Origin of the sequence: Elioraea sp., assembly GCF_022842375.1 — a bacterium.
Taxonomy (GTDB): domain Bacteria; phylum Pseudomonadota; class Alphaproteobacteria; order Acetobacterales; family Acetobacteraceae; genus Elioraea_A.
Genome location: NZ_JALHPR010000016.1, coordinates 1 through 55158 on the forward strand (window position 1 = coordinate 1; position 55158 = coordinate 55158).

At 70.1% G+C, this 55158-nt stretch carries 55 protein-coding genes, 1 other RNA gene and 1 pseudogene (1 of these 57 only partly in view); 41 read left to right on the top strand and 16 right to left on the bottom strand.

What is annotated here, in order from left to right:
- Positions 1-306, bottom strand: a pseudogene (locus Q0C38_RS14050) (hypothetical protein); the annotation flags it as partial.
- A 135-nt stretch (positions 307-441) separates the two neighbouring features.
- Between Q0C38_RS14050 and Q0C38_RS14055 the strand changes: the two are divergent.
- The 13 genes from Q0C38_RS14055 (at position 442) to Q0C38_RS14115 (ending at position 14721) form a co-directional block, all read left to right on the top strand.
- Positions 442-591, top strand: coding sequence for a hypothetical protein (locus Q0C38_RS14055; RefSeq protein ID WP_291297731.1), 150 nt, complete (start codon positions 442-444; stop codon positions 589-591).
- Positions 592-760: 169 nt separating this feature from the next.
- Complete coding sequence (locus tag Q0C38_RS14060) at positions 761-1969, top strand: aspartate aminotransferase family protein (protein ID WP_291297732.1); 1209 nt, start codon at positions 761-763, stop codon at positions 1967-1969.
- Positions 1966-2994, top strand: coding sequence for an ornithine carbamoyltransferase (gene argF / locus Q0C38_RS14065; RefSeq protein ID WP_291297733.1), 1029 nt, complete (start codon positions 1966-1968; stop codon positions 2992-2994). Before Q0C38_RS14060 ends, argF begins: the two co-directional genes overlap by 4 nt.
- Positions 2991-3941 carry an Hsp33 family molecular chaperone HslO gene (locus Q0C38_RS14070; protein WP_291297734.1) on the top strand — a complete coding sequence of 317 codons (951 nt, stop codon included), beginning with the start codon at positions 2991-2993 and terminating at the stop codon, positions 3939-3941. Before argF ends, Q0C38_RS14070 begins: the two co-directional genes overlap by 4 nt.
- Positions 3942-3999: 58 nt before the next feature.
- Complete coding sequence (locus Q0C38_RS14075; protein WP_291297735.1) at positions 4000-4854, top strand: hypothetical protein; 855 nt, start codon at positions 4000-4002, stop codon at positions 4852-4854.
- A 20-nt stretch (positions 4855-4874) separates the two neighbouring features.
- Entirely contained in the window at positions 4875-5267 is a 393-nt protein-coding gene (locus tag Q0C38_RS14080; protein ID WP_291297736.1) for a RidA family protein, read from the top strand.
- 110 nt (positions 5268-5377) lie between these two features.
- Positions 5378-6052 carry a ribulose-phosphate 3-epimerase gene (gene rpe / locus Q0C38_RS14085; RefSeq protein ID WP_291297737.1) on the top strand — a complete coding sequence of 225 codons (675 nt, stop codon included), beginning with the start codon at positions 5378-5380 and terminating at the stop codon, positions 6050-6052.
- 13 nt (positions 6053-6065) lie between these two features.
- The gene (locus tag Q0C38_RS14090; protein ID WP_291297738.1) at positions 6066-7697 is read left to right on the top strand and encodes a heparinase II/III family protein; all 1632 of its coding nucleotides are present in this window, start codon (positions 6066-6068) and stop codon (positions 7695-7697) included.
- Between the two features lie 16 nt (positions 7698-7713).
- Positions 7714-9606 carry an asparagine synthase (glutamine-hydrolyzing) gene (gene asnB / locus Q0C38_RS14095; protein ID WP_291297739.1) on the top strand — a complete coding sequence of 631 codons (1893 nt, stop codon included), beginning with the start codon at positions 7714-7716 and terminating at the stop codon, positions 9604-9606.
- A complete protein-coding gene (locus Q0C38_RS14100; protein ID WP_291297740.1) occupies positions 9603-10727 on the top strand; it encodes a glycosyltransferase family 4 protein in 1125 nt (374 codons plus the stop codon). The genes asnB and Q0C38_RS14100 overlap by 4 nt, the downstream gene beginning before the upstream one ends.
- Positions 10728-10772: 45 nt before the next feature.
- Entirely contained in the window at positions 10773-12350 is a 1578-nt protein-coding gene (purH, locus tag Q0C38_RS14105; RefSeq protein WP_291297741.1) for a bifunctional phosphoribosylaminoimidazolecarboxamide formyltransferase/IMP cyclohydrolase, read from the top strand.
- Positions 12351-12352: 2 nt separating this feature from the next.
- Positions 12353-13480, top strand: a complete 1128-nt coding sequence (locus Q0C38_RS14110) for a DNA recombination protein RmuC (protein ID WP_291297742.1) — start codon at positions 12353-12355, stop codon at positions 13478-13480.
- A complete protein-coding gene (locus Q0C38_RS14115) occupies positions 13477-14721 on the top strand; it encodes a NupC/NupG family nucleoside CNT transporter (RefSeq protein ID WP_291297743.1) in 1245 nt (414 codons plus the stop codon). Before Q0C38_RS14110 ends, Q0C38_RS14115 begins: the two co-directional genes overlap by 4 nt.
- Before the next feature lie 243 nt (positions 14722-14964).
- Here Q0C38_RS14115 and recR read toward each other — a convergent pair whose 3' ends face one another.
- From recR to ffs, 4 genes are all read right to left on the bottom strand, one after another.
- Positions 14965-15555 carry a recombination mediator RecR gene (recR, locus tag Q0C38_RS14120; protein ID WP_291297744.1) on the bottom strand — a complete coding sequence of 197 codons (591 nt, stop codon included), beginning with the start codon at positions 15553-15555 and terminating at the stop codon, positions 14965-14967.
- 22 nt (positions 15556-15577) lie between these two features.
- The gene (locus tag Q0C38_RS14125; protein ID WP_291297745.1) at positions 15578-15901 is read right to left on the bottom strand and encodes a YbaB/EbfC family nucleoid-associated protein; all 324 of its coding nucleotides are present in this window, start codon (positions 15899-15901) and stop codon (positions 15578-15580) included.
- On the bottom strand, positions 15898-17775 hold the full coding sequence (locus tag Q0C38_RS14130) for a DNA polymerase III subunit gamma/tau (RefSeq protein WP_291297746.1): 1878 nt from the start codon (positions 17773-17775) through the stop codon (positions 15898-15900). The genes Q0C38_RS14125 and Q0C38_RS14130 overlap by 4 nt, the downstream gene beginning before the upstream one ends.
- A 43-nt stretch (positions 17776-17818) precedes the next feature.
- Positions 17819-17909: signal recognition particle sRNA small type (gene ffs / locus Q0C38_RS14135), an RNA gene on the bottom strand.
- Between the two features lie 138 nt (positions 17910-18047).
- Between ffs and Q0C38_RS14140 the strand changes: the two genes are divergently transcribed.
- From Q0C38_RS14140 to Q0C38_RS14155, 4 genes are read left to right on the top strand one after another with little or no spacing between them, the layout of a single operon-like run.
- A complete protein-coding gene (locus Q0C38_RS14140) occupies positions 18048-18251 on the top strand; it encodes a hypothetical protein (protein ID WP_291297747.1) in 204 nt (67 codons plus the stop codon).
- A 60-nt stretch (positions 18252-18311) separates the two neighbouring features.
- Entirely contained in the window at positions 18312-19244 is a 933-nt protein-coding gene (gene nudC, locus Q0C38_RS14145) for an NAD(+) diphosphatase (protein ID WP_291297748.1), read from the top strand.
- Positions 19241-19618 (top strand): hypothetical protein, encoded by a 378-nt coding sequence (locus Q0C38_RS14150; protein ID WP_291297749.1) that lies wholly within the window; start codon positions 19241-19243, stop codon positions 19616-19618. The genes nudC and Q0C38_RS14150 overlap by 4 nt, the downstream gene beginning before the upstream one ends.
- 49 nt (positions 19619-19667) lie before the next feature.
- The gene (locus tag Q0C38_RS14155; RefSeq protein WP_291297750.1) at positions 19668-20417 is read left to right on the top strand and encodes a sulfite exporter TauE/SafE family protein; all 750 of its coding nucleotides are present in this window, start codon (positions 19668-19670) and stop codon (positions 20415-20417) included.
- Positions 20418-20481: 64 nt separating this feature from the next.
- Here Q0C38_RS14155 and Q0C38_RS14160 read toward each other — a convergent pair whose 3' ends face one another.
- Positions 20482-21333 (bottom strand): prephenate dehydratase, encoded by an 852-nt coding sequence (locus Q0C38_RS14160; RefSeq protein WP_291297751.1) that lies wholly within the window; start codon positions 21331-21333, stop codon positions 20482-20484.
- On the bottom strand, positions 21330-22070 hold the full coding sequence (locus Q0C38_RS14165; protein WP_291297752.1) for a 3-deoxy-manno-octulosonate cytidylyltransferase: 741 nt from the start codon (positions 22068-22070) through the stop codon (positions 21330-21332). The genes Q0C38_RS14160 and Q0C38_RS14165 overlap by 4 nt, the downstream gene beginning before the upstream one ends.
- A gap of 146 nt (positions 22071-22216) precedes the next feature.
- Here Q0C38_RS14165 and Q0C38_RS14170 point away from each other — a divergent pair, with 146 nt between their 5' ends.
- From Q0C38_RS14170 to Q0C38_RS14205, 8 genes are all read left to right on the top strand, one after another.
- Positions 22217-22756 (top strand): cytochrome c family protein, encoded by a 540-nt coding sequence (locus Q0C38_RS14170; RefSeq protein WP_291297753.1) that lies wholly within the window; start codon positions 22217-22219, stop codon positions 22754-22756.
- 12 nt (positions 22757-22768) lie between these two features.
- Entirely contained in the window at positions 22769-23578 is an 810-nt protein-coding gene (locus Q0C38_RS14175) for an inositol monophosphatase family protein (RefSeq protein ID WP_291297754.1), read from the top strand.
- Between the two features lie 126 nt (positions 23579-23704).
- Positions 23705-25555 (top strand): extracellular solute-binding protein, encoded by a 1851-nt coding sequence (locus tag Q0C38_RS14180; protein WP_291297755.1) that lies wholly within the window; start codon positions 23705-23707, stop codon positions 25553-25555.
- Between the two features lie 16 nt (positions 25556-25571).
- Entirely contained in the window at positions 25572-26678 is a 1107-nt protein-coding gene (locus tag Q0C38_RS14185) for a microcin C ABC transporter permease YejB (protein WP_291297756.1), read from the top strand.
- A 6-nt stretch (positions 26679-26684) separates the two neighbouring features.
- The gene (locus Q0C38_RS14190; protein ID WP_291297757.1) at positions 26685-27719 is read left to right on the top strand and encodes an ABC transporter permease; all 1035 of its coding nucleotides are present in this window, start codon (positions 26685-26687) and stop codon (positions 27717-27719) included.
- Entirely contained in the window at positions 27719-29362 is a 1644-nt protein-coding gene (locus Q0C38_RS14195) for an ABC transporter ATP-binding protein (protein ID WP_291297758.1), read from the top strand. The genes Q0C38_RS14190 and Q0C38_RS14195 overlap by 1 nt, the downstream gene beginning before the upstream one ends.
- 4 nt (positions 29363-29366) lie before the next feature.
- The gene (locus Q0C38_RS14200) at positions 29367-29819 is read left to right on the top strand and encodes a hypothetical protein (protein WP_291297759.1); all 453 of its coding nucleotides are present in this window, start codon (positions 29367-29369) and stop codon (positions 29817-29819) included.
- A gap of 10 nt (positions 29820-29829) precedes the next feature.
- On the top strand, positions 29830-30762 hold the full coding sequence (locus Q0C38_RS14205; protein WP_291297760.1) for a glyoxylate/hydroxypyruvate reductase A: 933 nt from the start codon (positions 29830-29832) through the stop codon (positions 30760-30762).
- 174 nt (positions 30763-30936) lie between these two features.
- Here Q0C38_RS14205 and Q0C38_RS14210 read toward each other — a convergent pair whose 3' ends face one another.
- Both Q0C38_RS14210 and Q0C38_RS14215 read right to left on the bottom strand, forming a co-directional pair.
- Positions 30937-31305, bottom strand: coding sequence for a MarR family transcriptional regulator (locus Q0C38_RS14210; protein ID WP_291297761.1), 369 nt, complete (start codon positions 31303-31305; stop codon positions 30937-30939).
- A gap of 170 nt (positions 31306-31475) precedes the next feature.
- The gene (locus Q0C38_RS14215; RefSeq protein ID WP_291297762.1) at positions 31476-32795 is read right to left on the bottom strand and encodes a M17 family metallopeptidase; all 1320 of its coding nucleotides are present in this window, start codon (positions 32793-32795) and stop codon (positions 31476-31478) included.
- Positions 32796-33032: 237 nt separating this feature from the next.
- On the opposite strand from Q0C38_RS14215, the gene Q0C38_RS14220 reads away from it, so the two are divergent.
- Positions 33033-33983: a DMT family transporter gene (locus Q0C38_RS14220; RefSeq protein WP_291297763.1), complete on the top strand. Its 951-nt coding sequence runs from the start codon at positions 33033-33035 to the stop codon at positions 33981-33983.
- Positions 33984-33994: 11 nt separating this feature from the next.
- Positions 33995-34891, top strand: a complete 897-nt coding sequence (locus tag Q0C38_RS14225) for a DMT family transporter (protein WP_291297764.1) — start codon at positions 33995-33997, stop codon at positions 34889-34891.
- On the opposite strand, the gene Q0C38_RS14230 is transcribed toward Q0C38_RS14225, so the two are convergent.
- On the bottom strand, positions 34888-35352 hold the full coding sequence (locus Q0C38_RS14230) for a glycine zipper 2TM domain-containing protein (RefSeq protein WP_291297765.1): 465 nt from the start codon (positions 35350-35352) through the stop codon (positions 34888-34890). The genes Q0C38_RS14225 and Q0C38_RS14230 overlap by 4 nt on opposite strands.
- Before the next feature lie 240 nt (positions 35353-35592).
- Here Q0C38_RS14230 and Q0C38_RS14235 point away from each other — a divergent pair, with 240 nt between their 5' ends.
- The 12 genes from Q0C38_RS14235 (at position 35593) to Q0C38_RS14290 (ending at position 47639) form a co-directional block, all read left to right on the top strand.
- Positions 35593-36720 carry a lytic transglycosylase domain-containing protein gene (locus Q0C38_RS14235; RefSeq protein WP_291297766.1) on the top strand — a complete coding sequence of 376 codons (1128 nt, stop codon included), beginning with the start codon at positions 35593-35595 and terminating at the stop codon, positions 36718-36720.
- A 116-nt stretch (positions 36721-36836) separates the two neighbouring features.
- Positions 36837-37226 (top strand): Zn-ribbon domain-containing OB-fold protein, encoded by a 390-nt coding sequence (locus tag Q0C38_RS14240; RefSeq protein WP_291297767.1) that lies wholly within the window; start codon positions 36837-36839, stop codon positions 37224-37226.
- 13 nt (positions 37227-37239) lie between these two features.
- Positions 37240-38391 (top strand): thiolase, encoded by a 1152-nt coding sequence (locus Q0C38_RS14245; RefSeq protein ID WP_291297768.1) that lies wholly within the window; start codon positions 37240-37242, stop codon positions 38389-38391.
- A gap of 2 nt (positions 38392-38393) precedes the next feature.
- On the top strand, positions 38394-40508 hold the full coding sequence (locus Q0C38_RS14250) for an acetate--CoA ligase family protein (RefSeq protein WP_291297769.1): 2115 nt from the start codon (positions 38394-38396) through the stop codon (positions 40506-40508).
- Complete coding sequence (locus tag Q0C38_RS14255) at positions 40492-41352, top strand: MaoC/PaaZ C-terminal domain-containing protein (protein WP_291297770.1); 861 nt, start codon at positions 40492-40494, stop codon at positions 41350-41352. The genes Q0C38_RS14250 and Q0C38_RS14255 overlap by 17 nt, the downstream gene beginning before the upstream one ends.
- Entirely contained in the window at positions 41349-42044 is a 696-nt protein-coding gene (locus Q0C38_RS14260) for a 3-oxoacid CoA-transferase subunit A (protein ID WP_291297771.1), read from the top strand. The genes Q0C38_RS14255 and Q0C38_RS14260 overlap by 4 nt, the downstream gene beginning before the upstream one ends.
- Before the next feature lie 22 nt (positions 42045-42066).
- A complete protein-coding gene (locus tag Q0C38_RS14265; RefSeq protein WP_408870034.1) occupies positions 42067-42717 on the top strand; it encodes a 3-oxoacid CoA-transferase subunit B in 651 nt (216 codons plus the stop codon).
- Positions 42714-43826, top strand: a complete 1113-nt coding sequence (locus Q0C38_RS14270) for an acyl-CoA dehydrogenase family protein (RefSeq protein ID WP_291297773.1) — start codon at positions 42714-42716, stop codon at positions 43824-43826. The genes Q0C38_RS14265 and Q0C38_RS14270 overlap by 4 nt, the downstream gene beginning before the upstream one ends.
- Complete coding sequence (locus tag Q0C38_RS14275) at positions 43823-44596, top strand: enoyl-CoA hydratase/isomerase family protein (protein WP_291297774.1); 774 nt, start codon at positions 43823-43825, stop codon at positions 44594-44596. Before Q0C38_RS14270 ends, Q0C38_RS14275 begins: the two co-directional genes overlap by 4 nt.
- Before the next feature lies 1 nt (position 44597).
- Complete coding sequence (locus Q0C38_RS14280) at positions 44598-45767, top strand: acyl-CoA dehydrogenase family protein (RefSeq protein WP_291297775.1); 1170 nt, start codon at positions 44598-44600, stop codon at positions 45765-45767.
- Between the two features lie 8 nt (positions 45768-45775).
- Entirely contained in the window at positions 45776-47173 is a 1398-nt protein-coding gene (locus Q0C38_RS14285; RefSeq protein ID WP_291297776.1) for an amidase, read from the top strand.
- A gap of 31 nt (positions 47174-47204) precedes the next feature.
- Positions 47205-47639, top strand: coding sequence for a RidA family protein (locus Q0C38_RS14290; protein WP_291297777.1), 435 nt, complete (start codon positions 47205-47207; stop codon positions 47637-47639).
- A 124-nt stretch (positions 47640-47763) separates the two neighbouring features.
- On the opposite strand, the gene msrA is transcribed toward Q0C38_RS14290, so the two are convergent.
- The 5 genes from msrA to Q0C38_RS14315 form a co-directional block, all read right to left on the bottom strand.
- Entirely contained in the window at positions 47764-48315 is a 552-nt protein-coding gene (msrA, locus tag Q0C38_RS14295) for a peptide-methionine (S)-S-oxide reductase MsrA (RefSeq protein ID WP_291297778.1), read from the bottom strand.
- Between the two features lie 93 nt (positions 48316-48408).
- Positions 48409-49368: a tripartite tricarboxylate transporter substrate binding protein gene (locus Q0C38_RS14300; RefSeq protein ID WP_291297779.1), complete on the bottom strand. Its 960-nt coding sequence runs from the start codon at positions 49366-49368 to the stop codon at positions 48409-48411.
- Entirely contained in the window at positions 49365-50069 is a 705-nt protein-coding gene (locus Q0C38_RS14305; protein WP_291297780.1) for a ribonuclease activity regulator RraA, read from the bottom strand. Before Q0C38_RS14305 ends, Q0C38_RS14300 begins: the two co-directional genes overlap by 4 nt.
- A 4-nt stretch (positions 50070-50073) precedes the next feature.
- Positions 50074-51039 carry a tripartite tricarboxylate transporter substrate binding protein gene (locus tag Q0C38_RS14310; protein WP_291297781.1) on the bottom strand — a complete coding sequence of 322 codons (966 nt, stop codon included), beginning with the start codon at positions 51037-51039 and terminating at the stop codon, positions 50074-50076.
- Between the two features lie 222 nt (positions 51040-51261).
- A complete protein-coding gene (locus Q0C38_RS14315) occupies positions 51262-51699 on the bottom strand; it encodes an OmpA family protein (protein WP_291297782.1) in 438 nt (145 codons plus the stop codon).
- 155 nt (positions 51700-51854) lie between these two features.
- Between Q0C38_RS14315 and Q0C38_RS14320 the strand changes: the two genes are divergently transcribed.
- Together Q0C38_RS14320 and Q0C38_RS14325 are read left to right on the top strand one after the other, a co-directional pair.
- On the top strand, positions 51855-53612 hold the full coding sequence (locus tag Q0C38_RS14320; RefSeq protein ID WP_291297783.1) for an acyl-CoA dehydrogenase family protein: 1758 nt from the start codon (positions 51855-51857) through the stop codon (positions 53610-53612).
- Positions 53613-53705: 93 nt separating this feature from the next.
- A complete protein-coding gene (locus Q0C38_RS14325; RefSeq protein WP_291297784.1) occupies positions 53706-54389 on the top strand; it encodes an SIMPL domain-containing protein in 684 nt (227 codons plus the stop codon).
- 3 nt (positions 54390-54392) lie between these two features.
- Here the strand turns inward: Q0C38_RS14325 and Q0C38_RS14330 are convergent, their stop codons facing one another.
- Positions 54393-55158: the 3' portion of a class I SAM-dependent methyltransferase gene (locus Q0C38_RS14330; RefSeq protein ID WP_291297785.1), read on the bottom strand. 26 nt of this gene lie beyond the right edge of the window; 766 of the gene's 792 nt are visible here — the last part of the coding sequence; the start codon falls outside the window, past its right edge; the stop codon is at positions 54393-54395.

Genomic DNA, 55158 nt, shown 5'->3' on the forward strand with positions numbered 1-55158 from the left:
GCCGCCGCGCGCGAGGCTGCGCGCCCGTGCCGTGGCGAAGGCCGCATCCGAGACCGCTCCTGCCTTGGCGAGCCGTGCGACCACGCGCGCGACGGCGGCGCGACCGGCGGCGACCGCCTCTGCCGCCTCGTCGTCCACCAGGTCAGCGGCACGGGCCCAGCGCGTCACGCGGTTGGTGAGCACCCGCGCGAGGCCCGCCTCGGTCGTGGCGTAGCGCGCGAGATGCGCGAGTGCTGCCTCGTGCAGCGTGGCTTCGGTGGGGCGTGCGGGGAGACGCCCATGTCTGTTCTGGCTGCGCGGGGGCATGGCGGCAGCATGCCAAGGCCGGAATCCCAAGGCCAGCGCCCATGCCCGGCATCGGCGTGGGGCCGCCATGCGTGCAGGAACCTTGGCGGAAGCGGCGGGTTTGGCCTGCAACGCCACACGCGGAGGACACGAGAGATGACTACCGTCGAGATGCTTGCCCTGCTGTTCGCCTTCACCATGGTGGGCGGGATCGCCTTTTTCCTGATTGGCGACACGGGGCTCTGGCGTGTCGTGCCGGGTGCTAGGAAGCCGGGCTCCACCGACTACGACGACAACACGCGCTGACGCCACCCTGCCCTTCCGTTCGGGAGGGCGGGGAACCGCCTGCATCGCTGCGCCGGGAGCGCTGCAGGGCCGTGCAAGCGGTTCATTTGACTTCGGCCGCACCGCTCTTCACTCTCTCCGCTTCCCCGGAATGGACCGTGGGACCTGAACAAGGACAGAGGACAGAGCCGTGATCGCCGCCCTGATGCCGACCTACAACCGCGCCGACCTAGCCTTCGAGCGGGGCGAGGGTGCGCGTCTGTGGACGGAGGATGGCCGACGATTCCTCGACTTCGGCTCCGGCATCGCGACCTCGAGCCTCGGCCACGCGCACCCGCACCTCGTCGCCGCCATCGCCGAGCAGGCGGGCAAGGTGATGCATGTCTCGAACCTCTACCGGGTTCCGCAGGCTGAACGGCTGGCGGCGCGCCATGTGGCGGCGTCCTTCGCTGACTCGGTCTTCTTCTGCAACTCGGGCGCCGAGGCGAACGAGGGCATGATCAAGGCGATGCGCAAGACCATGGCCGAGACGGGCCGTGGTGAGCGTTTCCGCTTCGTCACCTTCGAGGGCGCCTTCCATGGCCGCACGCTCGCCACCCTCGCAGCCACCGGCAACGCCAAGTACCTCGAAGGCTTCGGCCCGAAGGTCGACGGATTCGACCAGGTTCCCTTCGGCAACATGAACGCCGTGCGCGACGCGATCGGCCCAGCCACCGCCGGCGTGATCATCGAGCCGGTGCAGGGCGAGGGCGGGGTTCGCCCCGCCGAACTCCGCTTCCTCCGCGAACTGCGGGCGACGTGCGACGAGTACGGCCTCCTGCTCGGCCTCGACGAGGTGCAGATCGGCATGGGGCGTTCGGGCAAGCTCTGGGCGCACCAGTGGGCCGGCATCGAGCCTGACGTGATGTCGTCGGCCAAGGGCATCGCCGGTGGCTTCCCGCTTGGCGCCATCCTGGCGAAGGAGCATGTGGCGAAGCACCTCAAGCCCGGTACGCACGGCACGACCTATGGCGGCAACCCGCTCGCCTGCGCGGCCGGCAACGCGGTGCTCGACATCGTTCTCGCCCCCGGCTTCCTCGACGGCGTCGACCGTGTCGCGCGACATCTCTGGCGCGGCCTGCTCGCGCTGGCGGCGAAGCGGGGCGAGATGGTCGAGGACGTGCGCGGTGCCGGTCTGCTGCTCGGCATCAAGCTGCGCGAGGGTTTCCTCAACGCCGACCTCCAGGCTGCGGCGGTGGCCGAGGGGCTTCTCACGGTCGCTGCCGGTCAGAACGTTCTCCGCCTCGCTCCGCCGCTCATCATCACCGAGGCAGAGGCTGACGAGGCGATCGATTGCCTCGACCGGGCGCTGAACCGCCTTCGCGCCGCTGCCGCGGCACCGAAGGCTGCGGCGCAATGAACCTGCAGCGCGCGGTCCGGCTCAAGCCGGCCGCGTCAGGAAAGGGGGAGCCAAAGGGAGAGCCGGCCTCGGCTCCCCCGACCCTGCTGCCGCCGCGCCATTTCCTCGACCTGGCTGACCTGCCTGAAACCGAGCTCCGCCGCATGCTCACCCTCGCCACGGCCTTCAAGGCGCGGGAGGGGGTTCTCGCCGATCGGCCGTTGGCCGGCCGTACCCTCGCGCTGATCTTCGAGAAGCCGTCGACGCGCACGCGTGTGAGCTTCGAGGTGGCGATGCGCCGCCTCGGCGGGGATGTGGTGGTGCTGTCGGCGCGCGAGATGCAGCTCGGCCGCGGCGAGACGGTGGCCGATACCGCGCGCGTGCTGTCGCGCTACGTCGATGCGATCATGCTTCGAACCGATAGCGAATCGAAGCTGCAGGAGCTTGCCTCTGCCGCGACGGTGCCTGTGATCAACGGGCTGACCGACATGTCGCATCCCTGCCAGCTGATGGCGGATATCATGACGTTCGAGGAACATCGTGGCCCGATCCGCGGTCGCACCGTGGCCTGGTGTGGCGATGGCAACAACGTCGCGCGGAGCTGGATCCACGCCGCCGCGCGCTTCGGCTTCACCCTCCGCCTCGCCACGCCCGCTGGACTTCAGCCGCCGCAGGAGGTGCTCGACTGGGCCGCCGCGGAGGGCGCCGCGATCGTGCTGACCGAGAGCCCGGAGGAGGCCGTGGCCGGCGCCGATGCGGTCGTGACGGATACCTGGGTGTCGATGAACGATGCGCCTGGCACCAACCGCCACAACCTGCTTCGCCCATTCCAGGTGAACGAGGCGCTGATGGCCAAGGCAGCGCCCGGTGCCGTGTTCCTCCACTGCCTTCCCGCCCATCGCGGCGAGGAGGTGACCGACGGCGTGCTCGACGGCCCGCAGAGCGTGGTGTTCGACGAGGCCGAGAACCGCATGCATGCCCAGGCCGGCGTGCTGGCCTGGTGCCTTGGCGTCGAGGATGCGGCGCCAGCAACCGCGGCCCGATGAGCCCGCACGATATTCCCGATCACGCCGAGAAGCCTGTTCCCGACCTGACCGTTCCGAACGCGGTTCGTCCCTTCTACCTCGAGGGCGCTCCGGCCCGCGGCCAGCTCGTCCGCCTCGGCCCGCTTGCCGATGCCCTGCTCTCGCGCCACCCGATGCCCGATGCCGTCACCGCCCTGCTCGGCGAGGCGCTGGCGCTGACCGCGGGGCTGGCCGCTGCGCTGAAGTTCGAGGGCAGCTTCTCGCTCCAGGCACGCGGCGACGGGCCCGTCTCGATGCTGCTGGCCGATTGCACGGCGGCCGGCGCGCTCCGCGGCTACGCCAAGCTCGATGCCGCCGCTGTTGCCGCGCTCGATGCCAACCCCTCCGCCGCGCGGCTGCTCGGGGCGGGCCATCTTGCCTTCACGGTCGACCAGGGACCTGACATGGAGCGCTACCAGGGCATCGTGCCGCTTGAGGGCGCGAGCCTGTCGGATCTCACCCACACCTGGTTCCGCACCAGCCAGCAGGTGGAAGCCGCGGTGAAGCTTGCCGCCGCGCCGACGCCGCAGGGCTGGCGCGCGACGGCGCTCCTGCTCGAGCGCATCGCCTTCGAGGGCGGGGAACAGCGCTTCGTCGGCTCGCCGGAGGAGGAGGAGGAGGCCTGGCGCACGGCCGTGACGCTCGCCGGCTCCGCCACGGCGGCCGAGATGCTCGACGATGCGCTGGCCCCGGAGCGGCTGCTGTGGCGGCTGTTCCATGAGCTCGGGCCGAAGGCGCAGGGGGCGAAGCCCGTGTCGTTCGGCTGCCGCTGCACGCGTGAGCGCATCGGCCTGATCCTCGCCGGCTTCGGCACCGATGACCTCGATCACATGGAGCAGGATGGCGCCATCACCGTCACCTGCGAGTTCTGCAACGTTGACTTCCGCTTCACCCGCGGCGATGTCGAAGAGGCTGGCGACGCAGCCTGAGCCCTGTTGCCGCGTTGCCGGTCGACGTGCCGTGCCGAGAACCGTTCCGGGGGGGACCATGCAGCGACCTGTCACCGCAGCACGCCTCGTTGCAGCCTTCGCGGCTGTCGCGCTGCTCGCCGCCTGCGCCGACGAGGCGCCGCCGCAAAGCTTCACGCCGCGACCGTTCGACTATTCGCACCTCACCCCGCTGAAGCTCGATGTCGCCCGCGTCGAGGTGGTCGAGGCGTACCGCGCGCCGCGCATGCCACCGAACATGGACCACCGCGCCCCGATCGAGCCGCGTGTGGCGCTGCTGCAGATGGCACGTGATCGCGTCCAGGCCTGGGGCACCGATGGGGTGGCCACCGTCACGATCACCGATGCCGCCCTGGTCGAGGAGAGGCTGGAACGGTCCAGCGGCATCGCGAGCCTGTTCGCCGCCCAGCCGTCGGAGCGCTACACGCTCCGCCTCGCCATCACGCTCGACGTGCAGAATGGCGGGGCGCTGCGCGGCGGCGGCATCAACGGCCGTGCCGAGGCGCGCATCAGCCGCACCCGCACGCTGAATGACGATGCGACGCTGGCCGACCGCGAGCGTGCGTGGGACGAGATGGTGCGCCAGGCGATGGACGATCCGCGCGGCATGAATGTCGAGTTCGAGTTCCAGGTGCGCCAGGCGTTGCGCAGCCTGCTGGTGCCCGAGGGCACCATCCGCCCCAACCCCGCTGCCGTCGAGGTGCAGGATCTTGGCGCGCCGGGGTCGCGGCCGGCGCCTGCCGGGGCGCAGCCCTCGTCAGGCCCGCGCGAGCTCACGCCGTCCGCCCCGTCGCCTGCCCCCGCAAACCCTGCTGCGCCGCCGGCCGGACTTCAGCCGGGCCCTGGCGGAACGCCGGGCATGGGCACGCTCGGCACCATGCCCGTCCAGCGCTGATCCAGAAGGAGAACGTCGCCATGCCGCTTCCCGTGTTCCGCAACCCGCCATCGGTCCATTCCACAGGGGGCCGCTACAGCCACATCGCCGAGGTGAGCGGGGCTGCGCGCTGGGTCCACCTCGCCGGTCAGGTCGGCAAGCGGCCTGACGAGACAATCCCCACCACGACGGGCGAGCAGGTGGAGGCTGCCTTCGCCAACATCCTGGCGCTGTTGGCCGAGCTGGGCATGGGGAAGGCCAACATCGTGAAGATGGTGACCTATCTCGTTGATGCGGCTGACATACCTGCCTATCGCGAGGCGCGGCTGAAGATGATGGGGTCTGACAACGCCCCCGCGACGACGCTGCTGGTCATCGCCGGCCTCGCCACGCCCGAGTACAAGGTCGAGATCGAGGTGATCGCCTGCGAGTAGGCTGGGGCAGCGTGGCGGCGATCGTGAACCGCCGGTTTCTTGCAGCCGCCCCGTTCCTTGAAACCGCCCCGTTCCTTGATGCATGGGGCCCCTGCCGCTAGAACCTCGCGATGGAAGAGCCTCCGGTCCGAATCGCACCCTCCCTCCTCGCCGCCGATTTCGCGCGGCTGGCCGAGGAGGTGCGCGCGGTCGAGGCCGCCGGCGCCGACTGGCTGCACCTCGACGTGATGGACGGGCACTTCGTCCCCAACATCACCTTCGGGCCGGCTCTCGTGAAGGCGATCAAGCGGGTGGCGACGAAGCCGCTCGACGTCCACCTCATGATCGCCCCCGCCGATCCGTTCCTTGCCGCCTTCGCAGAAGCCGGAGCGGATGTCATCACCGTCCACCCCGAAGCCTCGCCGCACCTGCACCGCACCCTGCAGGCAATCCGGGCGCTCGGCTGCAAGGCGGGGGTGGCGCTGAACCCTGCGACGCCGATCTCGACCGTGAAATGGGTTCTCGACAGCGCCGACCTGATCCTGGCGATGACGGTGAACCCAGGCTTCGGCGGCCAGGCCTTCATCGACAACCAGCTTGGCAAGATCGCTGCCCTCCGCCGGCTGATCGACAGCACCGGACGCGCCATCCACCTCCAGGTCGATGGTGGGGTGACGGCCACGACGGCGCCGCGCGTGCGCGAGGCTGGGGCCGACGTGCTGGTCGCCGGCACGGCCGTGTTCGCAGCACCTGACTACGCCGCCGCGATCGCCGCGCTCAAGGCGCCATTGACCGTGGTCGCCTGATGGGGGGCGCGTGATGACGGGCCCCGACAGCCTCGACCCGCGCAACTGGCTCCGGGCCGCCTCGCGCCTGTTCGGCCGGCTGCCGCAGATGCCGGTCCGCATGGGCAAGCTGCCCGACGCGCCTGCCATTCCGGTGCGTGACCCCTGGGTCGGCGACCCGCAGGCCGGCGCGCGCATCCTGAAGGGCGAATACGCCGTCGAAGGCACCGCCCGGCCGCTCGATGCCGCGCAGTGGGGCGGCGAGGGCGCTGCCGTCTGGGCAGCGTCGGCGCATGGGTTCCTCTGGCTGCGTGAGCTTCGCGCCGTCGGCTCCGATGCCGCACGGATGAAGGCCCGCGCGCTCGCCTCGGCCTGGATCGCGGGGGCTGGGCGGAATGCGCCGGGGGCTGTGGCCGTCACAGGACGTGCCGATGTCCTGGGCAATCGCGTTTCGCAGCTCCTGTCGCACTGGGACTTCCTCGCCGAGAGCGCCGACGACGCGTTCCGTGCGGCGGTGATGGCGCAGGTGGTGGAGGATGCGCGCGCACTCGCCGCCGCCCTGCCGGCCGAGCAGATGGACGCGCGCGCCTTCGCCGCCCTGCGCGGCCTCGCTGTGGCCGGTGTCGCGCTGCCTGGGGCGGAGGCCTATCTCGCCCGCGCGATGCGTTTCCTCGACCAGGAGATCGCCCGCCAGGTGCTGCCCGATGGCGGGCATGTCGAGCGGAGCCCCGCCGCGCTGCTCGCCGTGCTGCAGGACCTGCTGGAGATTCGCGGCCTCCTCGGCGCGGTGCGACAGGAAGCGCCGGAGACGCTCGCTGCCGCGATCGATCGCATCGCACCCGCGCTCGCGGCGCTCAGGCATGGCGATGGCGGGCCTGCGCTGTTCAACGGCGCGCGCGATGAGCTGATGGCCCCGCTGACCGCTGCCTTTGCGCAGGCCGCCTCGCGTGCCCGCGCGGCACAGCGCCTGCCGGAGATGGGCTTCCAGCGCCTTGCCGCTGGCCGCACCGTGCTGGTGATCGACACCGGCGCTCCGGCCGGGAAGGGGCTCGACCGGCTGGCGCATGCCGGCACGCTGGCCTTCGAGATGTCGATCGGGCGCGACAGGCTGATCGTCAATTGCGGCGCGGCACCGGCGGCGACGGCGACCTGGCGCGATGCGCTGCGCGCGACGGCCGCGCACTCGACGCTCGTGATCGCCGACGTCAACTCGTCCGAGCTGAAGGGAGACGGGCTTGGCCGACGGCCCGAGCAGGTGTCGGTGCAGCGCCACGAGGCGAACGGCGCGCACTGGCTGGACGCCAGCCACGATGGCTGGAAGAAGCCCTTCGGCGCGATCCACCGCCGACGCCTCTATCTCGGCGAAAGCGGCGAGGATGTGCGCGGCGAGGACAGCATCGAGGCAGCGACGCCGCAGCCCTACGCCATCCGTTTCCACCTCCACCCCACGGTCGATGCGAGCCTGCAGCAGGATGGCTCGGGCGTGCTGCTGCGCACGCCATCGGGCATCGGCTTTGTCCTGCGTGCGGAAGGAGCCAAGCTCGCGCTCGAGGAGAGCATCTATGCCGGTGGGGCAGAGCCGCGGCGGAGCGAGCAGGTGGTTCTCTCCGGCACGCCCGATGACGGGCCCTGCCTCGTGAAATGGGCCATCAGCAAGCTCGGGTGAGCACGGAGAGCGGCCGATGTGCGGCATCGCGGGGCTGTTCCTGCGCCGGGCGGAGGACCATGCCGCGCTGATTGCCCGCGCCCTCGCGATGGGTGACGCGATCGCCCATCGCGGGCCCGATGGCGATGGCCAGTGGGCCGAGGCCGAGGCGGGGCTGGCGCTCGCGCACAGGCGGCTGGCGATCATCGATCTCTCGCCAGGTGGGGCGCAGCCGATGCACTCGGCCTGCGGCCGCTACGTCATCAGCTACAACGGCGAGCTCTACAACTACATCGCACTCCGCAACGAGCTCGTGGCCGAGGGCGTGGTGGTGGAAAGTGCCTCCGACACGGCGGTGCTGCTTGCCGCCATCGCGACATGGGGTCTTGCGCGAACGCTGCCGAAGCTGGACGCGATGTTCGCCTTCGCGCTGTGGGACAGGCGCGAGCGGGCGCTCACGCTCGTGCGCGACCATGCCGGCATCAAGCCGCTGGCCTGGGCCGCGACGCCCGAGGGCGTGTTTTTCGGCTCTGAGCTCCGCGCGCTCGCGGCTGGCGGGGTTCGCGCCGGTATCGATGGTGGCGCGGTCGCCGCCTATCTCCGCCTTGGCTGCGTGCCTGCGCCGATGACGGTGTTCGAGGGTGTGCGCAAGCTGCCGCCGGGTGGATACGTGACGTTCGGCATGGACGGAACGGTCACGGAACGGCGCTGGTTCGACATTGGTGCCCTTGCCCGCGATGCCGGGCCGCTCGCGATCGATGGTACCGAAGCGGCATCGCGCGTCGATGCGCTGCTGGAACAGAGCGTGCGTGCGCAGCTCGTCGCCGATGTCGGCGTCGGCGCGTTCCTCTCGGGTGGAGTGGACAGTTCCTCCGTCGTCGCCGCGATGGCGCGCGCCGCACCGGGCAAGGCGCATGCCTTCACCATCGGCTTCGACGATGCGGCGTACGACGAAAGTGCGGAGGCCGCCGCGATCGCGGCCCGGCTGGGCGTTCGCCACACCATCCTGCGCGCGACCGGCGCCGAGGCCGTGGCCCTCGCGCCTGAGCTGCCCGCCCTCTACGACGAGCCTTTCGCCGACAGCTCCGCCCTGCCGACGCTGCTGCTGTCGCGCCTGACGCGCGGGCACGTGACGGTCGCGCTGTCGGGCGATGGCGGGGATGAACTGTTCGGCGGCTATCGGCGCCACCGCCTTGCCGCCGGCCTCTGGCAGCGCGCCGCGCGCATCCCCTTCCGCCGCACGCTTGCCGGTGCCATCGGTGCGGTGCCGCCGCGTGCGTGGGACGCAGCCCTTGGCTGGCTTCCCGGTGCGCCGCGCCGGCCGGGCGAGACGTTGCACAAGACCGCAGCCGTGCTGGCTTCGCGCGACCTCGATGCGGCCTATGCACGGCTCGTCTCGTCGTGGGACGAGGGCGAGACGATCGCCACGCATGCGGCCCCGCCCGACCTTCCGCTTGCCCTGCCCTCCGAGCCGCTCGCACGGATGCGCGCGCGCGATGCCGCCACCTACATGCATGACGACGTGTTGACCAAGGTCGATCGCGCCTCGATGTCTGTGGCGCTCGAGGTGCGGGTGCCGATGCTGTCGCCGGCGATGATCGCGCTCGCCTTCTCGCTGCCCGCACCACTGCTGGTACGCGCCGATGGCGGCAAGGCGGTGCTGCGTGACGCGCTTGCCCGCCACATCCCGCGCCCGCTGTTCGAGCGCGAGAAGACCGGCTTCAGCTTCCCCGTCGGCGCCTGGCTGCGCGGCCCGCTGCGCGGCTGGGCCGGTGACCTGATCGGCTCGCGCGCGCTCGCGCAATCGGGGCTGGTCGATACCGCAACGATCCGCGCGGCGTGGGATGAGCACCAGGCAGCGCGGCGTGATCGTGCGCCCGCGCTCTGGACCATCGCGATGCTCGCCGGCTGGCTCGAGGAGCGCAGATGAAGATCGCGCAGCTGACAAACGTCGACTTCTCGTTGACGCATTTCCTGCTGCCGCTGATGCGCGAGTTGCGCGCGCGCGGGCACGAGGTGGTCGGCCTCTGCGCCGATGGGCCGAAGCTCGCACCCGCGCGGGAGGAGGGCTTCCGGATCGAGCCGATCCCCTTCGCCCGCAGCGCCAACCCCGCCGCCAACCTGCCCGCCTTCCTCGCCCTGCTGCGCCTGTTCCGGCGCGAGAGGTTCGACCTGCTGCACGTGCACACGCCACTCGCAGGCCTCGTCGGCCGCATCGCCGGGCGCATGGCCGGCATCCCGCGCATCGCCTACACGGCGCACGGGTTCTACTTCCACGAACGCATGCGCCCTTCCGCCTATCGCGCACACGTGCTGCTTGAACGGTTCGGCCGCGGCTTCACCGATGTGCTGATGACGCAGAGTGCCGAGGATGCCGAGACGGCCGTCGCCGAGCGCATCGCACCTGGCGGGGCCGTGACGGTGATCGGCAATGGCGTCGACCCCGCCCTGTTCCGCCCCGGCACGGCGGCGGAGCGTGAGGCCGCGCGCGTCGCGCTCGGCGTGTCCCCCGGCGAGGTCGTCGCCATCATGGTCGGGCGGATGGTGGCGGAGAAGGGCTATCCGGAGCTGTTCGCCGCACTTTCCCGCACGCCTCGGCTCGTGCTCGCCTGCATCGGCACCCGGCTCGAGAGCGATCATGAGGGAGCGGTCGATGCCGCGCTGGCCGCCGCGCAGAGTGACCCTGCGACGGCCTCTCGGCTGCGCCTGCTCGGCTACCGCACCGATGTCGCCGCTCTGCTGCGCGGGGCGGATCTGTTCGTCCTGCCCTCACACCGCGAAGGCATGCCGCGCGCGATCATCGAGGCGATGATGACGGGGCTTCCCGTGGTCGCGACGCGCATCCGTGGGGCGCGTGAGATCGTGGCCGACGGCGCGACGGGCCTGCTCGTGCCGGTGCGCGACGAAGCGGCCCTTGCTGCTTCGCTCGCGCGGCTGGTGGACGATGCGCCGCTGCGCCTGGCGATGGGCGAGGCCTCGCTCGCCCGCGCCCGGGCGGAGTATGACGAGGCGCAGGTGATCGCGCGCCAGATTGCCCTTCTCGGCCTATGATGCGCTGACCCTGCCTCCGCAACGACCCGCCATGCCGGAAACACGATGACAGACACGCCCCTTCCCATCCGCCGCGCGCTCCTCTCCGTCTCCGACAAGACGGGCATCGTTCCCTTCGCGGCCTTCCTCGCCGGCCTTGGCGTCGAGCTCGTCTCGACCGGGGGAACCGCCCGGGCGCTGCGCGAGGCAGGCCTGCCGGTCCGCGACGTGGCGGAGCTCTCCGGCTTCCCCGAGATCCTCGATGGCCGGGTGAAAACGCTGGTCCCGCAGGTCCATGGCGGCCTGCTCGCGCGTCGCGATGATCCGCACCACATGGCGGCCCTGGCCGAACACGCGATCGGGCCGATCGACCTGCTCGCCGTGAACCTCTACCCGTTCGAGGCGACGGTGGCGCACGGCGCCGGCTTCGACGAGTGCGTGGAGAACATCGACATCGGCGGCCCGGCGCTGATCCGCGCGGCGGCCAAGAACCACGCCTTCGTCACGGTGCTGACCGATCCCTCGCACCTCGCCCTGGTGCGGGAGGAGATCGCCGGGCGCGGCGGCACGATGCTGGCGACGCGCCGGCGGCTGGCGGCGGAGGCCTATGCGCGAACGGCGGCCTATGACGCGGCGATCGGGCAGTGGTTCGCCACCGCCAACGGCGTCACCTTCCCGCCGCGGTGGAGCGTTGCCGGCGCGCTGGGGCAGACGCTGCGCTATGGCGAGAACCCGCACCAGGTCGCTGCCTTCTACCGCACCGATTCGCGACCCGGCGTTGGAACGGCGACGCAGGTGCAGGGCAAGGAGCTCAGCTACAACAACATCGCCGATACCGATGCGGCCTATGAATGCGTCGCCGAGTTCGCCGAACCTGCGATCGTCATCGTCAAGCACGCCAATCCATGCGGCGTGGCGACCGCACGCACCCTCGCGGCGGCGTGGGATGCAGCACTTCGATGCGATCCCGTGTCGGCCTTCGGCGGCATCGTCGCCGCAAACCGCATGCTTGACGAAGCCGCCGCCGAGCGGATCGCGGCGATCTTCACAGAGGTGGTGATCGCACCCGACGCGACCGCTGCGGCCAAGGCCGTTTTCGCGCGGAAGAAGAACCTCCGCCTGCTGCTCGCCGGCGGGCTGCCCGATCCCGCCTCGCCTGGCATGGCGTTCCGCACCGTCTCCGGCGGCTTCCTCGTGCAGTCGCGCGACGGCGGCCATGTCGATGTCGGATCGTTGCGGGTGGTGACGAAACGTGCACCGACGCCGGGCGAGATGGGGGACCTCGTCTTCGCTTTCCGCGTCGCCAAGCACGTGAAGTCAAATGCCATCGTCTACGCTAAGGCGGGAGCTACGGTGGGCATCGGCGCCGGGCAGATGAGCCGGGTGGACAGTGCGCGCATCGCTGCGTGGAAGAGCGCCGAGGCAGCGAAGGCGGCGGGTACTGCCGAGCCGCTGGCCAAGGGCTCCGTCGTCGCATCCGATGCGTTCTTCCCCTTCGCGGATGGGCTGATCAGCGCGGCGGAAGCGGGTGCGACAGCGGTGATCCAGCCTGGCGGATCGGTGCGTGATGCCGAGGTGATCGCGGCGGCTGACGAGCGGGGCCTGGCGATGGTGTTCACCGGCATGCGGCATTTCCGCCATTGAGCGTGGATGAGCTTCTCGCGCGCTGGCCAGAATGGGCGCCGCTCGCGCTTGGCCTCCTGCTTGCCGTTCTCGTGCTCGCGCTGCTGCGCCGGCCTACGGTTCCACCAGAGCTGCTCGCAGCCCTTGCCGCGCTGCGCGACCAGCAGGCCATGCAGGGCGGCAGGCTCGACCAGATCGGGCGTGACCAGCAGGTGCAGGCGATGGCGATCAGCGCGCAGGAGACCGCGCTCGCCGATCGCCTGGCCGCGCAGCAGCTGGCCCTTGGTGCCGCCGTCGATACGCTGAACGAACGGCTGAATGCGAAGCTCTCGTCATCGGCCGAGGCGACTCTCGAGAGCCTCGGCAAGGTCGGCGAACGGCTGGCGGTGATCGACCGCGCGCAGGAGACGATCACGGCACTTGCCGACCAGGTGACGGGGCTCACGAACCTGCTCGGCAACAAGCAGGCGCGCGGGGCCTTCGGCGAGGCGCAGCTCGAGGCGCTGGTGCGCGACATGCTGGCCCCCTCCGACTATGCGTTCCAGGTCACGCTCGGCAACGGCAACCGCGTCGATTGCCTGCTCAGGCTCGCCGATCCGCCGGGGCCGATCGGGGTCGACAGCAAGTTTCCGCTGGAAGGCTTCCGCAGGCTGCGCGCGGCGGAGGATGATGCCCAGCGCCTCGTCGCCGCGCGGCAGTTCCGGGCGGATGTGCTGAAGCACGTGCGGGATGTCGGCGTGAAGTACATCGTGCCGAACGAGACGGCCGACAGCGCGCTGCTGTTCGTGCCGTCGGAGGCGATCTACGCGTTGCTGCACGCCGAGTTCGAGGATGTGGTGGAGGAGGCGTTCCGCCTGCGCGTGTGGATCGTCTCGCCGACGACGATGATGGCCATCCTCAACACCATGCTGGCCGTGATGCGCGACGTGCGGATGCGCAAGGAGGCCCGCACGATCCAGGCGCATGTGGGGAAGCTGGCCGGCGACGTGTCGCGCCTCTCCGAGCGCGTGTCCAATCTCAAGCGGCATTTCGAGCAGGCGGAGAAGGACATCGAGCAGATCGACATCTCCGCCACCTCCGCATCGCGCCGGGCCGCGCAGATCGTTGCCGTCGAATTCGACGATCCTCCAACGCTTCCGAAGGCGGAATGAGCGCGCAGGCCGTCTCGGCCTTCGGGCTGGTTGCACTCGCTGCACTTGCCTGGGCCTGGGGGCGGGTGCGGGGGCCTGCCGCGATTCCCTGGCGGCTTGTCATCATCGGGCTGGCCGCGCAGGTGGTGCTGGCGGCGGCGATGCTGCACCTGCCGCCGCTGCGTGCCGCCCTCGGCGCGGTCGGCGGGGCGGTCGATGTGCTGGCGCGGGCGACGACGGAGGGAACGTCGCTCGTCTTCGGCTATCTCGGCGGCGGGCCGTTGCCGTTCGTGGAAACCGCACCGGGCGCCTCCTTCATCCTTGCCTTCCGGGCGCTGCCGCTCATCCTCGTCGTCGGCGCACTCGCGGCCCTGCTCTACCATCTCGGCATCCTGCCGCTCCTTGTGCGGGGGATGGCGGCGCTGCTGTCGCGCGGCTTCGGGCTTGGTGGTGCGGCGGGGTTCGCCACGGCGGCGAACGTGTTCGTCGGCATGGTGGAGGCGCCGCTGCTCGTGCGCCCCTACCTCGCCGCGCTGCCGCGCGCGGACCTTTTCGTCGTCATGGTCGCGGGGCTCGCGACGATCAGTGGCAACACGCTTGCGGTCTATGCGCTGTTCCTGCGTGACGTGCTGCCCGATGCCGCCGGGCAGCTGCTCGCCGCGAGCCTGGTCAGCGCGCCGGCCGCGGTGCTGGTCGCGCGGCTGATGCTGCCGGCGGAGGCCGATGCGACGGTTGCGGCGGAACAGCCACCGCCCAGGCTCTATGCCGGGGCGATGGAGGCGATCGTGCGCGGCACCGCCGATGGGCTCGCCATCATGCTCGGCGTGATCGCGGCACTCATCGTGTTCATCGCCCTTGTCGCCCTTGCCAACGCGGCCCTCGTGCCGCTGACGGGCGTCACGCTCCAGGCCATGGCGGCGTGGCTGATGCGGCCCATGGCACTTCTGATCGGCATCCCCGTGGCGGATGCGGTGGAGGCGGGGCGGCTGCTCGGCCTCAAGCTCGTGATCAACGAGTTCGTGGCCTATCTCGAGTTCGGAACGTCCGGAGCGGCGCTGTCGGAACGATCGCGCATCATTCTCGTCTGGGCGCTGTGCGGTTTCGCCAACCCAGGCTCGATGGGCATCATCGTCGGCGGCATGAGCACGCTGGTGCCGGAGCGGCGTGGCGAGATCGCTGCCCTCGGGCCACCGGCGCTGGTGGGCGGCACGCTCGCCTGCTGCATGACCGGGGCCGCGGTGGGAATTCTGATCCCTGCCTGATCACACGCTTGCGTGAGCCTGCATCTTGGACCCGTACATGGGGGGTTCATCTTCCGGGCCGACACTCCATGTCCGAACGCAGCAGGAGAGTGGCCGATGACCGAACTGATTCTCGCTGGGCTGCTTGGATTGGCCGCTGCCGCGGCGGCCTTGCGCCGCCCCGCAGCGCCTTTGCGGGTCCGCCGGCGCCGCTGAACGTCAGGTAGGCCCGTTTCACGCTGGCCCGCTTCAGGCTGGCCCACTTCAGGCTGGCCGGCGCGAGGCGAGGGCTGCCGTGAGCGTTCCGTCATCGAGATAGCCGAGCTCGCCGCCGACGGGCACGCCGTGTGACAGGCGCGACAGCGCTATTCCGCTCTCACGCAGTCGCTCGGCGACGTAATGCGCCGTCGTCTGCCCGTCCACCGTCGCCGATGTGGCGAGGATCACCTCGCGAACTCCACCGGCTGCGACGCGCCTGACCAGCCCCTCGATCGCGAGATCATCCGGCCGCTGGCCGGCGAGTGCGGACAGCGTGCCGCCGAGCACGTGGTAGACGCCCTGGTGCGCATGGGCGCGTTCGAGCGCCCAGAGATCGCCCACCGTCTCGACGACGCAGATCGTCGCCCTGTCGCGCCGTTCATCGGCGCAGAGGCCGCAGGGGTCGGTCGTGTCGAGATTGCCGCAGACCGAGCAGGGGCGGATCGCCTCCGCCGCCGCTGCCATCGCCTCGGCCAGCGGCCGCATCACGCTGTCGCGCTTCTGCAGCAGCGCGAGCGCTGCCCGCCGCGCGCTGCGCGGCCCCAGGCCCGGCAGCTTGCCGAGCAGCAGGATCAGCCGCTCGAGCTCTGGCCCCATGAGACCGGGTGGCGCCACGGGATCAGAACGGCAGCTTGAGCCCCGCGGGGAGGTTGAGCCCGCCCGTCACCTTGCCCATCTCCTCCGCCGTCATCGCTTCCGCCTTCGCCTTGGCGTCCGCGAGGGCCGCGACGACGAGGTCCTCGAGCACCTCGATCTCGGCCGGGTCGGCCAGCACCTTGTCGATCTTGAGGCGCTTGACCTCGCCCTTGCCGTTCATCGTCACCTGCACCATGCCGGCGCCGGAGGCGCCCTGCACCTCTGCCTGGGCGAGGCGCTCCTGCATCTCCTGCATGCGCCCCTGCATCTCCTGCGCCTGCTTCATCATGTTGGCCAGGTTCTTCATGCGTCCTCGTCTCCGCTCAGCTCTGGGTCGATGCCTGAATCAAGGTGGGGGTCGTTCTGGTCAGGCAAGGGTGCGGCGTCGCGGATCGCCTCGATCGTCGCACCGGGGAAGGTGCTGAGGATGGCACGCACGAGCGCATCCTGCTCCACCTCCGCGCGCACTCTGGCCGCGTTGGCCTGTTCGACCTCGGCGAGCGTCGGCGCCCCGGCTTCGGTCGAGACGGCGACGGTCCAGCGCCGCCCTGTCGCTTCGCTGAGCAGGGCGGCGAGGCGCGGCGAGAGGTCACGCGGCGCATCGGCATCGGGGCGGATCTCGAGAAGCCCGTCCTCGACGCGCACGAGATGCACGCGGCTGGTGATGATGGCCGCAAGTGTCGCCTCGCGCCTGGCGATGGCGAGTGCGGCGACGTCGGCCAAGCCTGTGATGGCGATCGCGTCGGTTGCCGGCGCGGGTGCAGGTTGCGGGGCAGCGACCGCCTCGACGCGACCCCCGCCGGCGATGGCGCGAAGGCCCCCGCCACCCCCACCGCCGCCACCCCCACCGCCACCACCGCGCGGTGCCGGCGCCGCACCGGCACTGCCCTCGGTGCCGAGGCGCCGGATGATGTCGCCGGGCGTCGGCATGTCGGCGACATGGGCGAGGCGGATCAGCACCATCTCGGCCGCGGCCAGCCTGTCGGGCGCCTCGTTCACCTCTGCCGTGCCCTTCAGCAGCATCTGCCAGGCGCGGCCAAGCTGCGGCAGCGGCAGGGCAGCGGCGAGAGCGGCACCGCGCGTACGCTCGGCTTCCGACAGCGCCGCGCGTTCGGCGAGCGCAGGCGCGAGCTTGATGCGCGTGACGGTGTGGGTGATGCCGAGCAGGTCGGTGATGATGATGCCGGGGTCGGCGCCGACGGCGTTGCCCTCCGCCAGCAGAGCGAGTGCATCGGCCACGCGGCCCGTCATCACCGCCTCGAACAGGTCGAACACCGCCTCGCGGTCAGCGAGCCCGAGCATGTCGCGGACGGAGGCTTCGGTGACGGTCGTGTCGCCGGCGAGTGCGATCGCCTGGTCGAGCAGCGACAGCCCGTCGCGCACCGAGCCGTCGGCGGCGCGGGCGAGCAGGCGGAGCGCACCATCCTCGACGCTGGCACCTTCCTTCACCGCAATGCCGCCGAAATGCGCCGCCAGGTGGTCGGCCGCGATGCGGCGGAGGTCGAAGCGCTGGCAGCGCGAGAGGACGGTGACGGGAACCTTGCGAATCTCGGTGGTGGCGAAGATGAAGCTCACATGCGCGGGCGGTTCCTCGAGCGTCTTCAACAGCGCGTTGAAGGCGTTGCGCGAGAGCATGTGCACTTCGTCGATGATGTAGACCTTCTGCCGCGCCGAGAGCGGGCGGAAGCGGACGCCTTCGATAATCTCGCGGATATCGTCCACCCCCGTGCGGGAGGCGGCGTCCATCTCCATCACGTCGGTATGGCGGTCCTCTGCGATGGCGCGGCAATTGGCGCAGACGCCGCAGGGCGTGATGGTGGGGCGGTCGTTCGTTCCGTCGGCGCCCAGGCAGTTCAGTGCGCGGGCGATGATGCGTGCGGTGGTGGTTTTCCCCACGCCGCGCACGCCTGTGAGCATGAAGGCATGGGCGATGCGGCCGGAGGCGAAGGCGTTGGTGAGCGTCCTCACCATCGCCTCCTGGCCGATCAGCGCGTCGAAATCCTGGGGCCGGTACTTCCGCGCGAGGACGCGATAGGGCGTCGGCGCTGCCGCTGCCGGCAGGGGCGCCGCTGGGTGAATGGATGCAGGCGCATCGCCGAACAGCCCCGGCCCATCCTGGGGGGGGGCATCCTGGGGCGACGGCGCCTCTTCCTCCGGCGTCTCTCCGAACAGGTTGGCCATCGCATCCCGCACGCGAGGGAAAAGGTGGGAGGCCCATAGGGTGGGAGATTGGCGAACGACCCGGGCAAGAACCCGTTACGGCTGCTTCCTTCCGGACCTGACCGGGTTGGCGAGGAGCCCGTCCGCCACCAACCTCCCACAACGGATGTAGCATGCCATGCCCGTCCCGGAACACCCCCGCCCGGCGCACAAGGCGGGAACCGCCATGCCTCTCCCGCGTTTGATCATCGTTCATGCGAACAGGAGGCGTTCATGCGAACAGCAGGGACAGGATGGCCATGACCACATCGCCACGCCCGAAGCCCAAGCCTGGCGCGGATGATCCCGCCGGTCCCCCCGATGCGCCGGGCCGTCCGGACAGCGGCCGCCTCGTCACCGAGGAGGTGCTGGAGGAGGGCCTGCCGGAGGACGAGAAGCGCGAGGATGCGCCACCGCCTGCAGCACACCCACCATCGCCACGCGCCCCGCGCCGGTGACGCCGCGCGCCCGAGCGCATGGACGGCGGCTGCCGGTCGTGGCACGGTCGTCTCACACACATGCCGCCCGCCACGCGCCCCAACGCCTACACCGGAAGCCCGATCGACCGCGCCGCGAACCGGCGCGACGATGCGGCATTCATCGCTGCTGCGCTGGCTGACCCTGCAACGCTGTTCGCCCCCGTATGGCGCGCGAAATCACTGCTTCGCGGCGTCGAGGCGGGCGCGCCCGAAGCGGTTCTCGTGACCACGCTCGCGGCAGCGACAATGGGGATCGAGCAGCGCCCGCACGGCTTCCTCGGCCTCTGGGGCGAACGTGCCGTGTTCGCGCTCGACCTCTCCGCTGAGGAGGACCCCGCCCCCCTGCTCGCGGAGTTGGGCGGCGTCGCTTTCACCGATCTGCGCCAGGTGGCGGGGCAGCTCGACCCGCTCGAGGCCTCCGTCCTCGCGCATGCACGGGGGCTGATGCACTGGCGCACGCGGCACGGGTTCTGCGGCGTCTGCGGCGGGGTGTGCGCGCCCCGCTCCGCCGGCAATGCAATGGTCTGCACGCAGTGCGGGGCAGCGCATTTCCCGCGCACCGACCCGGCCGTCATCATGCTCGTCTCCCACCGCGACGCTGGCGGGGAGGAGCGTTGCCTGCTCGCCCACAGCCATCGCTTCCCGCTGGTGAAGATGTATTCGACGCTCGCCGGCTTCGTCGAGCCAGGCGAGAGCCTGGAGGAGGCGGTGGCGCGCGAGGTGTTCGAGGAGGCCGGCGTGCGCGTGCGCGACGTCACCTACCACTCGTCGCAGCCCTGGCCGTTTCCCTCCTCCATCATGCTCGGCTTCTACGCCGTGGCCGATGACCCGACGCTGACGGTCGATGGTGAGGAGTTGCAGGATGCGCGCTGGTTCACGCGGGCGGAGTTGCGCGACATCGATGCGCTCGGCCTTCGCCTGCCGCGGATCGACAGCATCGCCCGCCGCCTGATCGAGGATTGGATCGCATGAGGGGCGCGGCTGTCCTGCTTTTGCTCGCGCTTGCCGGGTGCACGACGCGTGCGTTTCCCGCGCCCGAGGGCGTGGCGTCCAGCGATCCCCGCCTTGCCGAATGCCGGCGCGAGGCGGCGTCCTCGCCACGCGCGAAGGAGATCGGCCGCAGCATGCCGCCACCGACCTTCGGCGACGCCTATGCCCGCGCGCTCGAGGACCTACGGAACGCCGAACTTGACGCCTTCAACGACTGCATGGTGAGGACGGGCGCGATCGCCCGGCCCGCGAGCGGCGTCGAGCGCGTGCGCGCCCCGTCCTTCGACCCGCGGCCTGCCGAGAGCCCCGGCAGCGCACTCGGCCAGGCGCCACGGCCAGCACCCGTCGGGTATTAGAGCCTGCTCCGTTTGGACGGATCATGCTCCAGCCGTTCCTTGCGAGGACATGGCTGACCCGATCCCCTATGCCGCCCTGCTCACCACGACCTTCCTGCTGGCCGGGGTCGTGAAGGGCGTGATCGGGCTCGGGCTGCCGACCGTGGCGATGGGGCTGCTCGGGCTCGCCATGCAGCCAGTCGAGGCGGCCGCCCTGCTGCTGGTGCCTTCGCTCGTGACGAATGTTTGGCAGCTGCTGGCCGGCCCGCGTTTCGGTGCCCTACTGCGCCGGCTATGGCCGATGATGGCAGGCGTCGTCGCCGGTACGCTGGCGGGGGCCGGGGTGATTGCGGGCACGGCGGTGGGGACCGCGACGGCATTCCTCGGCGCGGCGCTCGCGGCCTATGGCATGGTCGGGCTGGCGAAGTTGCGGCTGCGGGTGCCGCCCGCGGCCGAGCGCTGGGCAGGGCCGCTCGTCGGCACGGCAACAGGGCTGGTCACCGGCGCGACCGGTGTCTTCGTCATCCCCGCCGTGCCTTATCTTGGCTCGCTCGGGCTGGCGCGGGATGAGCTGGTGCAGGCGCTCGGCCTGTCCTTCACCGTCTCCACCCTGGCGCTCGCCTGCGGCCTCGCGCTGCATGGGGCTCTCCCGCTTGCGGCCTCGGCGGCCTCGCTGCTCGCGGTGCTGCCGGCGCTGGCGGGCATGGCGCTCGGCGGCTGGCTGCGGGCACGGGTGCGGCCGGAGACCTTCCGGGTCTGTTTCTTCGTGGGGCTGCTGGCGCTTGGGGGCCAACTCATCTGGCGAGGCGTCGCGTCTTAGCGGCCAGGGCCACCGCCGGAGTCTGCTCCGGGTCGAACCCCGATTTTTCGTCGCATTTCAGTGCTTAGTCGCCCGCGCCCATCTCGTCGCGGTAGGGGTGCATCGGGTAGACGCCGAGGATGCGGGTCTCGCGCGAGAAGAACTGCAGCTCCTCGAGCGCACGCCGCAGCGGGCCCTGCTCGGGGTGGCCCTCGACGTCACACAGGAACTGCGTCGCGGTGAAGGCGCCGCCGACCATGTAGCTCTCGAGCTTGGTCATGTTCACGCCGTTGGTCGCGAAGCCGCCGAGCGCCTTGTAGAGCGCTGCCGGCACGTTGCGGACGCGGAACACGAAGGTCGTCATCAGCCCCGGCGTCTCGGGTGGCGGCGGGGCGGCCTCGCGCGCCATCACGTAGAAGCGCGTCGTGTTGTGGGCCGCGTCCTCGACATTCCTGCGCAGGATCTCGAGGCCGTAGATCTCTGCCGCGAGGGAGGAGGCGATGGCCGCATCCTCCGTCCCGCCCATCTGCGCCACATGCTCGGCGGCACCGGCCGTGTCGGCCTCGATCACGGGCGTCAGGTTCAGCTCGCGGATCACGTTCCGCACCTGGCCCAGCGCAACGGCATGGCTGCGGGCACGCTTCAGTCCGGCGATCGTCGCCCCCTTCGGCGCGAGCAGGCAGTGCTCCACACGCTGGAACTGCTCGCCGATCACATGCAGGAAGCTGTCGGGCAGCAGGCGGTGGATGTCCGGCACGCGGCCGGCGAGGCTGTTCTCGCAGGGCAGCATGGCCAGCCTCGCCTGGCCCTCGCGCACGGCCACGATCGCATCCTCGAAGCTCGGGCAGGGCAGGGTGTCGAGGCCGGGATAGGCGTTGCGGCAGGCGAGGTCGGAATAGGCGCCGGGAACGCCCTGGAAGGCGATGCGGTCGGTCACGCGGTGTGTCCCTCAAGAAGAACGCGGGCGCGGGCAAGATCCTCGGGCGTGTCGACGCCGAAGGGGGCGGTGGCGATGCGCGCGCAGGCGATGGTCATCCCCGCCTCCATGGCGCGGAGCTGTTCGAGCTTTTCGCGGAGTTCGAGGCCCGAGGGCGGCAGCGCCACGAACCGTGCGAGCGCTGCCCGCCGCCAGGCATAGATGCCGATGTGGTGCCAGAGCGGGCCGGAGCCGAACGGCACCGGCAGGCGGGAGAAGTAGAGCGCGCGCGCCGTCTCCGCTCCCTCGGCGAATACCACCGCCGCCTTGACGAAATTGGGCGCCGACGCCTCCGACGCGTCGTGGATCGCCGTCACGAGCGTCGCGATATCGATGGCCGGGTCGGCGAGCGGGGTGAGCACGGCGCGGATCGCGGCCGGGTCGAGCGTCGGCAGGTCGCCCTGGAGGTTCACCACCACGTCGTGTTCCCCAGCAGGGTCGAGTGCGGCGAGTGCGGCGAAGCAGCGGTCGGAGCCGGAGGGGAGGTCAGGGTCGGTCATCACCGCCACGCCGCCGGCGGCGCGCACCGCGTCGGCGATCTCGGCCTCGGCGCACGCCACCGCGACGGGGCCGACGCCGGCCTCTCGGGCACGGTCGAGTACATGGGCGATCATCGGCCGCCCCGCGATGGCGGCAAGCGGCTTGCCCGGCAGGCGGGAGGAGGCCATGCGGGCCGGGATGAGGACGATCGGGTTCACCGGTGGGCGCTTTCGGCAGCGAGAAGGGTTGAGACCATCGGGGCGATGCCCTAATGGAATGCGGTAATCGATAGGCGCGATCCTGGGAAGCCCCCCACGTGGCGGGGCAAGGCTGCGTCTCCGCCGAGCAGGGATGGTGTGAACCAATGAGCATGGAAGTGAACAAGGCCTTCGCCGCGCTCTTGCTGGCGGGTATCCTGTTCATGGTGACGGGCATCCTGGGTGATGCGCTGGTCCACCCCAAGCGTCTCGAACAGTCGGTCCTGCAGATCGCTGCCGCGCCGGCCGCGCAGGCACCGGCAGCCGCCCCCGCCGCCGCGGCGATCGAGCCGATCGGCCCGCTGCTGGCTGCCGCCAACCCGCAGAACGGCCAGACCATCGCCCAGCGCCAGTGCGCCGCCTGCCACAGCTTCAACCAGGGTGGGCGCAACGGCGTCGGCCCCAATCTCTGGAGCATCGTCGGCGCGCCGCATGCGCATGCCGAGGGGTTCAACTACTCCGCCGTCATCGCCGGCATGAAGGCCACGCCCTGGGACTACGAGGAGCTGAACAAGTTCATCGCCGCCCCGCGTGCCTATGCGCCAGGCACACGCATGGCGTTCAACGGCATCGCGTCCGCCAGCCAGCGGGCTGACCTGATCGCCTATCTCCGCAGCCTCGCCACCGAGCCGAAGCCGCTTCCCTGAGGGAGGCGGGCCGTGACGCATGATCTCGACGCCTGCGCCCGGGTGGCGGAGGCTGCGGCCGATGTCGCGGCCGCTGTCATCCGCCCCTTCTTCCGCGAGCGCATCGGCATCACCCGGAAGGGCGATTCGAGCCCCGTAACGGCGGCTGACCGTGCTGCCGAGCAGGCAATTCGCGCGGTGCTGGCGGAGCGCTTCCCCGATCATGGCGTGATCGGCGAGGAATTCGGGGCGGAGCGGGCCGACCGTTCCTTTCAATGGGTGCTCGACCCGATCGACGGTACGAAAAGCTTCATCACCGGCCGTCCGTGCTTCACCACGCTGATCGCGCTGCTTGATCGCGGCATTCCGGTGCTTGGGCTGATCAACCAGCCGATCACCGGTGAGCGTTGGCTCGGCCTCGCGGGCCGCGAGACGCGGTTTACCGCGCCTGCCGGCTATGGCGCACCCCCTCCTGGTTCGTGGGCACGGACGCGAGAGGGGGTGGTGCTGGCCGAGGCGCAGCTCTCCTGCACCACGCTCGACCTCTTCACCCCCGAGACCCGACCGCGCTGGGAGCGTCTTGCCGCCCGCGTCGGCCAGGTGACGTGGGGCGGCGACGCCTATGCGCATGGGCTGCTCGCCCTCGGCGGCGTCGATCTCATCGCCGAGACAACCTACAAGATCTGGGACTGGGCGGCACTCGTTCCTGTCATCGAGGGGGCGGGCGGCGTCATCACGGACTGGAACGGCGCGGCACTCAGGCCAGGCGCCGATGGCTCGGTGCTCGCGGCGGGTTCCGCGGCGCTGCACGGCGCGGCACTCGGGGTGCTGGCGGAAGCGTGAGGAGCCTGTCATGCCGGTGAGGAAACTGGCGTGAGCGTTATGCGCGGGCGCGGCAATCTCCCTTGCGGCGCGCATTGTCTGGCATGATCTATTCGCCTCCGGAATTTCGAGGCAGGAGGGCTTCCGATGCGTCGGCGTGAGATCGTTACCGCTTCGCTGGCGGCACCGTTCGCGGCTGCCCTTCCCCTACCCGGCCTGGTGCGGGCGCAGGGTGCCTCCCGCCGCACGCATGCGCTGAGCCTGCTCGGCGAGCCGCGCTATCCGCCCGACTTCAAGCACTTCTCCTACGTGAACCCGAACGCGCCCAAGGGCGGCGAGGTCACGCTCGCGGCGATCGGCAGCTTCGACAGCTTCAACCCCTTCATCGTGCGCGGCGTGGCGGCGGCCGGCATCGGTGCGCTGTGGATGACGCTGCTGAAGGGCTCTCAGGACGAGGCCTCGACGGAGTACGCCAACCTCGCCCGCGAGGTCGAGATCGCCAATGACGGCACCTGGGTGGCGTTCGAGCTTCACCCCGATGCGCGCTGGCATGACGGCCGCGCCATCACCGCCGACGATGTGGTCTGGACCTTCACGACGCTGCGCACATCCGGCCGGCCCTTCTATCGCGCCTATTGGGGCGACGTGACGGAGGTTGCTGCCGAAGGCCAGCGCCGTGTGCTGTTCCGCTTCCGTGATGGCGGCAACCGCGAGCTGCCGCTCATCCTCGGCCAGCTCATGGTGCTGCCGAAGCACTGGTGGGACGGGCGCGACTTCACCCGCCCGCTGCTCGAGGCGCCGCTCGGCGCCGGCGCCTACCGCATCGATGGCTTCGAGGCGGGGCGGACGGTGAACTACCGCCTGGTGCGCGATTTCTGGGCGCGGGACCTGCCGACCGAGAAGGGCACCGACAATTTCGCGCTGATGCGCTACGAATATTTCCGCGACGCAACGGTCGCGTTCGAGGCGTTCAAGGCGGGGCAGATCGATTTCCGCTCCGAGAACATCGCGAAGGAGTGGGCCACCGGCTACGATTTCCCCGCCCGCCGCCGCGGCCTCGTGAAGCTCGACGAGATCCGGCACGAGCTGCCTACCGGCATGCAGGGCTTCGTGATGAACATCCGCCGCCCGCTGTTCCAGGACCGGCGCGTGCGCGAGGCGATGATGCTGGCCTTCGACTACGAATGGTCGAACCGCAACCTGTTCTTCGATGCCTATGCGCGCACGAGCTCCTATTTCTCCAACTCCGAGCTCGCCTCCTCCGGCCTGCCCGCGGGCGAGGAGCTCGCACTGCTCGAACGCTTCCGCGGCAGGGTTCCGGCGGAGGTGTTCACCACCGAGTTCAAGCTTCCGGTGACCGACGGGTCGGGGAACAACCGCGACAATCTCCGCCGTGCGCTGACGCTTCTGCAGCAGGCGGGCTGGACGGTGCGCAACCAGAAGCTGGTGAACAGCCAGGGCCAGGCCTTCACCTTCGAGATGCTGCTCTCCTCGCCCTCGTTCGAGCGCGTCGCACTGCCCTATGCGCAGTCCCTCAACCGCCTCGGCATCGAGATGCGCACGCGCACGGTCGATACCGCGCAGTACCAGGCGCGCACCGACGCGTTCGACTTCGACATGACCGTGGACGTGTTCGGCCAGAGCCTGTCGCCCGGCAACGAGCAGCGCGACTACTGGACCTGCGAGAAAGCCAGGATGGAAGGCTCGCGTAACTCCATCGGCGTGTGCGACCCGGTGGTGGACGAGCTGGTCGAGCTCGTGATCAGCGCGCCGGACCGCGAGGCGCTGATCACCCGCACGCGTGCGCTCGATCGCGTGCTGCTCTGGGGCCACTACGTGGTGCCGCACTGGCACTCGCGCGTGTTCCGCGTCGCCTTCTGGGACAAGTTCGACCGCCCGGCGACACCGCCGCGCTACGGCCTCGGCTTCGACACCTGGTGGGTGGATCCGGTGCGCGAGGCGCGGGTGGCATCGGAACGTCGCTCGGGCGGCGGCTGAGGCACCCAAGCCGAGCATGGGGGCTTATCTTCTCCGGCGCCTGTTGCTCGTGATCCCGACGCTGTTCGGGATCATGGTGATCAACTTCGCCGTCATCCAGTTCGCGCCGGGCGGGCCGGTCGAGCAGATGATCGCCGAGTTGCGCGGCACGGCCGTGTCGGCAACGGAACGGATCACCGGCGGGCAGGGCGAGACGCTGCGCGCACCGGACCAGAATGTCGCCGGGGGAGGAACGACCGAGAGCGCCTATCGCGGCGCGCGTGGCCTCGACCCTGCGATCGTGAAGGAAATCGAGGCGATGTTCGGCTTCGACAAGCCGCCGCTGACGCGGTTCGTCGACATGATGACGAGCTACCTCACCTTCGATTTCGGGCGCAGCTTCTTCCGTGACAGGTCCGTCATCGAGCTCATCCTCGAGAAGATGCCCGTCTCGATCTCGCTCGGGCTCTGGACCACGCTGCTCGTCTACCTGATATCGATCCCGCTCGGCGTGCAGAAGGCGGTGCGCGACGGCTCGCGCTTCGACCTCTGGACATCGGCCGTCGTGCTGGTCGGCTATGCCATCCCCGGCTTCCTGTTCGCGATCCTGCTCGTGGTGCTGTTCGCCGGCGGGTCGTTCCTGCAATGGTTCCCGTTGCGAGGATTGACGAGCCCCGGCATTGCCGAGATGAGCTTCGGCGCGCAGGTGGTGGACTATTTCTGGCACCTCGCCCTGCCGATCACGGCGATGGTGATCGGCGGCTTCGCCTCGCTGACGCTGCTGACCAAGAACTCGTTCCTTGATGAGATCAACAAGCAATACGTGATGACGGCGCGCGCCAAGGGGGCGTCGGAAACCCGCGTTCTCTACGGCCACGTGTTTCGCAACGCGATGCTGCTGATCATCGCGGGATTCCCGTCCGCCTTCATCGGCATCCTGTTCACCGGCGCGCTGCTGATCGAGATCATCTTCAGCCTCGACGGGCTTGGCCTCCTCGGCTTCGAGGCGGCGATCAGGCGCGACTATCCGGTGATGTTCGGCACGCTCTACATGTTCACGCTGCTCGGCCTCGTCATGCAGATCGTGGGCGACATCATGTACACCATCGTCGATCCGCGGATCGACTTCTCGGCCAGGCGCTGAGGGGCGATGCCGCTCTCACCGCTGAACCAGCGCAGGCTCGCGAATTTCCGGGCCAACCGCCGTGGCCATGCGAGCCTGTGGCTGTTCGCCGCGCTGTTCCTGTTCACCCTGTTCGCGGAACTCATCGCCAATGACCGCCCGCTGCTCGTGCGGTTCGACGGGTCGTTCTACGTTCCCGTGCTCGTCGACTATCCCGAGACGACCTTCGGCGGCTTCTTTCCGACCACGACCGACTACCATGACCCCGAGGTGCAGAGCCTGATCAACGAGAAGGGCTGGATGGTGTGGCCCGCCATCCCGTACCGTTACGACACCGTGGTCAAGAACCTGCCCGTTCCGGCACCCGCACCGCCCTCCTGGAACAACCTGCTCGGCACCGACGACCAGGCGCGTGACGTGTCCGCACGCATCATCTACGGCTTTCGCATCTCCATCCTGTTCGGCTTCACGCTGACCATCGTCTCCTCCATCATCGGCGTCGCAGCAGGTGCCGTGCAGGGCTACTACGGCGGGTGGGTCGATCTCGGCTTCCAACGCTTCATCGAGATCTGGTCGGGTCTGCCGACGCTCTACCTGCTCATCATCCTCGCCTCGATCATCACGCCGACATTCTGGATCCTGCTGATCTTCCTGCTGCTGTTCTCGTGGATGGGGCTCGTCGGCGTCGTCCGCGCCGAGTTCCTGCGCGGGCGGAACTTCGACTACGTGCGGGCCGCCAAGGCGATGGGCATGTCGGACGTGCGTGTGATGCTGCGCCACATCCTGCCGAACGCGATGGTGGCGACCCTGACCTTCATGCCCTTCATCCTCGCAGGCTCCGTCACCGTGCTGACCAGCCTCGACTTCCTTGGCTTCGGCCTGCCGCCAGGCTCTCCCTCGCTCGGGGAGCTGCTCTCGCAGGGCAAGAATAACCTCCAGGCACCGTGGCTCGGCATCACCGGGTTCATCGTTCTGGCCCTGCAACTGACGCTGCTGACCTTCATCGGCGAGGCGGTGCGCGATGCGTTCGACCCGCGCAAACTGCCGGGAGGCGGGCGCTGATGAACAAGCGGGTGACCGAACCGTTGCTGACGGTCAGCAATCTCGGCGTGACCTTCCGCGCGGGGACGAAGGACATCGTCGGCGTCGAGGGTGCCTCGTTCACCCTCGATCGCGGCGAGACGCTGGCGCTGGTCGGCGAGAGCGGGTCGGGCAAGTCGGTCACGGCACTCTCGGTGCTCCAGCTCCTGCCCTATCCCGCGGCGCGGCACCCGGAGGGATCGTCGATCAGGCTCGCAGGGCAGGAGATGATCGGTGCGGAGCTCGGCACGCTGCGCGAGGCGCGCGGCGGCATCGCAGGGATGGTGTTCCAGGAGCCGATGACGAGCCTGAACCCGCTGCACACGATCGAGCGGCAGATTGTCGAGGCGGTGCAGCTGCACCGGCCTCTCTCGCTCCCGGCCGCCCGCGCGCGGGCGGTGGAGTGCCTCTCGATGGCCGGCTTCGCCGATGCCGCCAACCGCCTCGGCGCCTTTCCGCACCAGCTCTCCGGTGGGCAGCGGCAGCGTGTGATGATCGCGATGGCGCTCGCGAACGACCCGGCACTGCTGATAGCGGATGAGCCGACGACGGCGCTCGACGTCACGATCCAGGCGCAGATCCTGAAGCTTCTTGCGGAATTGAAACAGCGCCTCGGCATGGCGCTCCTGCTCATCAGCCACGACCTCGCGATCGTCCGCCGCTACGCCGATCGTGTCTGCGTGATGCAGAAGGGCCGGATCGTCGAGCAGGGGCGCGTGGCGGATGTGTTCGACAATCCCCAGCACCCCTACACCCAGATGCTGCTCGCGGCAGAGCCCAAGGGCATGGCCGCACCGGTGGCCGCGGATGCGCCCGAGGTGATGGCGGGCGAGGATGTGAAGGTGCATTTCCCGATCCGCCGCGGCCTTCTCCGCCGCACCGTCTCGGTGATCAAGGCGTGCGATGGCATCTCGGTGCGCGTGCGCGAGGGCGAAACGGTCGGCCTCGTCGGCGAGAGCGGCTCGGGCAAGACGACGATGGGGCTCGCCCTGCTCGGGCTTGAACGGTCCGAGGGCATGATCCGCTTCGAGGGGCGCCCGATCCAGGGCCTCGACCGTTCCGCGATGCGACCGTTGCGCCGGCGGATGCAGATCGTGTTCCAGGACCCGTTCGGCTCCCTCTCGCCCCGCATGTCGATCGCCGAGATCATCGGCGAGGGGCTGGCGATCCACGAGCCGGGGCTTGATGCGGCGGCACGCGGCCGCACGGTGCGGGCAGCCCTCGATGAGGTCGGGCTCGACCCGGGTTCCGCCGATCGCTATCCGCATGAATTCTCCGGCGGGCAGCGCCAGCGCGTCGCGATCGCCCGCGCGCTCGTGCTCAAGCCACGCTTCATCGTGCTGGACGAACCGACCTCGGCGCTCGACATGTCGGTGCAGGCGCAGATCGTCGCGCTGCTGCGCGGATTGCAGGAACGGTATCGCCTCGCCTATCTCTTCATCAGCCATGACCTCAAGGTGGTGCGCGCCATGGCGCATCACGTCGTGGTGCTGAAGGATGGCCGGGTGGTCGAGCAGGGGGAGACGCATACGGTGATGGACGCGCCACGCGAGCCGTATACACGCGCGCTGATGGATGCCGCCTTCTCGCTGAAGGCGACCGAGGGCGGCGTGGTGCGGAGCTAGGGCGGTGGCGGATCGTCGTGTTCGTGATGCGCATGCCAAGCTCGTGCGTCTGGTTGCCGAGAAGCGGCTCATGCTCGGCGTCAACATCGGGCTGATGAGCCGGCCAGGCAGCCCCGTGTTCCGCCGGATCGAGACGGCGCTGCCCATCTTCATCGGCATCATGGGCACGATCGGCGGGGTCGCCATCGGCGGCCTGCCGCTCGGCATCGTCGCGCTCATGGCGGGGCTCGGCGTTTGGTTCCTCGTCATCCTCCCGCGGATGAAGGACCAGGTGTACGAGCGCACCGTCGGCTATGCCACGAGCGAGCCTGATGCCTTCGTGAAGGTGTGGGATGCCGGCGCCGTGACGCTCTCGCGCGACGGCGAGGAGTGCCGGCCACCTGACGGCGACTGGATGGAGTTCGTGCGCCAGAGCAGGACGCGCGAGGAACAGGACAAGGAGGACGGGTTGTCATGAGGCGTCTGGCATGAACGCGCTTCTGGTCTCGACCAAACCGGCGACCATGCAGGTCTGGCGCGAGGAACTGCTGGCACTGGACCCGGGCCTCGACATCCGCCTCTTCCCCGACACCGGGCCGGTCGAGGACATCGCCGCGGCGGTGACGTGGAACCACCCGCCGGAGGATCTCCACCGCTATCCCAACCTCAAGCTGCTGATCAGCATGGGTGCTGGCGTCGATCACCTGTTTCGCCCGCCGGGGCCGCCGCCTGGCGTTGCCGTGGTGCGCCTGGTCGATCGGCTGCTGACGACAGCGATGAGCGAGTACGTGATGCTCGCCGTCCTCCGCCACCATCGGCAGGACGAGGGCTACCGCGCTCTCCAGGCCGCGCGCGTGTGGGACGAGCTTCCCGCACCCGACACCGAGGCAACGCGCATCGGCATCCTGGGCCTCGGCAATCTCGGGGCGGATGCGGCGCGCAAGCTTGCGGCCCTCGGCTTCCGCGTCGCCGGCTGGTCGCGCACGCCCAAGGAGCTTCCCGGCATCGAGACGGTTTCAGGACAGGACGCGCTGCTGCCGTTTCTTGCGCGAACCGATATCCTGGTCTGCCTCTTGCCGCTGACGCCGGAGACGGAGGGCCTCGTCAATGCGCGCACGCTGGCCGCTTTGCCGCGCGGGGCCTACGTCATCAACCCCGCGCGCGGCGGGCATGTCGTTGAGGAGGACCTCCTCGCCGCCCTCGACCAGGGGCACGTCAGCGGGGCGACGCTCGACGTGTTCCGCACCGAGCCGCTGCCGCAGGACCACCGCTTCTGGGCGCACCCGAAGGTGATCCTCACCCCCCACGCGGCCTCGATCACGATCCCGCGCAGCGTCGCGCCGCAGGTCGTGGACAATCTCGCGCGGCTGCGCGAGGGGCGGCCGCTGGCCAACGTGGTGGATGTTTCGGTCGGATACTGAATACAGGATGCCGCTCGCGGCAGCGCAATGCATCGCTGCATGGGGTGCTTGCGAATTTGTATCGTTCTGTTTTCACGACGACGCAGCTGAAACCCAGGCGATGACGGAATCTGTTAACGAAAAGGCCCGGCACCTCACGGTGCCGGGCCTTCTCACATGCCTTGGCGGCTGGCGTCAGCCGGCGCGCTTCATGTAGCCGCGGCCCGTGCCGTTCGCCTCGCCCATGATCTTGCGCATCTCGCGAAGGAAGGCGGCGCCCTTCAGGGTCTGCTGCACGATGACGCTGCGGCGATCCTGCGGATCGACCTTGCGGCGGGCGAGGTCGAGCTCGCCGAGCCGGTCGAGCGCGCGGGTGATGGCGGGCTTGGAAACGTTCAGCTCCTGCGCGAGGCCGCGCACGGTGTGGGGGCCTTCCGTCATGTAGACGGTCAGGAACACGCCGAGCTGGCGGGCGGAGAGATCCGGCCCATCGCGGCGGACCAGCGACACGATGGTCTCACGCAGAACGGAAAGCAGGTGCTCGCTGGCGGGATTGGCTGCCATGTCATTGTCCTCATGCAAGTGTGGCGGCACCGTTACGGGCCACCGCGTGACTGTCATGTATTCCATTGCACCGGAAAAAACAGTCCCCGGAACGAAAAAGTTCCCGGTGCGTGGCCAAAAAAGGTCACGCCTGCGTCAGGACAGTGTTGCTTGGGCGTCATGACCAGTGTTCACCTCGCGGCAAAACGCGCCGCGAGCCCATGGAAAACGGCCCGCAAGGCCGTTGCCTCTCCACCCTCGGGCCTGCCCGCGCGACTCTGATCGTTCCATGCGTAGAGGTCGATATGCGCCCAAGGGATGGCAGGGGAGACGAAACGTTGAAGGAACAAAGCGGCCACCACCGCACCGGCATGCGCGTTGCCGGCGACGTTGTTCAGATCCGCCGCGCGGCTGTCGAGCCATGGCGCATAGCCCTGCCAGAGCGGCAGGCGCCAGAGGGGGTCCTCCGCCGCCCTGCCGGCTGCAAGCAGCGCATCGGCAAGGCCGTCATCATTGGCAAACAGCGCCGCGAGATCGGGTCCGAGGGCGACGCGCGCAGCGCCCGTCAGCGTCGCGAAATCGATCAACGCGGCAGGATTTGACGCATCGGCATCCGCCAGAAGGTCGCACAGTACGAGGCGCCCCTCGGCATCGGTGTTGCCGACCTCGACCGTCAGCCCCTTCCGCGTGCGCACGACATCGAGAGGCCGCATCGCATGCGCACCGATCGCGTTCTCGACGGCACCGACAAGGAGCCTCAGCCTGACTGGAAGCTTCGCCTGCATCACCAGCCGCGCAACGCCGAGTGCGACGGCAGCACCCCCCATGTCCTTCTTCATACGTAACATGCCGGCTGGCGGCTTCAGGTCGTAACCGCCCGTATCGAACACGACGCCCTTGCCACAGAGGACGACGAGCGGCGCGTCCGCTTCACCGCCGTTCCAGGCAAGGTCCGCCACCACGGGCGGACGCGCGCTGCCACGCCCGACCATCGCGATCGTCGGATAGGCAGCCTCCAGCGCATCGCCGGTGATGAGCGACACTGTCGCCCCCTCGGCCCTGCCAGCCCCGGCTACCGCCTCGGCGAGTTCCGCCGGCCCAAGAACGTTCGCCGGGTGGTTGATCAGGTCGCGCGTCGCCCACACGGCCTCTGCCTCTGCCACGGCGAAGCCGGCGCCTGCCGGCACGACGAGGCGCGCTGTGTTCTTCGCCGGCTTGAAGCGGCCGTAGCGATAGGCGCCAAGCGCCCAGCCGAGTGCTGCTGCCTCCGCCCCATCACGGCCTGGCGCGAGCCGCCAGGTGGTTCCCTCCGGCAGCGCGGTTGCCGCGGCGGCGAACGCGGCGCGCGGCGAGGTGCCGTCGCCGAGGCCGAGCAGTGCGCCGGCAATGCCACCCTCGCCCGGCACAAGGGCGATTTCACCCTGCTTGGCGACAAATCCTGTCGCTCCCACGAAGTGCCGCGCCGAGTCGGGCAACGACGCCAGAACCTGGTTCAGGTCCGATGCCGCCACGGCGTGCAGGGGGCGGCTCTCTGCGTCCGGAGTGGATGTTGGGGCGAAGCAGGGAAGCATCGTGTCACCTCTGCGCGGCCGGCGAATGTTCCGTGCCGGGAACGGCCGCGTCCGCTCGCCCCGCAGCGTCATCGTGAGAGCGCGCGGATAGCGAAACCGCGCCCACTGCGCAATGGCTCCCCCCCACATGGCTCCCCCACATGGTCCTCCGGCGCAGGACGGGGTAAGCCTGCTTGGGTGAGGGAGCACGCTGCACAGACCAATGACGCTTGCCCCGCGCGCACGCGGCTGCGTGCCGCGGCGCTGCTCTCCGCCGCCTGCCTGTTCTGGGCGGGAAACTTCGTGCTTGGCCGCGCCGCTGCCGGCGAAGTGCCGCCCGTCGGCCTCGCCTTCTGGCGCTGGGCCATGGCGGGGGCGGTGCTCGCACCATTCGCCGCGCAATCGCTCTGGGCATCGCGGGCAGAGCTCTGGCGCCATCGTGGCCTGTTCGCCGCTCTCGGCCTCTTCGGCGTCGCGAGCTTCAACTCGCTGACCTACCTCGCACTCGGCTACACCGAGGCGATCAACGCGGCGCTGACCAACAGCCTGATTCCCGTTGCGATCATCGTCGCGGCATTCCTGCTCGATGCCGAGCGGCCGCGCGGCGTGCAGGTCGCGGGGCTGGTGCTGTCGCTCACCGGTGTGGCCGTCATCGTCGCGCGTGGCGACGTCACCGCCCTCGCGGCCCTCAGGGTGAACAGCGGCGATCTCATCATGCTCGTCGCCGTCATCGCCTGGGGCCTCTACACGGTGCTGCTGCGCCGCGTGCCGGCTGGCCTTCGCGCCGCCCTCGGGCCGATGGGGCTGCTCGCGGCGACGATCATGTTCGGCCTGCCCATCATCGGCCTGACACATGCGCTCGAGCTGCTGCTTGGCGGCATCGCCATGCCGGTCGATGGCGTGTCGCTCGCCCTCGTCGCCTATACGGCGCTGTTCGCCTCGATCGCCTCCTATCTCTGCTGGAACGGCGGCGTCGCCTTGATCGGCCCCGCCGCGGCCGGCCCGTTCCTGCACCTGATGCCGCCCTTCTCGGCACTGCTTGCGGTGCCACTGCTGGGTGAGCGTGTGCTGCCCTATCACGGCGTCGGGCTCGCGCTGATCGTCGCCGGCGTCGCGCTGGCGGGGCGCCGGGGAGGGGCGCGCCGATGAGGCTGAGGAGCATGTCACCACTCTCCGGCATCGGGCTGATGCTGGTGGCGATGGGGCTGTTCGCTGTCGTCAGCGCCTGCGGCAAGGCGGTGCTGTCGCTCGGCCTGCCGCTGCCACTGTTCATGCTGTCGCGCGCGGTGCTGACGCTGCTGTTCCTCTCGCCCTGGCTTGCCCGCCGCGGCGGCGCCGGGCTGCTCGCGACGCGGCGGCCGTGGATGCATCTCGGCCGCGGCATCTGCGGCGTTCTCTCGATGGGGCTCTCCACCCTCTCGCTCTCGCTGATTCCCCTTGCGGATGCGATCGCGCTGAACCAGGCGCGGCCGCTCTGGCTGCTCGTGATCGCTGTGCTGTTCCTCGGCGAGAAGGTGGGCTGGCGTCGGCCGCTCGCGGCGATCGTCGGCTTCGCGGGCGTGATGGTGGTGGCGTTCGGTGACCGTGGCGCGGGGGTGGGCATGGGGCTGAACGCAGGCACGATCGCCGCCCTCACGGGCTCGATCGCCGGTGCTGGCGTCGGCGCCTTCGTCCGCCGCCTGGCGGCGTCGGGCGAGCCGCCGTTCCGCGTGGTGTTCCTCTACGCCGTGATCAGCCTCGTGGTGTGGACGGTGCCAAGCCTGGCCGTGTGGCAGACGCCGACGCTGCCTCAGGCAGGCTACCTGGTGGTTGCGGCCGTGGCGGCGATGGCGGGGGATTTCTGTGCCTCCCTTGCCGCAAGGCGGGCCGAGGCGAGCCTGCTCGCGCCGGTGGAGTTCGTGCAGGTGCCGCTCGGTGCAGCAATCGGCTTCGCGGCGTTCGGCGAGAGGCCGGGTTGGCCGCTCTTTGCCGGGGCAGCGCTCATGACGCTCTCGGTCGCCTACATTGCCCGCCGCGAGGCGCAACTGGCCCGGGCGAGGGCGCTGGAGGGCAGTTAGCCTCTGAGCGGCGTCAGGCGGGTGCGGTCGCCCTGCAGGATCGTCACCTTGTCGCCGACGCGGAAGCCCTCGTCATTGGTCTGCACCACCGCGATCGTGCCGCCACCAGCGACCTCGATGATGAACTCCGTCGCGGTGCCGCCCGTCGCCGCACGCTCGGCCGCGCTGCCGGCAACGCCGCCGATGACCGCGCCGGCAACCCCGGCGAGAAGGTTCGAGCGCCAATCGCCGCCGATGAAGCTGCCGCCGACGCCGCCCGCGGCAGCGCCGACCAGCGCGCCGGTGTTCCCCTGGCCCTGGACCTGCACGCTGCGCATCGAGACGATCGTTCCCGTGCTCACGCTCGAAGCCCGGTTGATCTGCTCGCGCGAATAGGTGCTGCCGGTGTTGGCGGGGGCACATGCTGCCGTGGCGAGCCCGAGCAGCAGAACGGCCAGAAGCGGTTTCGCAGTCGCACGCATGTCATGCCTCACCATGGCGAGCCAGGGGATCGTACCACGCAATGGCACTCTGTGGCCCATGAGCAACAGGAGAGCGTCGCCGTGGCGGAATTGCGACCCTTGATGCCTTCACACGCTTGGCAGGGTCCAGCCATTGGTTGTAGCCATTTATCGGCCGTTTTTGAACGTGACCATGAAGGTTGCGTCAGAGTGTATTTGCTGCGCTGCAAAAACCGGCGGCGTGGCGAGGAGAGGGGTGGCATGGATCGCGTGGCTGGCTGGCGTCGTCTTCCGGTCGTCCGGGGCCTCCGCGTCTTCGCCACCTGCCTGGCGCTCGCCGCCCTGTCGGCCTGCGGCGGCGGTGGTGGGCAGCCCACGGTCCACTCCTCCAGCCCGCGCGACTATTCGCCCCCCGGCCCGGCGCACGACCCCTGGGGCCCCTACATCGTCGAGGCGTCAGCCCGCTACGACGTGCCGCAGACCTGGATCCGCGAAGTCATGCGCGTCGAGAGTGCCGGGCGGCCGATGGCGCTGTCCGGCGCTGGGGCGATGGGGCTCATGCAGGTGATGCCCGCGACATATGCCGAGCTTGCCAACCGCCACGGGCTCGGGCCTGACCCGTACTATCCGAAGGACAACATCCTCGCCGGTACCGCCTATCTCCGCGAGATGTACGACCGTTTCGGCAACCCGGCCTTCCTCGCCGCGTATAATGGCGGGCCTGGCACGCTCGATGGCTACCTCGCCGGGCGCCGCGGCCTGCCGAACGAGACACGCAACTACGTCGCCAAGATCGCGCCGGCGATCGCGGGCACCCACCCGCGCAACCGTGCCGATGCAGCCGTGTACCAGCACGCCGCGCTGCCGGTGAACATTCCCGCCGGCCCACGTCGCGCCGGGCGCCAGCCGACACAACTCGCCGCCTACACCCCGCCCCGGCCGCCCGCGTCACCGCCGCAGCGCATCGCCGCCGCGCCCGCACTGGCACCCGTCACTGCGCCGGTGCGTGAGCCGGCCGTGTTGGTCGCCTCCGCCCGCGTGCCGCTGCAGCCCCAGCCCCAGCAGCAGGGCGGCTTCCGCCTGATCGCCTCGGCAAACGCCGCCCCCTCGGCGCCGCGCCCTGCCTCGCTGACTGGAGCCTGGGCGATCCAGGTCGGCGCGTTCCAGGCCGAGTCCCAGGCCCGCAGCGCGGCCGACGCCGCCCGCCGCGCAGCACCGGACCTGCTCGCCACCGCGCGGCATGATCTTCGCCCCGTGCGGACGTCGGGCGGCACGCTCACCCGCGCCCGCCTTGCCGGGCTTTCCGCAGAGGCCGCGATCGCTGCCTGCCAGCGCCTCGAGCGCAGCAACCAGAACTGCGTCGCCCTCTCGCCCGACGCGCAGGGCTAGCGCCTCCCCTCCCCGGTTGTGCAGCCCCCGGTTGCTCCGCTGGCGCGTGCGCGGCATGCTGCGGCCCGTGCATGACGCAGCGCGCCAAGACAAGGTGACAGCGGGGGAAACAACTCGTGTCAGAAACAAAAACCGGACCCGGGCCCGAGGCCCGCTTCCGTGCCTTCCTCGCCGAGGGCCGGTTCATGATCCAGCGGAGTGTCTCGACCGGCACGCACGTGTTCTACCCGCGCGTCGCCGCCCCCGGCACGGGCGAGACCGATTTCGCCTGGGTCGAGGCGTCCGGCATGGGAACGGTGTATGCGACCACAGTAACGCGGCTTCGCCCCAACGCCGACGGCACGCCGGCTGATTACAACATCGCCATCGTCGCGCTCGACGAAGGGCCGCGGATGATGAGCCGCGTCGAGGGCATCGCACCCGACAAGGTGACGATTGGGCTGCGCGTGAAGGCGCGGATCGCCGAGGTCGACGGCGCGCCCAACCTCCTGTTCGACCCGGCCTGAGGGGGAACGATCCATGGCGCATACCCTCCGCGGCAAGGCGGCGATCGTCGGCATCGGCACGGCAGGTACCGGCGAGGCGCCGGGCAGGAGCGCGATCGAGCTCCTCGCCGAGGCATCGATCGCGGCCGTCGCCGATGCCGGCCTCACGCTCGCCGATGTCGATGCGATCTTCACCGCGACCTCGGTTCACGCCTTCCCGACGCTGTCGGTCGGTGAATATCTCGGCATCCGCCCGAAGTATTTCGACGGCACCAATGTCGGCGGCTCCAGTTTCGAGGCGCACCTGCTGCACGCAGCCCTCGCACTCGATGCGGGGCTGTGTGACGTCGCGCTGATCGCCTATGGCTCGAACCAGCGCACGGCGGGGGGCAAGCTCGTCTCGATGTCGGAGCAACAGGTCTGGGAGGCGCCGTTCAAGCCGCGCCACCCGATCACGGCCTACGCGCTCGCCGCCTCCCGCCACATGCACGAATTTGGTACCACGCGCGCGATGCTGGGCGAGGTTGCGGTGGCGGCGCGTGCCTGGGCAAACCTCAACCCGCACGCCTTCGCCCGCGGCCCGCTCAGCCTCGAGGACGTGCTGAAGAGCCGCCTGGTGAGCGACCCGCTGTCGGTCCTCGATTGCTGCCTCGTCACCGATGGCGGGGCTGCCTGCATCATGACGCGGGCCGATCGTGCGCGGCACCTGAAGCAGAAGCCCGCGTACTTCCTCGGCGGCGCCGGCGCGCAGTGGCACCGCACCATCTCCTCGATGCCCGACCTCACCATCACCGCGGCATCGGAGAGCGGCCCGCGCGCCTTCGCCCATGCCGGGATGACGCCGGCCGATGTGCATCTCGCGATGCTCTATGACGCCTTCACCATCAACACGATCCTGTTCCTCGAGGATCTCGGCTTCTGCCCGAAGGGCGAGGGCGGGCGGTTCGTGCAAGATGGTGCGATCGCGCCTGGCGGACGTCTGGCCGTGAACACGAACGGCGGTGGGCTGTCCTGCGTCCATCCCGGCATGTACGGCATGTTTCTTATCGTCGAGGCGGTGCAGCAGCTGCGCGGGCGCGCGGGTGAGCGGCAGTTGCCCACCTGCGATGTCGCGCTCGTGCACGGCAACGGCGGCACGCTCTCGAGCCAGGTGACCGCACTGCTCGGCTCCGACGCCACGCTCTGAGCGTGCGGCACTTCGCATCGCTCGACCCCCTGGTTGCCCCGCGCAGCATCGCGGTGCTTGGCGCGAGCCAGGACCCGCTGCGCATCGGCGGTCGGCCGATTGCCTACATGCTGGCCCGCGGTTTCTCGGGCCCGATCCTGCCGGTGAACCCGAACCGCGACACGGTGCAGGGGCTGCGCGCCTACCCGACGCTCGCCGATGCACCCGGCGAGGTAGATGCCGCGGTCATCGCCGTGCCGGGGGCGGCTGCGGAACAGGCGGTGGCCGACTGCATCGCCCGCGGCGTGAAGGCCGCGATCATGTTCACCGCTGGCTTCGCCGAGGTAGACGAGGCGGGAGCCGCGGTGCAGGCGCGCTTCACCGCCGCGGCGAAGGCGGCGGGCATGCGGCTGCTCGGGCCCAACTCGCTCGGCCTCTTCAACGCGCGGCTGGGCTACTACCCGATCTTCTCCTCCAGTTTCGAGAATGGCTGGCCGAACCTGGGCCGTATCGGCATTGCCAGCCAGTCGGGCGCCTACGGCACGCATCTCTTCGCCATCGCGCGTGACCGCCGCCTCGGCACGCCCGTCCTCGTCACCACCGGCAACGAGGCTGACGTGACGCTGGGCGAAGCGATCGGCTGGCTCGTCGAAGACCCCGACACCGACGTGATCGTTGCGTATTCGGAAGGCGTTCGCGACGCGCCCTCCTTCCTCGCCGCGATCGAGACGGCGCGTGCGGCGCGCAAGCCCGTGGCGATGATCAAGGTCGGCCGTTCCGCCCTCGGCGCGCGGGCGGCGCAGAGCCATACCGCCTCGATCGCCGGCGACGATGCCGTGACCGATGCCGTGCTGCGCGATGCGGGCGTGCATCGCGCGCGCAACACCGAGGAGCTGCTCGACATCGCCGAGGTGGCGGCGCGTCGCATCTATCCCGTGGGCAACACGCTTGGCGTCGTCACCATCTCGGGTGGGGCCGGCGTGCTGATCTCCGATGCGGCGGAGGCGGTTGGGCTTGCCATGCCACCGATGCCGGCGGAGGCGCAGGCGCGGCTGAAGGCGCTGGTGCCGTTCTGCAACCCGTCCAACCCGGTCGACTGCACCGCGCAGGCGTTCAACGACATGTCGGTGATCGGCCGCTTCGCCGGCAGCATGCTGGGCGACGGGGGATACGCGAGCGCGATCGCCTTCTTCACCCAGGTCGGCGCTTCGCGCTCCATCGCGCCTTCGTTGCGCGAGCAGCTCGATCGCACCATCGCCGCGTTCCCTGACCGACTGTTCGTTCTCTCCGTGACGGGCCCGCCGGAGACGATCCGCGCCTGGCAGGATGGCGGCTACCTGGTGTTCGAGGACCCGACGCGGGCGGTGAACGCACTCGCCGCGATGGGCCGCTTCGGCGAGGCGTTCTGCCGCCTGCCCGCGGCACCGCTGCCGTCGCTCGACGAGCCGGCACTTCCCGCGACATCGCCGGATGAGGCAGGGGCGAAGCGGCTTCTCGCCGCCATCGGCATCGCCAGCCCTGAGGAGGAGGTGTGCACCACTGCCGACGCCGCAGTCGCGGCGGCCGGGCGCCTGGGCTATCCGGTGGTGCTGAAGCTCGTCTCGCCCGATGTGCTGCACAAGAGCGAGATCGGCGGCGTCAAGCTCGGGCTTGCCGATGCGGGAGCGGTTCGTTCCGCCCGGGATGAAATCATCGCCGCTGCCGCGCGTCACGCGCCCTTGGCCCGCGTCACCGGTGTTCTCGTCTCGCCCATGCTCACCGGCGGCGTCGAATGCGTGATCGGTGTTGCTCGCGACCCCGTGTTCGGCCCCGTTGCGATGGTCGGGCTTGGCGGCATCTTCGTCGAGGTGATGCGCGACGTTGCCTTGCGCCTCTGCCCGTTCGGCGAGGCGGACGCGGAGGCGATGATCCGTTCCTTGCGCGGCTTCCCGCTGCTCGATGGCGCGCGCGGGCGACCGCGAATGGATGTGCCTGCGCTGGCTGACGCGCTCTCGCGCCTTTCGCGCTTCGCCGCCGCTGCCGGGCCGAGGCTCGCGGGTGTCGAGGTGAATCCGATCATGGTGCTGCCGAAGGGGCGCGGCGCCATCGCACTCGATGCCGTCATCACGCTGGAGGAGCACGATGCCACTCGATCCTGACTGGCTGCTCCGCTACCCGATCCCCGAGGTGAGCGAGACGCGCACGCGCAAGGACACGATGCTCTACGCGCTCTCCATCGGCCTCGGGCACGACCCGATGGACGATTGGCAGCGCCGTTTCGTGACAGAACCGAAACTCCTGGCGTTGCCGACCATGGCCGTCGTGCTCGGCTATCCCGGCTTCTGGCTCGGCAGGCCCGACACGGGGGTGGATGCGACGCGGCTTGTGCATGGCGAGCAGTCGATCATCCTGCACCGCCCGCTGCCGGTGGAGGGAGCGGTGATTGGCCGCTCGCGCGTGACCGGCCTGGTCGATCGCGGCGCGGGCAAGGGCGCGCTGCTCTATTCCACGCGCGAGGTGTTCGATGGCGATGGCAACGCGCTCGCCACGCTCGACAGCACGACGTTCCTGCGTGGCGATGGCGGCTTCGGTGGTGCCGCGGGCCCGGTGAAGCAGCCGCACCCGATCCCCGATCGTGCGCCGGACGCGACGCTCTCGCTCGGTACGCGGCCGGAACAGGCACTGCTCTACCGGCTCAACGGTGACCTCAACCCCCTGCACGCAGACCCCGCCGTCGCTGCCAAGGCGGGGTTCCCGCGCCCGATCCTGCACGGGCTCTGCACCATGGGGGTGGTGGGCCACGCGCTCGTCCGGCTCTGCTGCGCCGGCGCTCCGGAACGGATGCGACGGCTCGACCTTCGCTTCTCGGCCCCCGTGTTCCCGGGCGAAACGATCGTGACGGAGGTGTGGGAGGAGGGGCCTGGCCGCTTCGCCTTCACCGCGCTGGTGGCCGAGCGCGAGACAATGGTCATCAACAATGGCCTCTGCGAGGTGTCGCCGTGATCGACAAGTTCGTCCGCTCCACAGCGGAGGCGCTCGCGGGCGTGAGGAGCGGGGCGACGATCCTGATCGGCGGGTTCGGCCAGGTGGGAACGCCCAACGCACTGATCGAGGCGCTGTCGGAGGCTGACCTGCGCGACCTCACCGTCGTCTGCAACAACGCGGGCACGGGAACGCACGGGCTTGCGCGCGTCATGGCCGAGGGCCGCGTGGCGAAGATCATCTGCTCCTATCCGCGCAGCGCAGGCTCGGTCGTGCTCGAGGAGCTGTACCGCGAGGGCAGGATCGCGCTCGAGATCGTGCCGCAGGGAACGATCGCGGAACGGTTGCGCGCGGCGTCGGCCGGGCTTGCCGCATTCTACACGCCGACCGGCGTCGGCACGGCACTCGCCGAGGGCAAGGAGACGCGGGAGTTCGATGGACGCACCTACGTCCTCGAACACGCGCTGAAGGGCGATGTGGCGCTGATCGAGGCCTGGTGCGCGGATCGGTGGGGCAACCTGACCTATCGCCGCGCAGGCCGGAACTTCAACCCGGTGATGGCGATGGCCGCCGACCTCACGATCGCGCAGACGCAAACCGTGGTGGAGCTCGGCGCCCTCGACCCCGAGGCGATCGTCACCCCTGGCGTGTTCGTGGACCGTGTCGTGCATATCCCCTACGGTGAGCCGGATCTCGGCAAGCCCCTCTATTGATGGGAGTGGACCGATGGACGCGATCATTGACGCAAAGCCGCTGAACCGCCCGCAGATGGCAGCGCGCGTGGCCGCCGACATTCCCGAGGGCTGGGTGGTCAATCTCGGCATCGGCATCCCCACCCTGGTGGCTGACCATGTGCCCGAGGATCGCGAGGTGATCTTCCACAGCGAGAACGGCGTCATCGGTGTCGGGGCCGCGCCGGCGGACGATGCGCGCGACCCGTGGCTGATCAATGCCGGCAAGCAGCACATCACGCTGCGCGCGGGCGGCGCCTATATGCACCACGCCGACAGCTTCGCGCTGATCCGCGGCGGGCATCTCGACCTCTGCGTGCTCGGCGCCTTCGAGGTGGCGGTGAACGGCGACATCGCGAACTGGTCGACCGGCGCAAACGAGAAGGCACCGGCCGTCGGTGGAGCGATGGATCTCGCCGCTGGTGCCAGGCGACTCTGGGCGGTGATGGAGCACACGACGAAGGATGGCCGCGCGCGGCTCGTGCAGCGCTGCTCCTACCCGCTGACCGCGCTCGGTGCGGTCAAGCGTATCTACACCAACCTCGCGGTGATCGACGTAGCACCCCACGGTTTCGTCGTGCGCGAGATGATCGCGGGCATGACGCTCGACGCATTGCAGGCGCGGAGCGACGCGAAGCTCCACCTTCCGGCATGACGGCCCCAGATGCGATGGGCGTGGCGGATGATCGCGCCGACGGCATCCGCCTGCTGCGCGACAGCGCTGCGGCAATCGTCCCGCGCGGTGGCCCGCTCGGGCGCATCCGCGCGCTGCGTGACACCGAGGCGGGGTTCGACCGCGCCGTTCTCGGCGAGATGGGGGCGTTTGGCTGGCTCGGCCTTCGCGTGGCGGATGAGGCGGGCGGTGTCGGGCTTGGCATGGCAGAGCTCTGCGCCCTGGCCGAGGAGATGGGACACGGGCTGGCGCCGGAGCCGCTCGTCGCGGTTGCTGCCATCGCCGCCCCCCTGGTGCCGGAGGAGGATGTGATCGCCGGCGTGCGCGTGCTGCTGCCTGCCTGGGCCGAGCGGCCGCACACGCTTGACCCCGCCGGCACGACGATGGCCGCGATCGATGGCGCGACGCTGCGCGTGACAGGGCGAAAGATCGCCATTCCGATGGCAGCGGGGGCGGATGGCTTCCTGGTCACGGCGCGGGAGGGCGATGCGCTCTCCGTCGTCATCGTCGAGAACGGCGCGCCTGGCGTCACGCTCACGGTCGAAGCCACCGTCGATGGCGGGCACATGGGAACGCTCACGCTCGAGGCGGCACGCTGCGTGCGCGTGGCCGAGGATGCCGGGCCCCGCATCGCGCGGCTGCTCGACGAGGCGGCGGTGGCGACGGCCGCCGAGCTCGTCGGCGTGATGGACCGTGCATTCGCGCTGACGCTCGACTATCTCGGCACGCGCCAGCAATTCGGCAAGCCGATCGGGTCGTTCCAGGTGCTGCAGCACCGCGCGGCCGACCTCAAGATCCAGATCGAGCTCTCCCGTGCGGCGGTGGGCCATGCAGCGGCGGTGTGCGATGCGTCCGCGCCCGCGGCGCAACGATCCGCCGCCGTATCGCTCGCGAAGGCGCGGGCATCGGATGCGGCGATGCTCGTCACCCGGCAGGCGATCCATCTCCATGGCGGCATCGGCTATACCGACGAGGCGGATATCGGCCTGTTCCTCCGCCGCGCCATGGTTTTGGCCGCGAGCTGCGGTACGGCCGCGGCGCATCGCCGCCGCTATGCCGCCGCCGCACCGCCGCTGGATCTTGACGCATGATCGCGACGGAGCCCGTGATCGTGTCGCGTGACGGTGCGATCGTCACGCTCACGCTGAACTGGCCTGAGCGGCGCAATGCCCTCTCCGTCGCAATGCGGCACCGGCTCGCCGATGCGATCGAGGAGGCGGAGGCTGACCGGTCGGTGCGAGCGCTCATTCTCACCGGCACGGGCGAGCATTTCTGCGCCGGCGGCGACCTCACCGGCATGCATGTCGAGAGCGTCGCCGAGGGGCGGGAGCGGATGCGCCATGCGCACCGGCTCATCCGCCTGATGGTCGGCGCGCGCATGCCCATCGTCGCTGCCATCGAGGGGTGGTGCGCAGGGGCCGGTATCTCGCTCGCCTGCGCGTCGGATCATGTCGTTGCGGGGGCAGAGGCGAAGTTCCTCGCGAGCTTCGGCAAGGTCGGCCTGCTGCCCGACCTCGGGCTTCTGCACACGCTGCCCGCGCGCGTCGGCCAGGCGCGGGCGCGTGAGATGCTGCTGTTCGCCGAGGCGCTTGACGCGCCGCGTGCCGAAGCCGTCGGCCTGGCTGACCGCGTGGTGCCGTCGGGCACGGCACTCGCGGTCGCGCGCGAGCGAGCCGCGGTGCTCGGTGCGCTGGCGCCGATGACGCTGGCCTTGACGAAGGCGGTGCTGGCCGACGGACTGGAGGAGGCGTTGGCGCGCGAGCGTGACCTGCAATCGGCGCTCTATCTCACGCCTGACCATGCCGAGGGCAAGGCGGCGTTCCTGGAGAAGCGCCCACCCCGTTTCGGAGAAGGATCGTAGCATGAACGAGATGATACGTTCCGAGCCAGGCGACCTGGACGCGCTTCCCGACGATGCCTTCCGCGCCCATGTGCGCGCCTGGGTGCAGGCGAGCTGCCCGCCCGAGCTGCGCCACCCGCCGAAGCGGCTGCACTGGTCCGAGACGAAGCCCTGGTACATGGCGCTCGCCAAGCAAGGCTGGCTGGCGCCTGGCTGGCCGCGCGAGCATGGGGGCCTGGGCCTGTCGCCCGCCAAGCAGATCATCTTCATCGAGGAGATCGAGCGTCACGGCGCGCCCCGCACCAACGACATGGGTGTGACGATGATCGGCCCGCTCCTCATCCGCTACGGCACCGATGCGCAGCGGGAACGGTTCCTGCCGCGCATCCTCGCCGGCGAGGACATCTGGTGTCAGGGCTACTCCGAGCCCAACGCAGGCTCCGATCTCGCGAGCCTGCGGACCGAGGCCGTGCTGGAGGGCGACCACTACGTCGTCAACGGGTCCAAGATCTGGACGACGCTTGCCGATGACGCGAACTGGATCTTCCTGCTCGTGCGCACCGACCGCGCCGCGAAGAAGCAGGACGGGATCTCGTTCCTGCTGGCGCCGATGGACAGCCCCGGCATCATCGTGCGCCCCATCGTCACGCTCGACCGGCATGACGAGTTCTGCGAGGTGTTCTTCGACAACGTGCACGTGCCGGCCGGGAACCTGGTGGGAGAGCCCAACAAGGGCTGGTCGATGGCCAAGGCGCTGCTCGGCTTCGAGCGCATCTTCCTTGGCTCGCCCAAGCAATCGACCTACGCGCTGGCCAAGCTCGCGCAGGTGGCCGAGCACATGGGCGTGGCCGACGACCCCGTGTTCGCCGACCGGTTCACGCGGCTGCGCATGGACCTCGACGACCTGAAGGCACTCTACGAGACGCAGGTGGCGAAGCTTCGCCGCGGCGAGGAGCTTGGCCCCGACGTTTCGATGCTGAAGGTGTGGCAGAGCGAACTCTACCAGCGCATCGCCGAGACGGCGTTCGAGATCGCCGGCGAGGAGGGCGTGATGCTGAACCCGATCGGCGGCAACCGCGCGCTGAACCCGGCGGCCGCGTTCATCCAGAGCCGTGTCGTCTCGATCTATGGCGGATCGAACGAGATCCAGCGCAACATCATCGCCAAGAACGTTTTGGGACTGCCGGGGTAGGAACGATCATGACACAGCTTTGGGCGCTATCCGCGGCCGCGCAGGCGCACGCCATCCGCACGCGCAGCGTCAGTGCGCGCGAGGTCGTCTCTGCCGTCCTGGCGCGGCATGCGGCGACGCATCGCGCGATCAACGCCGTCATCGAGATGCGCGCCGACGAGGCACTCGCCGCCGCCGATGCGGCGGACGCGGCCGTTGCGCGCGGCGAGATGCTGGGGCCGCTGCATGGCGTTCCCGTCACCATCAAGGTGAATATCGACCAGGCAGGCTACGCCACCACCAACGGTGTCGTTGCGTTCAAGGACCAGATCGCGGCGGGCGACAGCCCCGTCGTCGCCAATCTCCGCCGCGCCGGCGCGATCCCAATGGGACGGACGAACACGCCCGCCTTCAGCTACCGCTTCTTCACCGACAATGCGCTGCACGGCCGCACGCTGAACCCGCGCAACCCGGCGCTCACGCCTGGCGGATCGTCGGGCGGTGCGTCGGCCTCGGTTGCCGTCGGTGTCGGCTCGATCGCGCATGGCAACGATCTCGGCGGCTCGATCCGCTATCCTGCCTATGCGGTCGGCGTTGCCGGCATCCGCCCGAGCTTCGGGCGCGTGCCGGCGTTCAACGGCACGTCACCGGAGGAGCGGCCGATCACGCTACAGATGATGAGCGTGCAGGGCCCGCTTGCGCGGACGGTTGGCGACCTTCGCCTCGGCCTTGACGCGATGGCGCAGCCTGATGCGCGCGACCCCTGGTACGCTCCCGCGCCGCTCGATCTTCCACTCCCGCCGCGGCCCTGGCGCATCGCCTTCTCGACGCTCGGCGCCGATGCCCCCGTCGCTGCCGCGCTCCGCCAGGCTGCTGCCTGGCTCGCTGATGCCGGCTGTGCGGTCGAGGAGATCTCGCTGCCGCGCTTCGAGGAGGCGGCTGAACTCTGGCGCGGCCTGATCATGACGGAGGGTGATCGTGCCATGGTGCCGATCATCGAGAAATACGGCGATGCGGGGCTCAAGGCGGCCTATGGCGGGTGGGCCGCGAACGTGTCGCCGCTCGACGCCACGGCCTTCGCGGTCGGGCTCGCGAAGCGCACGGCGATCTGGCGGGAGTGGAGCGTGTTCCTCTCGGCCTATGCCGCGGCGTTGCTGCCCGTCTCGCTCGAACCACCCTTCCCGCAGGACCTCGACCAGCTTGGGGCGGAGGGTGGTGCGCGCATCCTTCGCGCGCAGGCGCCGCTCTACGTGTTCAACCTGCTCGGCCTTCCTGGCCTCTCTGTGCCGACGGCAACCGTGCATGAGGCCATCCCGCTTGGCGTGCAGATCGTCGCCGCCCGGTTCCGCGAGGACATCTGCCTGACCTTGGGCGAGATCATCGAGGCGCGGGCGGGCGTGACGGCGCCGATCGATCCGGTATCATGACGGACGGCACCATCACCGGGGGACCATCCGCATGACACGCATCGCCTTTCTCGCTGCCGCAGCGCTCGTGGCGTTTCCCGCGCTTGCGCAGAACAGCGTCGTCTCGACGCCGCGCGCGCCTGCCGCGATCGGCCCCTACAGCCAGGCCATCATGGCGGGCAACACGCTCTACCTCGCCGGTCAGATCGCGATCGATCCGGCGACGAACCAGGTGAAGGCCGGCACGATCGAGGAGGAGACGAAGCTCGTCCTCGACAACCTCAAGGCCGTTCTCGAGGCGGCGGGGATGACGATGGCGAACGTGGTTTCGACCACGGTGTTCATGGCCGACCTGAACGAGTTCCCGCGCATGAATGGCGTCTACGCGACGTATTTCCCCGCCAACCCACCCGCCCGCGCCACGGTGCAGGTCGCAAGGCTGCCCCGCGACGTCAAAATTGAGATTGCAGCAATCGCGGTAAAGTAAGGAAACTGCCAGCGACGCTCCACGAGCCGCTGGCCCGTGGAGCGCCGCTGGTAGATATTGCCGGCCTCCGGCAGCGGCGCGCTTCGCGCCGCGCGAGGAGGCAGCGGCCAGAGGCCGCCGGCCTTTAGGCCGCCTTCAAACGCGCCGCATACGCCTTGCGGAACTTGGCGACCTTGGGCGCGATCACCGCGCGGCAATAGCCGGCCCAGGGGTTGCGCTCGTAGTAGCGCTGGTGTTCGGCCTCGGCTGGCCAGAAGGTGGCCAGCGGGACCACCTCGGTCGTCAGCTTCGCGGGCCAGATGCCGGCTGCGTCCACCTCCGCCATCACGGCCTTCACCGCTTCGGCCTGTGCGTCGTCATGCGTCAGGACGATCGAACGGTATTGCGGGCCGACATCCGCCCCCTGCTGGTCCTTCGTCGTCGGGTCGTGGATGGTGAAGAACACGCGCAGGATGTCGGCGTAGTCGATCATCGTCGGGTCGTAGACGATCTGCACGACCTCCGCGTGGCCGGTGCGCTTGCCGCACACCTGCTCGTAGGTCGGGTCCGGCACGTGGCCGCCGGCGTAGCCGCTGGTCACCTCGGAGACGCCGCGGAGCTCGCGGAACAGCGGCTCGAGGCACCAGAAGCAGCCACCGCCGACCGTGGCCAGGGCGCGCATCGTGTTTTCCGTCATGTCGGGTCCCTCCTTGGGGTTGCCCATCAGATGGGCGCGCCTCCACGCGCCGGGAAGGCCCCCGCGGTTACGACTCCGTGACCGGGGGAGGGGCTATTCCGGCTTGATGCCAGCCTCGCGCACCACCCGCGCCCAGGTCTCGGTCTCGGCCGCGAGCAGCGCGCCAAGCGCCTCGGGCGAGGAGGCTTCGAGCGTGATGCCACGCCGCGCGAAATCGGCCTTGAGCGTGGCATCGCCCATGGCCGCGACCACGGCACGGTTCAGCCGCGCGACGATGGGCGCAGGCGTCGCTGCCGGAACGAAGATCCCCTGCCAGAACTCCACCGCGTAGCCGGGGAGGGAGGCGGCCTCGGCCACCGTCGGCAGGTCGGGCGCTGCCGGGCTGCGGGCGGGAGAGGTGACGGCGAGGCCGCGCAGCTTGCCCTCCTGCACGAAGGGTAGCGCCTCGAGGATGGCGAGGAAGATGACCGGCACGCGGCCGGCGATCACGTCAGCGGAGGCCTGGGCACCGCCACGATAGGGGATGTGGCCGAACTGGATGCCCGCGCGTGCGGCGAACAGTGCGCCCGCGAGGTGGTTCAGCGAGCCGACGCCCGTGCTCGCCTGGTCGATGCTGCCGGGGGCTGCGCGCGCGGCGGCGATCAACTCCGGCACCGTACGGAAGGGCGTGGCGGGGTTCACCGCGAGGATGAAGGCGCCGCGCGCGACCATCGAGACGGGTGCGAAATCCCGCTGCGGCGCATAGGCGAGCGTGGCCTGCAGCGCCGGGTTCACCGCGAGCGAGTTGATGCCCATCAGCAGCGTGTAGCCATCCGCCGACACGCGCGCGGCGTGCTGGTAGGCGACGTTCGCGCCCGCGCCGGGCCGATTGTCGATCACGATCGGCTTGCCGAGATCGGCCGCCATGCGGTCCGCCACCGCGCGGCTGATCGCGTCGGTCGTGCCGCCCGGCGGCAGCGGCACGATGAGGGTGAGCGGGCGTGTCGGGTAGTCCTGCGCCAGAGCGGGTACCGCGATGATCAGGGCAAGCAGGGCACCGGCTATTCGCTTCATGGAATGAGCTTCCTCTCATCGCTGCCAGCGGCGAACCAGGCGCGGTACTGCGCCATCGTCGCCTCGTTCGCGGGATAGAGGCCTGCCAGCGCCTCGCCGCGCTCGACGCGAAGCCTGATCCATTTCTCCACCGCATCCTGCTCGGCCGCTTCGGCGAGCACGGGGCCGGCCAGCGTGGCCGGCAGGACCACGACGCCGTCCTCATCCGCCATCACCGTGTCGCCGGGAAAGATCGCGGCCCCGCCGATGCCGACGGGGCAGTTCATGTCGGCCAGCATGAGGCGGGTGAAGGAGGGCGGGGGGGCCGCGCCCTTGCAGAACACGGGCAGCCCCAGGCCGCGGATCTCGGCGGCATCGCGCACCGCGCCGTCCATCACCACGCCGGCGACGCTGAGCGCCTTCAGCCGTGCCGCGATCACGTCGCCGATCAGGCCAGTGTCGGCAACGCCCATGCCATCGAGCACCAGCACGTCCCCGGCCGTGAGCGTGGCGAGCACCGTGTGCATCAGGGCCTTGGTGTTCGAGAGGCTCTGTTCCGCCAGCCTGTCCTCGCGCAGCGGGACGTAGCGGGCGGTGACGGCACGGCCGACGAACCGGCAGCGGGAGGGGTCGAGCGCGGTGAGCCCGCCGCAATGGGCGTTGCGGATGCCGTGCTTCTTGATCAGCAGCGTCGTGACCGTCGCCGTCGTTGCATCGGTCATCGTGTCATTCCACCTTCGCGCCTGAAGCCCTTACCACCGGCCCCCACTTCGCGCTTTCCGTCGCGACGAAGCGCGCGAACGCCTCGCCCACCAACGGGGTGGGCGTTACGCCAAGGTCGCGCAGCCGCTGCGCCACGGCGGGGTCGTTCACTGCCGCCGCAACCGCTGCCTCAAGCCTGGCGGCGACTGGGGCGGGAAGGCCGGCAGGTCCGATGATGCCGAGCCATGAGCCGGCGTCGAAGCCCGGGATGGTCTGCGACACGCGCGGCAGCTCGGGAGCGAGGTGGGATGGCTCGACAGTCGTCACGGCGATCGCGCGCACCTTGCCCTCGCGGGCGAGTTGAGCCCCCGTCACCATCGTGTCGACCATGAGCTCGACCCGGCCTGCCACGAGATCCGGGATCGCCTGGCCGGAGCCGCGATAGGTGACGGCGGGGATGTCGAGGCCGGCAGCGGTCTTGAGCATCTCCATCGCGAGGTGCTGCGAGGTGCCGGAGCCGGTCGACGCGTAGGAGAGCTTGCCCGGGTTCGCCTTTACGTACGCGATGAGGGAAGCAAGGTCAGTTGCCGGAACGGATGGGTGCGCGACGAGGATGTTCGGCAGCACGCCGACGAGGCCGATGAAGGCGAAGTCCTTGTCGGGGTCGAACGGCAGCCTGGCGTAGAGATGCTTGTTGATCGAGAGGATCGAGACCGAGCCAGTCCCGAGCGTATACCCATCGGGTGCGGCGCGGGCGACGGCCTCGGCGCCGATATTGCCGCCCGCACCCCCGCGGTTGTCGACCGCTACCGTCTGGCCGAGCGTGCGGCCCATGTGGTCGGCGACCAGCCGGGCCATCACGTCCGACGATCCGCCGGGCGCGAAGGGGACGATCATGCGGAGCGGTCGTGTCGGAAACTGGGCCTGCGCGGATGCTGCGCACGGCAGCGTCAGGGCTGCCGTCGCGCCGATGAATGTGCGGCGATCCATTTCCTTCCTCCCGGGGAATTCGTTGCGGGAGGAAGCGTCCGCCGCGCGGACCGCCTCGTCAAGCGCGGGCGGCGCCGCCCGAGGCTGTCCGAGAACCCGCTGCCGTGAGTCGTGTGGCGCGGTTTTCGAGGCCCGGCGCGCAGCGGCCCCAAGGGCCGTGAGCACCGGAAGCACAGGAAACCAAAGCCAGACGGCCACGGCAGCTAGGATTGTCAGGCAGTCTCAGCGGACGAAGATGATCGTCACGCTCCGGTCGGCCTGGTTCTCGGCGCGGTCGCGCTGCATGCCGAAGGCAGCGGCTGGCGTGAATGAACCGAGCGTCTCGCGCCGCACGCCACGTTGGGTCAGCGCGTTGCGCACGGCGGTGATGCGCTGGTCGGCCAGGCGGCGGTTCGCCTCGGGCGAGCCGGTCGGCGAGGTGCGGCCGATCAGGCAGACCTCGTTCTTGAACGTTGCCGTCGCCTGGCGGGCCGCGCGCTGCACCACGGCTTGCGCGGCCTGGTCGAGGGCCGCGGAACCGACGCCGAAGAACACGACGAACTCCTCGCGGCCGGCATCGCCCGGCGACACTGCAGCACACTGGACCTGGGCGACGGCCGGCATCGCGCCTGCAAGCAGTGCTGCGGCGGCGCCGAACATGACGTTTCTGATGTGTGACATGAGTGTCGTTTCCCCTCGCTTCGGATGATGTGCCCCTTGGGGCCCTGCGATCCTAACGCGCAATTGCGGCCAGGGTTGCTACACTGGATTCGCTGATGCCGACATATCGCAAGGGCCGCCGTGCACGATGCGGCCCACGGAAGGGAGACCGACCGATGCCGGATGACGCAGGCGGCGATGCCGCGACCGGGCCCGGCCAGGCCGGTGGGATCGCGCCCGATGCCGCCGGGCTGAACCTCTACAGGGCCGACGGCGCGCTCGGGCCCCTGCTCGATCTCTGGATGGAGGCACCGCTCCGTGCCCATCTCGAACCGCATCTCGATGCGCTCGGCGCACTCGCCGGTGGCAGGCTCGATGCGCTGGCGCGTGACGCCGATCGCAACCCGCCGACGCTCGTGCCGCGTGACCGGTTCGGCAACGACATCGATGCCGTCTTGCACCACCCCGCCTATCGGGAGATGCAGGAGATCGGTCTCGGCCGGTTCGGGCTCGCGGCGATGAGCCACCGCGCCGGTGTGCTGGGCTGGCCCGCGCCGCTGCCGCCGATCGCGAAATACGCGTTCCAGTATCTCTTCGCGCAGGCCGAGTTCGGGCTGCTCTGCCCGATCTCGATGACCGATTCGATGTCCCGCACGCTGGCGCGGTTCGACCCGGTGCTCGCCGCCGCCTGGCTTCCCGCGCTCACGAGCCAGGACCCGGATGCGTGGGCGACGGGGGCGATGTTCATGACGGAGAAGCGCGCGGGCTCCGATGTCGGCGCGACGGAGACGATCGCGAGTGCGATGCCCGATGGCACGTGGAGCCTCTCGGGCGAAAAGTGGTTCTGCTCCAACGCCGGCGCCGATGCGGCTCTGGTGCTGGCGCGTGCGCGCGGCGTGCCGGGAACGGCAGGGCTCGGCCTGTTCCTGCTGCCGCGCATGCTGCCGGATGGCAGGCGCAACCGCTGGCGTATCGTGCGGCTGAAGGACAAGCTCGGCACACGGTCGATGGCCTCAGGCGAGGTGGTGCTCGATGGGGCCGTCGCCTATCCGGTCGGTGACGTCACGCGCGGTTTCGCGCAGATGCTCGAGATGGTGAACGTCTCCCGCCTGTCCAACGGCGTACGTGCGGCCGGCATGATGCGGCGTGCGGTGATCGAGGCCTCGGTCGCTGCCGCGGGGCGTGTGGCGTTCGGCCGCAGCGTGGCCGATCATGCGAGCGCGCGACGGCAGCTGCTCAAGCTGCGCCTGCCGACGGAGCAGGCACTGAGCTTCACCCTTTTCACCGCCGATGTGATGGCGAAGGCCGATGCCGGCGATGCGGGTGCCGCGAAGGTGCTTCGCCTCGCCACGCCGTTGCTGAAGTTCCGCGCCTGCCGCGATGCGCGCAAGGTGGCCGGCGACGCGATGGAGATGCGCGGCGGCAATGGCTACATCGAGGACTTCGTCGAGGCGCGGCTGGTGCGCGACACCCATCTCGGCTCCATCTGGGAAGGCACCAGCAACGTCGTGGCGGAGGATGCGATCGCGCGTGCCGTCGGCCGCGCCGGTTGCCTCGGGCCTTTCGTCGTCACGCTCAGCGCGCTGCTCGCCGAAGTGCCGCTGTCTGTCGCCGGGCCGGTGTCGGAGGCGCTGCACCGCGCCGCCGCCTTCGCCGAGGAAGCTGCGGCCGAGGGCAATGGCACGCTGAACCGGCAGGCTGCCTCCGGCCTCTACCATGCGGCGACGGCGGTGCTGTTCGCGTGGGAGGGAACGATGTTGGCCGCGCGCGGCGGCGATGCGCGGCGGATCACGCTCGCGCGCATCGTGCTCGACCACCGCCTCTCGGCGCGCGACCCGCTGGCGCGCGGCGATCTCGTCGCCGAAGCGGCGCTCGCCGAAGCCTGGGTGGAGGACAGCGCCTTGACGCTTGCCGAGGCGGTTGCACTGGCATGACTGCGCGCTTGCGAGATGACGTGCTGAATCCTTGGCCGCCATCATGGTGCCGCAGCCTCGTGCGACGGCTTCATCCAACACCAGGAGGGTTCCGTGATCAGACATCTCGCGCTTGCCGTCACCTTGCTCGCCGCGCCACCTGCTCTTGGGCCTGCGTTCGCGCAGGAGACGCTGCTCCGCCTCTCCGAGACGGCGGAGCGCACGGTGCGCGCGGACCAGCTCGTCGCCGTGATGCGTGCGCAGGCGACGGGCGGGTCGGTCGCTGCCGTGCAGGAGCAGGTGAACCGCCAGGTTGCCGCAGCGCTGGAGAAGGCGCGCGGGGTTCCCGGCATCACGGTCGCGACCGGCAGCTACTGGACCGGGCGCACGGGCGATCGACGCGAGCAATGGCAGTCGAGCCAGGAGATCAGGTTGACCGCGACCGACGCCTCGCCCGCATTGCTCGATCTTGCCGGCGCGCTGCAGGCGCAGGGGCTTGCGGTCTCGCGCCTCTCCTACGAGGTGTCGCGCGGACTCGCGCGTCGCGAGCGCGAGGCGGTGACGGCAGAGGCGCTGGAGGGGCTGAAGGAGCGGGCGGAGCGCCTGGCCGGCGTGATGGGCATGACCTTTGCGGGCTTCCGCGAGGTCCGTGTCGATGCCTCCCGCTACGTGCCGCCGATGCCGCGCGCGATGGCCTCGCCCATGGCTGCCTCGGCCGCGCCGCCGCCGGCAGCAGAGCCTTCCGATGTTCCGATCACCGCCACGGTCGAGGGCGACGCGATCCTGAAGCCGAGGTGACGCTCATGCGGATTTCGTTGCACGAACGGCGATCGCGGTCGCGGTGAAGCTTCGCGGGCCATCCGGGCTGCCGCTGCGATAGGCGGCCAGCACCGCCTCGCGCGCGATCACCCGCTGCTCATCGGGCAGTGCTGCAAGGTAGGGGCCGAGCACGCCGGAATGGCCGCTCCACGCTGACCAGAACGTCGCGCCATCGGGGTATTCGACGCGGATGGTGATCTCGCTCTCGACCATGACGGTGAGGCCGGCTGTGGCAAGCGTCGCCGCGATCCGACCGGGCCGTGCGAGGCGGATGCGGTAGAGCCTGTCGCGCATCTCTCCCCCGCCCGGCACCGCGAGTGCTACCGTGTCGGCGAGCAGGCGGAAGATCGGCATGCCGCCCGTCACGTCCCACATCGCGGCAGCGACCACGCCGCCGGGGCGGACGACGCGGGCCAGTTCTGCTGCCGCAACATCAGGCTCCGGCGGGAAGGGGAGCACGAGCATCGCGAGCCCCGCATCGAACGACGCTGTCTCGAACGGCAGCGCCATCGCATCGGCCTCGATGAAGCGGGCCGTGGGCACCGCTGCCTGCGCAGCGGCGACGAAGCCGGGCGCGATGTCGATCCCGGTGATGCGGGCGGATGGATCGGCCTCGGCGAGCGCGACGGCCAGGTTGCCGGTGCCGCAGCCGAGATCGAGCACGGCAGCACCGCGCGGGATGTCGGCGAAGGCGAGGAACGGATCGGCCAGGCGGCGCGAGAGCCGCCCCATCGCACGGGAATAGGCC

What these genes read in the sequence shown, in the direction of transcription:
- Q0C38_RS14055 (WP_291297731.1), top strand. Translation starts at nt 442, where the DNA reads ATGACTACCGTCGAGATGCTTGCCCTGCTGTTCGCCTTCACCATGGTG.
- argF (WP_291297733.1), top strand. Translation starts at nt 1,966, where the DNA reads ATGAACCTGCAGCGCGCGGTCCGGCTCAAGCCGGCCGCGTCAGGAAAG.
- Q0C38_RS14070 (WP_291297734.1), top strand. Translation starts at nt 2,991, where the DNA reads ATGAGCCCGCACGATATTCCCGATCACGCCGAGAAGCCTGTTCCCGAC.
- Q0C38_RS14075 (WP_291297735.1), top strand. Translation starts at nt 4,000, where the DNA reads ATGCAGCGACCTGTCACCGCAGCACGCCTCGTTGCAGCCTTCGCGGCT.
- Q0C38_RS14080 (WP_291297736.1), top strand. Translation starts at nt 4,875, where the DNA reads ATGCCGCTTCCCGTGTTCCGCAACCCGCCATCGGTCCATTCCACAGGG.
- rpe (WP_291297737.1), top strand. Translation starts at nt 5,378, where the DNA reads ATGGAAGAGCCTCCGGTCCGAATCGCACCCTCCCTCCTCGCCGCCGAT.
- Q0C38_RS14090 (WP_291297738.1), top strand. Translation starts at nt 6,066, where the DNA reads ATGACGGGCCCCGACAGCCTCGACCCGCGCAACTGGCTCCGGGCCGCC.
- asnB (WP_291297739.1), top strand. Translation starts at nt 7,714, where the DNA reads ATGTGCGGCATCGCGGGGCTGTTCCTGCGCCGGGCGGAGGACCATGCC.
- Q0C38_RS14100 (WP_291297740.1), top strand. Translation starts at nt 9,603, where the DNA reads ATGAAGATCGCGCAGCTGACAAACGTCGACTTCTCGTTGACGCATTTC.
- purH (WP_291297741.1), top strand. Translation starts at nt 10,773, where the DNA reads ATGACAGACACGCCCCTTCCCATCCGCCGCGCGCTCCTCTCCGTCTCC.
- Q0C38_RS14115 (WP_291297743.1), top strand. Translation starts at nt 13,477, where the DNA reads ATGAGCGCGCAGGCCGTCTCGGCCTTCGGGCTGGTTGCACTCGCTGCA.
- recR (WP_291297744.1), bottom strand. Translation starts at nt 15,555, where the DNA reads ATGGGGCCAGAGCTCGAGCGGCTGATCCTGCTGCTCGGCAAGCTGCCG.
- Q0C38_RS14125 (WP_291297745.1), bottom strand. Translation starts at nt 15,901, where the DNA reads ATGAAGAACCTGGCCAACATGATGAAGCAGGCGCAGGAGATGCAGGGG.
- Q0C38_RS14130 (WP_291297746.1), bottom strand. Translation starts at nt 17,775, where the DNA reads ATGGCCAACCTGTTCGGAGAGACGCCGGAGGAAGAGGCGCCGTCGCCC.
- Q0C38_RS14140 (WP_291297747.1), top strand. Translation starts at nt 18,048, where the DNA reads ATGGCCATGACCACATCGCCACGCCCGAAGCCCAAGCCTGGCGCGGAT.
- nudC (WP_291297748.1), top strand. Translation starts at nt 18,312, where the DNA reads ATGCCGCCCGCCACGCGCCCCAACGCCTACACCGGAAGCCCGATCGAC.
- Q0C38_RS14150 (WP_291297749.1), top strand. Translation starts at nt 19,241, where the DNA reads ATGAGGGGCGCGGCTGTCCTGCTTTTGCTCGCGCTTGCCGGGTGCACG.
- Q0C38_RS14155 (WP_291297750.1), top strand. Translation starts at nt 19,668, where the DNA reads ATGGCTGACCCGATCCCCTATGCCGCCCTGCTCACCACGACCTTCCTG.
- Q0C38_RS14170 (WP_291297753.1), top strand. Translation starts at nt 22,217, where the DNA reads ATGAGCATGGAAGTGAACAAGGCCTTCGCCGCGCTCTTGCTGGCGGGT.
- Q0C38_RS14180 (WP_291297755.1), top strand. Translation starts at nt 23,705, where the DNA reads ATGCGTCGGCGTGAGATCGTTACCGCTTCGCTGGCGGCACCGTTCGCG.
- Q0C38_RS14185 (WP_291297756.1), top strand. Translation starts at nt 25,572, where the DNA reads ATGGGGGCTTATCTTCTCCGGCGCCTGTTGCTCGTGATCCCGACGCTG.
- Q0C38_RS14190 (WP_291297757.1), top strand. Translation starts at nt 26,685, where the DNA reads ATGCCGCTCTCACCGCTGAACCAGCGCAGGCTCGCGAATTTCCGGGCC.
- Q0C38_RS14195 (WP_291297758.1), top strand. Translation starts at nt 27,719, where the DNA reads ATGAACAAGCGGGTGACCGAACCGTTGCTGACGGTCAGCAATCTCGGC.
- Q0C38_RS14205 (WP_291297760.1), top strand. Translation starts at nt 29,830, where the DNA reads ATGAACGCGCTTCTGGTCTCGACCAAACCGGCGACCATGCAGGTCTGG.
- Q0C38_RS14210 (WP_291297761.1), bottom strand. Translation starts at nt 31,305, where the DNA reads ATGGCAGCCAATCCCGCCAGCGAGCACCTGCTTTCCGTTCTGCGTGAG.
- Q0C38_RS14225 (WP_291297764.1), top strand. Translation starts at nt 33,995, where the DNA reads ATGTCACCACTCTCCGGCATCGGGCTGATGCTGGTGGCGATGGGGCTG.
- Q0C38_RS14230 (WP_291297765.1), bottom strand. Translation starts at nt 35,352, where the DNA reads ATGCGTGCGACTGCGAAACCGCTTCTGGCCGTTCTGCTGCTCGGGCTC.
- Q0C38_RS14235 (WP_291297766.1), top strand. Translation starts at nt 35,593, where the DNA reads ATGGATCGCGTGGCTGGCTGGCGTCGTCTTCCGGTCGTCCGGGGCCTC.
- Q0C38_RS14245 (WP_291297768.1), top strand. Translation starts at nt 37,240, where the DNA reads ATGGCGCATACCCTCCGCGGCAAGGCGGCGATCGTCGGCATCGGCACG.
- Q0C38_RS14255 (WP_291297770.1), top strand. Translation starts at nt 40,492, where the DNA reads ATGCCACTCGATCCTGACTGGCTGCTCCGCTACCCGATCCCCGAGGTG.
- Q0C38_RS14270 (WP_291297773.1), top strand. Translation starts at nt 42,714, where the DNA reads ATGACGGCCCCAGATGCGATGGGCGTGGCGGATGATCGCGCCGACGGC.
- Q0C38_RS14275 (WP_291297774.1), top strand. Translation starts at nt 43,823, where the DNA reads ATGATCGCGACGGAGCCCGTGATCGTGTCGCGTGACGGTGCGATCGTC.
- Q0C38_RS14280 (WP_291297775.1), top strand. Translation starts at nt 44,598, where the DNA reads ATGAACGAGATGATACGTTCCGAGCCAGGCGACCTGGACGCGCTTCCC.
- Q0C38_RS14285 (WP_291297776.1), top strand. Translation starts at nt 45,776, where the DNA reads ATGACACAGCTTTGGGCGCTATCCGCGGCCGCGCAGGCGCACGCCATC.
- Q0C38_RS14290 (WP_291297777.1), top strand. Translation starts at nt 47,205, where the DNA reads ATGACACGCATCGCCTTTCTCGCTGCCGCAGCGCTCGTGGCGTTTCCC.
- msrA (WP_291297778.1), bottom strand. Translation starts at nt 48,315, where the DNA reads ATGACGGAAAACACGATGCGCGCCCTGGCCACGGTCGGCGGTGGCTGC.
- Q0C38_RS14300 (WP_291297779.1), bottom strand. Translation starts at nt 49,368, where the DNA reads ATGAAGCGAATAGCCGGTGCCCTGCTTGCCCTGATCATCGCGGTACCC.
- Q0C38_RS14305 (WP_291297780.1), bottom strand. Translation starts at nt 50,069, where the DNA reads ATGACCGATGCAACGACGGCGACGGTCACGACGCTGCTGATCAAGAAG.
- Q0C38_RS14310 (WP_291297781.1), bottom strand. Translation starts at nt 51,039, where the DNA reads ATGGATCGCCGCACATTCATCGGCGCGACGGCAGCCCTGACGCTGCCG.
- Q0C38_RS14315 (WP_291297782.1), bottom strand. Translation starts at nt 51,699, where the DNA reads ATGTCACACATCAGAAACGTCATGTTCGGCGCCGCCGCAGCACTGCTT.
- Q0C38_RS14320 (WP_291297783.1), top strand. Translation starts at nt 51,855, where the DNA reads ATGCCGGATGACGCAGGCGGCGATGCCGCGACCGGGCCCGGCCAGGCC.